The sequence below is a fragment of the Rhizobium sp. BK529 genome (assembly GCF_014194105.1).
GTDB lineage: Bacteria > Pseudomonadota > Alphaproteobacteria > Rhizobiales > Rhizobiaceae > Rhizobium.
Genome location: NZ_JACIAU010000006.1, coordinates 115,343 through 171,851, shown reverse-complemented (window position 1 = coordinate 171,851; position 56,509 = coordinate 115,343). Strand labels below are relative to the sequence as shown.

Sequence of the window (56,509 nt, the reverse complement as noted above, 5' to 3'; positions counted from 1 at the left end):
TTGCACGGCCGAACGGCAACATGACGGATGCGCAACCCGTCAACAGTAGCGTGCTGCAGAGATTGGGCAACCAGCGCGCCCTCCCTTTCCTCTCTGGCAATCAAAGTCTGACAGGCGGCCTTGGCCTGCTCGGCGGTTGCCGGATGGCTTCAGTCGTGCCCGAGCGCAAAGACCGGCTTCGCGAAGAACCCCGTCCGCGAAATCCGGAGCCCGCGCCGCCTCCGCAACCATTGAAGCAGGATGATCCGCCGAAGCAACAGCCGGAAAAACCGGACCACGATAAGCCGCATCATGACAAGCCCCACCATGACAAACCTAGGGATGGCTGGCACGGTTGGCACGGCTGGAAGGATAGGGACGATAGAGACGACCACGATTACGATCATGGAAGACCGGACCGGCACGAATGGTCCGATCATGCGGACAGACACGACGACAGGCCAAACCACACGGAAAGGGCAGATCACAATCAGGATAGGCCTGGCAGGCAGGACAGCAGCAGTGGTGAAAGCCAGACGACCGACAACCAGCAGAGCGCGGGAAGCGACCGGGATCGTGATCGGGATCGTGGCCATGACCGGGATCATGGCTGGGGCGGAAACGGAAGCCGGAACTGGAGCGGCGGCTGGAACCGTAATCGCTGACTGACTATTCAACGGCCTGCTGTTCCGGTAGGCCTATATCCTCGCGGAAATGATCGCTCCTGCCGGATATCCGCTCGTAAAAATCGACGAGACCGGGCAAGACCCGTACCCCCGAGAGCTTTGCGGCGCCGATCAGCTTGCGGCTGTTCCTCGAACGCAGGCGCAGAGCGCTCATTACCTCCTCATGAATGAGATGCAAGGCACCAAATTCCGGCGACGCCGCGACCTCCTCGTCGCCGATCACGGCAAAAATCTGCGTTCGGCTGCTCTTGCCCTTGAGCGGAATGGCTCCTGCCTCCAAAAGCGCCGCTCCACTCTGCATCCGCGCCGTGCTATCGGAGATCAGGATATCGAAACCGAGGTCCTTGCAGCAGGATTCGATGCGGGCCGCGACATTCACGGCATCGCCAACCGCCGAATAGTTGAAGCGGGTCTTCGCCCCCATATTGCCGACACAGGCAAGCCCGGTATGGATGCCGATTCCGATCCTCACCTGCCGGTCGCTCCCGAAACCGAAAGCATCACGGGCGTTCAGTTCGGCAAGCGTCTCTCGCATGGCGAGTGCCGCTCGCAGTGCCTTTGCGGCATGATCCGAAACATCGACCGGTGCGTTCCAGAACGCCATGATGGAGTCGCCGATGAACTTATCGAGTGTCCCTTCGTTGCCTACGACATGCCGGCTCAGGGCATCGAGCAATGTATTCAGAAACTGAACAACGGCGATCGGCGTCAGTTGCTCGCTGATTTCCGTGAAATTGCGGACGTCGACGAACATCATGGTGAGCTCGCGCTCGTCCCCGCCGAGCTTCAGCGCGTCGGGCGTATGTTCGATCCGGTGGAGCAGCGAAGGCGAGAGATAGTGGCCGAAGGCGCGCCGAACTTCCCGCCGTTCCCTGTCGATGACGAGGATGCGGAATGATGTCGCCGCAAAATGCGTGATGGACCCGCTGACGATCGGCGCCAGCGGATCGAAGAGCAGACCGGCATAAAGAAAGCTGAACCACGAAGCGGCGAGCGCCATCACGGTGATTGCCAGGCCACAGACCAGCGCTACGGCCGGACTGACGAACGTCGTGATGATGACCAGAAGAAAACCGAGCACGGCGATCGAGAGGATCTCCAGCCCATCGGCCCAGTCGGGTCGTGATAGGTAACGACCCGAAAGGATCTGCTCGACGGTCTGTGCCTGCAGAGAAACACCCGGCACATTTTCTCCGAGCGCAGTGGTGCGGATATCCTGCAGCCCGACCGCGGAGGTGCCAACGAAGACGATGCTGCCTTGGATCTGAGCAGCGACATCTGGAGCCACTCCGTCGGCAGCAAGGAGCTTTCGAGCCGAGATATAGCGCTCCGCCCGGTTTGGCGTCACATAAAGCCAGATTTCTCCCGCGGCAGTCAGCGGTACGATGAAATCGCCGATCTTTGCCGAGGTGATGATCCCGGCGTGATCAGGCGCGCCGGCCACCACATAGGTCGAGGCCCCCTGCGCCACCCGCAACGCTTCAATGGCAAGATTGGGATAAAACTGTTCGCCATCGCTAAGGAACAGCGGCACTGCACGCACGACCGATGTGGGGCTGCCCGGGTTGAGACTGACATGGCCAAGTCCCGCGGCATTGGCCTCCAAACCCGGCCGGAGCGGTGTCGAGGCGGCAAGATGCGGAGGTGCGGCCAGCGGGCTTTCGCCGGTAAAGGCAAAGCCCGCTTTTACCGGCGGCTTGTAATTGCCCTCGTTGGAAAGCCCGAAGCCGAGCACGACAGGCTTTTCTTCGATCGAGCGAGCGAATATCTCGTCATTGTCAGGCAAGTGCGCCGCGAGCGATGGATCGACGCCCTCCACCTCCTGGATGACGTTGCGCGGCGACATCCGGTCAGGCTCGGCGAAGATGACGTCGAATGCAATGGCCGCCGCCCCCATATCGGCGAGGCGGTCGATCAAAGTCGCCAGCCTGTTGCGCGGCCAGGGCCATTGACCGAACTCCCGCAGGGAGGCTTCATCGATATCGATCACCCGGACTGGCATCGCTTCAAAGCTACGCGGCACGATGCGCTGATACTCATCGAAGGTGACATCGCGGATCTGCCTCAGCACCGGCGGATCGCTTGCTCGGAACATCGTAAGCGCAGCTACGATGATCAGGCCGATCATCACACCGATCTGCTGCAATCGCGTCATGATTTGCCGACCTCCCCTCGGGGCGGCTCCGAGAGCGGTCCCGCCGCAAGCACGCTACGCCTGTTTGACGCCAAAGACCATTCGCTCATGCTCACAAGCTAAAAAACAAAGTCGACAGCAATGCAGAAACCGACATCGATACCGGCAAAGCACTTTCATTGAGATGTAACCGCAACACCGTGTGAAATTACTTCCAGATTTGGTCCTGGCTTTCGGCCCGACCTTGAAGTGTCGGCCTTGCCCCGCACGCGACGAAATGGTTCTGTGTTTTAGGGGCTTTAACAATTCGATCATTGTCGAGGGATGCGCCATGGCAGATCCGCAAGGAGGGACCACGGCAAGAACTGCGGAAAATTCGGCTTTCATCGCGCGCAGAAGCGGCTATTGGCTGGTGGTCGTCGTGCTGGCGATGCTAGCCGGACTGCCGCTTGCCGTCTGGCTTGATATCAGCGACCTCTCCGAAAGCGCCCTGCGCCGGCAGGCGCGGGACATGAGTTCGCTCGTCACAAGCATCCGCTCCTATTATTCGGCGAATGTGGTCGGCCGGGTGCTTGCTGCCCATCAGGCAGGTGACGTCAGCGGCACGGTCGTCTCCCACAACTATGCCAATATTCCAGGCGCCATTCCGCTGCCGGCAACGCTTTCACTCGAACTCGGAGACGTCATCAAGGAACAGCAGGCCAATATTACCTATCGCTTCCTCTCCGACCTGCCCTTCAAGAATCGTGCGCCCCATGATCTCGACAGTTTCGAAAAGGCGTCGCTGACCTCTCTGCGCGCCAATTCCGCCCAGACGTTGACCGATCTCACACGCGTCGGATTCACTGATACGCTGCGCCTCGTCACGCCTGTCATCATGGGCCAGGCGTGCGTAGCCTGTCACAATACCCACCCAGAAAGCCCGAAGAAGGACTGGAAGGTGGGCGATGTGCGCGGCATCCAGGAAGTCATCATCCGTCAGCCCTATGCGAGCAACATTCTCGCCTTCAAATATCTCCTCTGCTACTTTCTCTTCGTCGCCATCATCGGTATCAGCTTCATCATCCTGCAGCGCCAGCAGACCCGCGCCATCCACAGCGCCAACCGTGACCTGGAAGCTGCAAACGAATTCCTCGCCAGCGTTTCCCTCAAGATTTCTCGCTACCTGTCGCCGCAGATCTACAAGAGCATCTTCAGCGGCCAGAAGGATGTGGTCGTCCACACAGAGCGCAAGCGCCTGACGATCTTCTTCTCCGACATCAAGGATTTCACCGCGACGACGGAGCGCCTGCAGCCGGAAGCGCTGACGGAGATGCTGAATGAATATCTGACCGAAATGTCCGCGATCGCACTCAACCACGGCGGCACGGTGGACAAGTTCATCGGCGACGCCATGCTGGTGTTCTTCGGCGATCCTGAGACCAAGGGACCGGAAGAGGATGCCAAGGCATGTCTGCGCATGGCGGTGAACATGCAGCGCAGGCTCGGCGAACTAAAGGACCGATGGCGCAGGAACGGCACCGAGGAGCCCTTCGTCGTGCGGATGGGAATCAACAGCGGTTACTGCAACGTCGGCAATTTCGGCAGCAACGACCGCATGGACTATACGATCATCGGCGCTGAAGCGAACCTCGCCGCGCGCCTGCAAGCGATCGCACAGGGCGGCGAGATCGTCATCAGCTACGAAACCTACGCACTCGTGAAGGATATCGTCGATGCTCACCCCCTGCTGCCGATCACGATGAAGGGAATCCAGCGGGAGATCGTGCCGTACGCAGTGGATGGGCTGATGCTCGGCACCGATCATAAGAGCCGCATTCTGAGCGAGCATCTGGCCGGCCTGGACCTGCATCTGGATGTGGCTCGGCTTGAGCCTGCCGACCGTTCCCGCGTGATAGCGGCTCTGAAGGAAGCGATCGCCGCACTGGATGAAACCAAGCCCGAGACGCTGCGCTCCTAACGTCGTATAATGTTCGCCGTCATTTTTCCGCTCATTCGCATATCCCGTCTGGACTTCACTTCCTCGATCTGCTATCCCGCATCACCAATCGCAAGGCTGCGGCCGCGCGAACGTTATTTTTTTGCCCCAGGCGCTGCGCCGCCTCCCGGCATCAACCAAACCAAAGGAACGTGATTCTCGTGCAGGTACTTGTCCGCGATAACAATGTCGACCAGGCTCTCCGCGCTCTCAAGAAGAAGATGCAGCGCGAAGGCATTTTCCGCGAAATGAAGATGCGCGACTATTACGAAAAGCCGTCGCAGAAGCGCGCTCGCGAAAAGGCCGAAGCTGTTCGTCGTGTTCGCAAGCTGGCCCGCAAGCGCGCTCAGCGCGAAGGTCTGGTTGCACGCTAAGGCGGTGCCGTCGTTTTTTCGACGTTTTCAGATGCATGTGTGGCGGGGGCGATAGGTTTCGCCGCCGCCTTTTTTAATTTGCTGCTGAAGATTGCATATCCGCCCTATCGGATATGGTGCATGGGGGAAGCGAGCCCGAATGGCTGTCATAACGTTCAATCCGTCCCGCTCGTTGCGTTCACAGAAATCCGCCGTGTTTGCCTCGCTGGCGCTTGTCGCTGCGTTGGGCCTCGCTGGCTGTGAGACGAGCAATACGTCGGATGCTGTGATCCGCATCGACAAGGCACAGGGCTCACAGGAAAATATCGCATCGCTGACGGCCGTCATCAACGCCAATCCGCGCGATCCCGAAGGCTACAATGTCCGCGGTTCCGCCTATGGCCGCGCCGGCGAATTCCGCAAGGCGCTCGATGACTTCAACACCGCACTGCAGATCAACCCGCGCTTCTTCCAGGCATATGCCAACCGCGCGCTGGTCTACCGCAACATGGGCCAGCAGCCGCAGGCGGTCGCCGATTACAATGCTGCCTTGCAGATCAATCCGAGCTATGATGTCGCCTATATCGGTCGCGGCAATGTCTACCGCATGGCTGGCCAGGACGATCAAGCATTCAACGATTTCTCAAAAGCGATCCAGCTCGGCACGACAGATGGCCGCGCCTACCACAATCGCGGCCTGATCTATCAGAAGCGCAATCAGCAGGATAAGGCGATCGACGATTTCTCCAAGGCGATTTCGCTCTCGCCGAATTCGCCGGAGCCCTATAATGGCCGCGGCATTTCCTATATCGCCCTGAACGACGACGACAATGCGTTCGCCGATTTCAACCACGCGATCGAGCTGAATGGCAACCTGGCCGAATCCTGGGCAAACCAGGCTCTCGTCTACGAGCGCCGCGGCGAGAAGGACAAGGCGATCCGCTCCTACCGCCATGCTGTCGGCCTCGATCCGAAATACCAGCCGGCGAGAGACGGACTTGCCCGCGTCGGCGGCACGACCGGCTAACGGGAGAGGCAAAAGGTGACGACGATGCCAGCGAAACCGCATGTGATCGTCGTCGGCGCTGGCATTATCGGCGCCTCCATCGCTTGGCATCTCACACGCAAGGGCGCAGCAGTCACCATCATCGGCGAGAAGCTTGGCGGCGTGGCAACCCCCTGCTCCTTTGCCTGGATCAATGCAAGCTGGGGCAATCCCGAATTTTATTTCCATTTCCGCCGCCGGGCGATGGCCGAGTGGAAGCGGCTGGTGCGCGAGCTGCCTGACCTGCCGCTTGTCTGGTGCGGCGGCCTCTGCTGGGATATGCCGCCGGCCGACCTGGAAGCCTATGCCGATGAACATGGCCGCTGGGGCTACGGTATCCGCCGGCTGAACCGGGAAGAAAGCGCGCTGCTCGAACCGCGTCTCACCGAATATCCGGATTTCGCACTCCATGTCGCCGAAGAAGGCGCGGTCGAGCCCGTCGCTGCGGCACGCTTGCTGCTCGCTGATGCCGAAGCGCATGGCGCGAAATTCATAACTGCCACAGTCAGCGGTCTGCTGCAAAGCGGCGGACAAATCGTCGGCGCTGTCACGTCGGAAGGTGTCTTCGCAGCCGATCATGTCGCGCTGGCCGCTGGTGCAGGCACAGTTCCCATCGCTGCCTCGGCCGGAATAACATTGCAACTCTCCACGCCGGCCGGCCTGATTGTGCACTCCCACCCTGTCTCGAAACGCTTGAACGGGCTCGTCATAACACCGCGTCTGCATATGCGCCAAACAGCGGAAGGCCGCATCATCGCCGGAACGGATTTCGGCGGCGGCGATCCCGGCGAAGACCATCAGGCAAGCGCTGCAGAACTCTTCGCGCGAATGAAGGCGCTGATCATAGATAATGACGATTTGAGGCTCGATTTCTTCACCGTCGGCTATCGCCCGACACCATCCGATGGTTTTCCCATCGTTGGTAATGCCGGACTGCCAGGTCTCTACGCCGCTGTAATGCACTCTGGTGTCACACTTGCTCCGCTAGCCGGCTTGCTTGCTGCCGATGAGCTTCTGTCAGGCAAGAGTGACGAAAGCCTCGCACCCTTCCGATTGCAACGCTTCGCCGGCGCAAGGCAGTCAATAGGAAAAAATTGACGATTTTACACCTGACTATTTTAGTAGGTTGCAACCAAATGCCCTGCCTCCTAACATGAGCTTGCTTTAATAGCGGGCTATTGGGCGGTACGAATCTGAGAGGCGTTTGCGAGCGATGCGGATTCTTGCTTTCGTGATATCAGGCAAAACCGATCTCCCGCAGCACCCAGCCCTGACAGACCGGGGGCGGCATCGATGAAATTTGCCGCGCGTCTTTTCCCGAAAGCGTCGATCGGAACATATCTCGTCGCTATGGCCGTAGCGATTGCGCTGCCGATCTTCGCCTTCGTTGCTCTTCTTCTCATGCAGCTGGAAGACAATCAGCGCTCCACGCTGAAGCGCGAAACCGCGCAGGATGCGTTAGCCCTGTCACGGACCATCGATCGCCAGCTACAGGATATGGCGACGACATTGCGGCTGCTATCCTCCTCTCCCGAGCTGGAACGCGGCGACTATAAATCTTTCTACAATCGTACGGAAACAGCGCTTCGCGGCGATATGCTCTACGTGATCGCTGTGGACAAGGCCGGGCAGCAATTTCTCAACACCCGTCGCGACTTCGGCACCCCGCTTGGCAAGACGACGAATCTTGCAGCTCTCAACGCTGCCATGAAGTCTGGCCGGATCGAAGCCTCCGACGTCTTCATGGGTGCAACGAGTGGCACATGGGTCTACAACGTCACCCTGCCGCGTGACCAGGATCCCGTCGCCGCATTGATCATCACCCAGAATGCCAGCGACCTTGCAAAACTCGTTACGACCGAAGGCCTTTCCTCGGGCTGGTCGGCAGCGGTGATCGATCAGGGTGGTCACGTCGTCGCGAGCCGCGGCCCCGCCAATCTCCAGCCCGGCGAACCCTTCGACCCGCGCATTCTGCCTTCGCTCGTCGCTTCCAGCGGCGTTTTCGAAGATAGCGATATCCTCCCACATGCCATGTTGGGCTATGCACAGATTCCCGGCTGGTCCTGGAAGACGGTGGTATGGGGACCGATCGCCACAGCGCAGGCGCCGATCCTTAGCACTTGGCGTTTCCTGCTGATTGGCGGTCTCGTACTGCTGCTCGTCGCCTTACTTGCGACCTATGCCGTTGCCCGGCAGGTCCGATCCACGATTCGTGAAATTGCCGATATGGCGAACCGGCTTGGCGACGGCCATATTGTCTCGCCGGTCGAAACCAGCGTTATCGAGGCCAACCAGGTGGCGATTGCGCTTTCCAACGCCTCTTTTGACCGCAGCCAGAGTGAGGATCGGCTACGCTTCGTCATGCACGAGCTGATTCATCGCACCAAGAACTTGCTGACGCTTGTGCTCGCCATGATGCGTCAGCTTTCAAAGCAATCCGACAACGTCGAGACATTCCGGCTGGCCGTCGCCCACCGCCTTGAAGGGCTGGTGCGCTCGATCGAGCTTCTGACAGGCGAACAATGGTCCGGCGTTTCGCTGCGCCGGGTGATCGACATTCATCTTCAGGCCTTTCCACAGGCCCGCGAGCAGGTGGAAATCGTGGGTATGGATTTCATTCTCAAGCCCGATGCCGTTCAGAATCTCGGCCTGGCACTGCATGAACTTGCTACTAATTCGGTAAAATACGGAGCGCTATCCCTGCCCCAAGGCCGTGTGCGTTTCGAATGGCAGCCGGCTGAGGACGACATGCTGTGTTTCACCTGGACTGAAAGCGGCGGTCCGATCGTCAAACCGCCGGTGCGTACCGGCTTCGGCACCACCGTCATCAAGGCGCATGCCGCCGCCGCTTTTCGGGGTAAAGTCGATGTCGACTTTCGCCCGGAAGGTCTCGTCTGGATCCTCACAGCCCAGCGCGGGATGATGGAGCGCGAGTAGCGCAACCGGAACAACCATTGCAACCGCCCGTTTTGAACAGGTCATTCAGAAGGAGAAGGACCATGTTCAAGCAAACCCTGATTGCCGCGGCAGTCGTTGCGGTTGCAGGCTGGGCCGGCTCGGCCACGGCAGCCGACTATACGTCGCTGGGACGGCTCGTCTGCGGATCGGATGGCGGGCAGGGGCTGATCGTCACGTCTGAAAAGAACCTGATCTGCACCTATACGCCTGCGTCCGGCGGCCCGAAGGCGGTCTATGCCGGCAAGATCGGGAAATTCGGCATTGATGTCGGTCAGACTGGCAAGAGCGTGATGATTTGGCAGGTGCTCGCTAAGACCGGCACCGATATGCCTGAATTTGCGCTCGCCGGCGAATATTACGGCGTCGGCGCGGATGCCAGCCTCGGTGCCGGCGGAGGTGCCAAGGTCATTGTCGGCGGCACTAACAAGGCGTTCATGCTGCAGCCACTGAACCTGCAGGCTCAAGAAGGTCTCAATCTCGCCGTCGGTGTCGAGAAGATGACGCTGGTGCCGGGCGAAATCTGATCGCTCGCCTCGAATAGGAAGCCCGCCGAAGCGGGCTTTTTGATGAGAGTATTTCAGCAAAAATATGCTGCAATTTTGCGCCTGGGAATTGCATGAAAGCAACGAGATCGAGCATTTCTGACATTCGAAGAAAACCTGGAAATGCTCTAGTGGGCGATCGCCTTATTGATCTCTTCGGTCACCTTCTTGGCATCCCCGAGCAGCATCATCGTACCGTCCTTGTAGAACAGCGTGTTGTCGATGCCGGCGTAACCCGAGCCGAGCGAGCGCTTGACGAAGAGGCAGGTCTTGGCCTTGTCGACGTCTAGGATCGGCATACCGTAGATTGGCGAGGACTTGTCGTCTCGCGCCGCCGGATTGGTGACGTCGTTGGCGCCGATGACATAGGCGACATCGGCTTGCGCGAATTCCGAATTGATATCTTCGAGTTCGAAGACTTCATCATAGGGCACATTGGCCTCGGCGAGCAGCACGTTCATATGGCCCGGCATACGGCCGGCAACCGGATGAATCGCGTACTTAACCTCGACACCGTTCTTCTTGAGATTGTCGGCGAGTTCCCGCAGCGCATGCTGCGCCTGCGCCACCGCCATGCCGTAACCAGGTACGATGATGACTTTCGAGGCATTCGCCATCAGGTAGCCCGCATCCTCGGCCGAGCCGAGCTTGACGATCTTCTCTGAATTATCCGCGGCGCCAGCTGCCGTCTCGCCGCCAAAACCGCCAAGAATGACGGAGATGAAGGAGCGGTTCATGCCCTTGCACATGATATAAGACAGGATCGCACCCGATGAGCCGACCAGCGCACCTGTGATGATGAGCGCTAGATTGCCAAGCGTGAAGCCGATGCCGGCCGCCGCCCAACCCGAATAGGAATTCAGCATCGAAACGACAACAGGCATGTCTGCGCCACCGATCGGCACGATCAGCAGCACGCCGAGGGCCAACGACAGTGCTACCACCGCCCAGAAGTCGAAATGGCTTTCGGTCACGGCAAGCCCGATGACGAAGAGCACGATCAGCACAAGCAGGGCAATGTTGATCAGATGCCGGAAGGGCAACAGGATCGGCTTGCCGGACATGCGCCCGTCGAGCTTCAGGAAGGCGATGATCGAGCCGGTGAAGGTCAGCGCACCGATCGCCACGCCAATCGCCATTTCGATGCGCGCCTCAGTGTGGATCTGGCCGATTTCGCCAATCCCGAAGGCATCAGGCGTATAGAGCGCCGATGCGGCGACCAGAACTGCAGCAAGGCCGACCAGCGAATGGAAGCCGGCCACGAGCTGCGGCATCGAGGTCATAGCGATGGTACGGGCGATATAGGCGCCGGCGCTGCCGCCGATAGCAAGGCCGAGAATGATGAGCACGAAGCCGCCGAAGTTCGGCATTGCCAGAGCCAGCGTCGTGAGGATCGCAATCCCCATGCCGATCATGCCATAGAGATTGCCCTTGCGGCTGGTGGCCGGATGCGAGAGCCCGCGAAGCGCCAGAACAAAAAGGACGCCGGAGACGAGATAAAGGAAGGCTGCGAGATTGGTCATCGGCCCCTCACTTATCCTTCTTGCGGTACATCGCCAGCATGCGCTGCGTGACGAGAAAGCCGCCGAAGATATTGACCGAGACGAGCACCAGCGCCACGAAACCGAAGCCGGTCGCAAGCCCGCTGGTCGAGATACCGACCGCAAGCAGCGCACCGACGACGATGACGGAGGAGATCGCGTTGGTGACAGCCATCAGCGGCGTATGCAGCGCAGGCGTTACAGACCAGACGACGTAATAACCGACGAAGATCGACAGCACGAAGATCGCGAACTGGAAGACGAAGGGATCGATTGCTCCGCCAGTTGCAGCACTCGCCGCTTCAGGTGCCTGGGCGGCAGCGGTGACGACCGCGGTGACAGCCTGGTCGAGCTGTTCCAGCGCCTTGTCCATTGCTTCACTGGCCATCAGTTATCCCCGTTCTTGGCGCCGCCGAATGCCGGATGCACCACGTCACCGGCATAGGTCAGCATGGTCGCCCTAATGAGCTCGTCTTCGAGGTTGAGCACCACCGTTTTCGTTTCCTTGTTCACCATCGTCTCCAGGAAGGTGACGAGGTTCTTGGCATAGAGCGCCGAGGCACTGGCGGCCACGCGACCCGCCATGTTCGCAAAACCGATGACTTTCACACCTTCAACATCGGTGACCTTGCCCGCAACAACGCCTTCGATATTGCCGCCGCGCTCGACCGCGAGATCGACAGCGACCGCGCCCGGCTTCATCGAGGCCAGCATGGCGCGCGAGACGAGCCGAGGTGCGGGACGGCCGGGAATGAGCGCGGTCGTAATGACGATATCCTGCTTGGCGATGTGGTCGGCAACCAGTGCCGCCTGCTTCGCCTGATAGTCGGCCGACATTTCCTTGGCATAGCCGCCGGCCGTTTCCGCTGCCTTGAATTCGTCATCCTCGACAGCGATGAATTTGGCGCCGAGCGAGGCGACTTGCTCCTTGGCGGCCGGACGCACATCTGTTGCCGAAACGGCAGCGCCGAGGCGGCGGGCCGTTGCGATGGCCTGGAGGCCGGCAACGCCTGCCCCCATGACGAAAACCTTGGCGGCGGGAATCGTGCCTGCTGCCGTCATCATCATCGGCATGGCGCGATCGTAAACGACGGCGGCCTCGATGACGGCCTGATAGCCGGCAAGATTGGCCTGGGATGACAGAACGTCCATCGACTGTGCGCGGGTAATGCGCGGCATCAGCTCCATAGCGAAGGTGGAAAGGCCAGCGCGCGCCATCGCGGCAACCGCCTCGTCATTGCCATAGGGGTCCATGATGGCGATCACGACGGCACCGGCCTTGTAGCCGGTGATTTCGCTTTCGCTTGGCCGGCGGACCTTGAGGACGACATCGGCGGACGCTGCATCCGCGAACGTGCCGATTGCAGCACCCGCGGCCTCGAACTCACGGTCTGGGATGCGAGAGAGCGTTCCGGCGCCCGCTTCGACGATGACATCGAAGCCGAGCGACTTCACTTTCTTGACAGTTTCAACGGACGCAGCAACGCGCGTCTCATCACCCGTGATTTCCTTTGCTACGAAAACAATATTGGCCAACTGCCCCCTCCTCCGGGTCAGCTGGGCCGTGACAGGCCGCTTGCCTGCACGGGCCAAGCATCTACATCACAAGTTCGGAAGACCGTGTCTTCCCGCAGGACCGCGCTTAGCGGAGCAGGAAGATGCCGGCGACCAGGATGATGAGGAAGACGAGGATGCCGCCGAGGAAACCGGCACCGCCGAAGAAGCCGGCAGTCATGGCAAGCATCAGGGCAACAAGAACCATCGTGCCGTATTTCGTGCCGGCAATGAACATGTTGTAGGTTTTCTCATGTTCGTTGTAGTCCATCGGCGCGCCGGTCTCGACCGGTCCGGTATGATGTTCGGCCATGAATATCGTCTCCCTCAAATGCCTTAGCGCTGCCTGATTCCCTCACCTCGGTGAGGCAAATCCCCTGCCCGCAGGGATTACACAATGACGGGCAAAAGCGCAATGCATGAGAATGCCGCAGGAACGCCTCGCAGTGACCTGATCCGGACGAAACAGCGACCTCAACGGCCGGATGAAACGAGGTCCGACGACAGATGAAGTTTTCGACTGTCGCCCGCACCTCATCTACCCTGACGGGCATCGTCTCTTTATCGCGAAGAAGGAGAAATCACAGCGGCAGATCGGTACCAAGTTCGCCTGGGGGCACGAAACGCGCCGTCGGAATGATGGTGAGCGGCGGCAGCGTGTCGTTCGGGTTGCGCGAAAACATCATGCGCTGCTCGCTAGCGCTGGAGATGAAGAAGGGATAGCGCGTCAACAGCTTGCGCCCGACCTCGACCACATTCGTTGCCATCAGCGTCACATCAACCCCGTAACTCTCCGCCAGTCGGCCGGGCACAATGGTATCGGCATAGAAGACCCGCTTGTAGAAGGCTGCGTGTGGGGGCCGGACGGACTGAATAACGCGGTCAGCCCGGAAATACGCTGCCGCAACGATGGCGGGTCTCAACGTCAGATAGGGAACCCATGGCATGTTAGCTGTGAGTTCCGGATCAGCCGCGAAACGCGCCGGATCGATCAAGGTCAGCCCGGCGTCCAGAAGGTCATCCATCGCCTCGGGAAAGGCCTCACCAGACCGACTGATACGATGATCCGGCGTCACATAGTGAATTCGGATCGTACTGACCAGTTCGCCATAATAGTAAAGACCGAAAATATAGGCATGGCTGTCGAAATCGACATCGTCCAACAGGCCTTCCGGGGCAAGCGACAGCGCGCCATGCGCCTTGTAGGCCTTGTAGCGCAGCCGCTCCACCTCCTCCATATCTTCGCTGCTTTCGACACGTCGATATTCGACGCGATCCAGAATTTCCAGGACTTTCCTGCTGAAATCACCACGCGTAAAAAGTGTATCTGACATTTTCTCGATCCGCTTGTTAACGGATCATTAATCATACGCCAGCACATGGGAGCAAGAAAAACTGAGAATTTGCGTTAAATTTAAATTGTTAAGGTTAACGAAGCGCAAGATTTGCAGAGGATAACCAGCCAGTAGCAGGCAGCTCAAGCGACCTTGTGGCGGCGGCGCTGGACGGTGCGGCGGCCGATGCCCTGTTGCAGCAGTGTGATGTTCTGGGAAGGCACCGGCGGCGAGAAAACGTAGCCCTGCACGAGATCGGTGCTGCGGTGCTTGTTGAGCAGCGCCAGCTGCTCCTCGGTCTCCACACCCTCGATGACGATCTTGAGGCCGAGTTCGCGGGCGAGATTGACGGTGCCGCGCAGGAGCTTCAGGCGGCGGCTATCCTCGACGATGTTGCGCACGAAGGAGCGGTCGATCTTGACGATATCGAGCGGCAGCGTGTCGAGATAGCTGAGGCTGGAGAAGCCGGTGCCGAAATCGTCGATGGCGATGGTGATGCCGCGAGACCTGAGTTCCGCCAGGATGGCGCGCACCGCCGCCGGTTCGTCGATCAGGCAGCTCTCGGTAACTTCGAGATGCAGCCGCGCCGCGGCGAGGCCGGAATGGGCAAGCGCATCGGCGACAACTGAAAGGATGTCAGCATCGCGCAGATCCCGCGCCGAAAGGTTGACCGAGACGGCGATGTGTTCCGGCCAGGTCACGCATTCGCTGCAGGCCTTGAACAGCACGAAACGAGTGATGTCGGAGATGATACCCATATCTTCGGCGAGCCGGATGAAGACGTCGGGTGGGATCGATCCCTTCTCCGGATGGACCCAGCGCGCCAAGGCCTCGGCACATTCGATCCGCGAGCCGTCGGCTCGGAACATCGGCTGGAAGACGAGATGCAGCGCATCTGCAGCTACGGCCTCACGCAAATCCGCCTTGAGCTTCTGCTGCTCAATATAGCGGCCGTCCATTTCCTGCTCGAAGCCGGTGATACCACCCTTTAAGCGCGACTTGCTTTCGAACAGTGCCAGATCGGCCTTGACGCTCCATTCGTCCATAGCAAAGGCGTCGCTCTCAAGAACGGCGTAGCCGGCGCTGAGGGAGATGAGGAAGGTTACTTCGTCGACTTCATACTGCCCCTGGACCGCTGCATGCAGCTTGCGAATTTCGGCGTCCAGCACCTGCTTGTCGCGCGCATGCGGGAAGAACAGGATGAACTGATCGCCCATCAGCCGGCCTACGATCGCGTTGCCGGCAAGTTCCTTGACCCGCATGGCGATTGCACACAGAAGGTGGTCGCCAGTCACATGACCCCGCATGTCGTTGACATGCTTGAACTCGTCGATATCGAGGATCATGAAGCCGAGAGGACCACGCTTTTTAGAGTGTCTGGTGAGGTACTCCTGCACGCGCTGGCCGAAATATTCGCGGTTCGGCAGACCCGTCAGTGCGTCGAAGCGCACCATGTGCAGGATCTTCTGCTCGGCCTTCACGCGGCTCGAAACGTCTTCGAAAATCAACACGGCGCCGCCATCCGCACGCCGGCTCGCGGAAAATTCGAGCGACAAACCCTCGGGGAAATGGATGAGCGTGCGCGATAGGTTACCTTCGGCGACCTGTGTCAGCTGCCGCAGGATCAGCTCCGGCTGGGACGCATCCATGAAGCTGTAGCGCGCGCCATAACGCAACACTGCGCCCAGATCGCGATCCTTCAGCCGATCCGGTGCGCCGATCTTAAGGAGCTCGCAAGCCTTGCGGTTGATGACCTGGATCCGGTTCTCCGTATCGACCATGACGAGGCCGTGCGGCATGTTGTTGAGCGCCGTATCGAAACGGTCGGCGATGATGGTGATTTCCCGGCGCGCAATGACGTTCTCATAGAGAAACTCGCGCACGCCGTTCGCCATGGCCCGCGTCGTCAGCCAGAAAGGAATGAGGAAAATCGAAAGCACGCCGCGATAGAAATCCATCGCCAGGAGGCTGCCGACGATCATCGGCAGACAGCAGAAGAGCGTCTGGAGGTCGACCGCGAAGCGCGAGCCGTAGTTGCGGCCGACGACGGAAACCATCGTCGCCATGGTGACAGAAATGCAGGCAAGCTCCGCAAAGGAATCATGCACGACGAAGATAGCATAGCCACTGGCGATGCCGAGGAGCGCGGTGGTGCAGGCTCCGCTAGCAACGAGAATCCGCTCCCAACGCTCGATTCCGGCGTGCGACAGGCTCTGCTTATCGACGCGATCGAATTGCCGGAAGATGACCATGCGAGCGCTGAAGACCAGAAGGAAGGCGACCGACAGCAGGATGTAGATGGAGTATTGCGTCTTGGCAGCCACGGCAAGGCACGTCGCAACATGCACAATTACGCCAACAAGAAGCGTCATGCGGTTCCCGGAGAGAGAACTCACAAACGACAGATACACATCCTTAGGGACCCTGTTCGGGTTATGTGGCTTCATCCATACTTTCCCTGTGCGCGGGAAATGTAAACTGAACCCTTTAAAAATTGATTTCAAACGGTTCAAACATTTGGTCAATTTTTCTAAAACCGTAAGGTGAACAGTACACTAAGAACGCGACAATGCAGCTTTATCGCGAGGTTTATAGAAAAAATATCCGCGTCAAAGTTGCGAAAACTTTTAAAGGGATCACAGCCCGTAACTGCATAAGACTATCCTCCTAGGCGGGCCATTTCTCCTTTCAATTTCAAAAACCCTGGGTTACACCGGCTTTAGAGGGAGAACTGCCGAAAACGGCAAGACAACAAGGGGAGGCGAATGTCGGTACTTCTGACCGCCAGTCGGCTGATCGACTCGATCAGCGAGTTCATTGGCAAACTGTCCGAATTTATGGTGCTGTTCTGCTGCCTGATAAGCGCCGGCAATGCGATGGTGCGCTACGCATTCAACTACAGCTCGAACGGCTGGCTGGAAATCCAGTGGTATCTCTTCGCTTTCGTCGTCGTGCTTGGCGCTTCCCATACCTTGCGCAAGAACGAGCATGTGCGCGTCGATCTGATATACGGTTCCGTCTCCGACAAGGCAAAAATCTGGATCGATATCGTTGGCCTGATCGTCTTCCTCATCCCGGCCTGTCTTTTCCTCGCAATTCTCTGCTGGCCCTTCTTCCTGCTCGCATATCAGCAAGGTGAGGTTTCAGCCAATGCCGGCGGCCTCATTCGCTGGCCTGTGAAGCTGATGCTCTTTGCCGGCTTCGCGCTCCTGACCCTCCAGGGCATTTCGGAATTGATCAAAAGGATCGCCGCGCTGACCGGTTCGATCGAGATCGATACGAAATACGAAAAGCCGCTGCAGTAACTCGGCGCCCGGAGGAACGAACTTGTTTGACTACGGTATCATCCCGCCGGCGATGTTCCTGGGCATGGTCATCTTCATGCTCTACGGCTTTCCCGTCGCCTTTTCGCTGGCCGCCGTCGGCCTCTTCTTTGGCATTATCGGCATTGTAACAGGCCATTTCGGAGAGGTGTTCCTGCAGGCGCTGCCGCTGCGCTTCTTCGGCATCGTCTCCAACGATCTCCTGCTGGCAATCCCCTTCTTCACCTTCATGGGCGCCATATTGGAGCGATGTGGTCTGGCCGAAGACCTGCTCGAAGGCACCGGCAAGCTCTTCGGCGGCGTCCCCGGCGGCCTTGCCTACGCCGTCATCCTGGTTGGCGCCGTGCTTGGCGCCATCACCGGCACCGTCGCAGCCTCGGTCATCACCATGGGCGTTATCTCCCTGCCGATCATGCTGCGCTACGGCTACAGCCCGCGGCTTGCAACGGGCGTCATTGCGGCCTCCGGTACGATCACCCAGGTCATTCCGCCTTCGCTGGTGCTGGTGGTGCTTGCCGACCAGCTCGGCCGCTCAGTCGGCGACATGTATCTCGGCGCAATCGGTCCTTCGATCCTGCAGGTGGCGATCTTTGTGGCCTATATTCTGATCCTCTCCATCATTAACCCGAAAGCGATGCCGCCGCTGCCCAAGGAGGTGCGCGGCGATTTCGATTTGGCACTGCTGATGAAGGTGCTCTGGAGCATGATCCCCTCAATCGTGCTGATCTTCCTTGTGCTCGGAACCATCTTCATGGGCCTTGCCACCCCGACCGAAGCAGGCGCACTTGGCGTCGTCGGCGCCATGGCGCTTGCTGCCCTGCACGGTCGCCTCACCTGGCCGCTGATCCGCGAGGCGATAAGCTCGACCACTCACATCACCTCGATGGTGGTGATGATCCTGATCGGCTCCACCTGCTTCAGCCTCGTCTTCCAAGGCATGGACGGCTCACGCTGGATCGAGCACATGCTGTCGGGCATTCCCGGCGGGCCTGTCGGCTTTCTAATCTTCGTCAACGTCTTCATCTTCATCCTCGCCTTCTTCCTCGATTTCTTCGAGATCGCCTTCATCGTCATCCCGATGCTGGCGCCGGTCGCCTCCAGTCTCGGCATCGATCTCATCTGGTTCGGCGTATTGATCTGCGTGAACATGCAGACGAGCTTCATGCACCCACCCTTCGGCTTCGCGCTCTTCTATCTGCGTTCGATCGCCAACAGGGATGTCCGCACCAAGGATATCTACCTTGGCGCTCTGCCCTGGGTCGGCATGCAGCTCATTCTCGTGGCGATCGTGATTTTCTGGCCGGAATCGGTCACCTACTGGCTGGATCACGGCCCGAAGGTGGACCCGAATTCGATCAAGATCGAAGTACCCGGTTTCGGCGGTCAGCTGGGCCTACCATCATTCGGAGCACCCGGCGGCGGCAATAGCTCGCCGCAGATTCCGGGCTTGACTCCACTGGCCCTGCCGAGCGCGCCTCCGCCGCCACCCGCACAATGAGGCAAAGAAAAAGCCCCGGATTTTCACCCGGGGCTTTGATGTATCTGAACGCCGCAAGAAGGCTTAGAGCTTGCCGGCACGCTGCTGGATCATCATGAACGTGTCGAACGTGTATTCCGAGAGCTGCATCCAGAGATAAGCATCCCGCTTGAATGCCGTTTGATCGTCGTAGATCTTCCTGAAATACGGGTTCTTCGAGGAGATATCGCCGTAGATGCCCATCGCGGCCTGGAAGCAGGCTTCCATGATCTCCTGGCTGAACGGCCGTAGGGTCGCCCCTTCCGCGACAAGCTGCTTCAGCGCGCTGGGATTCTTCATATCGTATTTTGCCAGCATGTTGGTGTTGGCGAAAGCGCAGGCGTCGTTGAGCGCTGCCTGATAGTGCTTCGGCAAGCTGCTCCACTTATCGAGATTGAAGAAGGCATGCACCGTCGGGCCACCTTCCCACCAGCCCGGGTAATAGTAATACTTTGCCACCTTGTGGAAACCGAGCTTCAAGTCGTCGTAGGGGCCAACGAATTCTGCGGCGTCGATCGTCCCCTTTTCGAGCGCCGGATAGATGTCGCCGCCGGCGATTTGCTGCGGGATGACGCCGACCTTCTCCATGACGCGACCGGCGAGACCGGCAATGCGCATCTTGACGCCCTTGAGGTCGTCGAGCGTATTGATTTCCTTGCGGAACCACCCGCCCATCTGCGCACCTGTATTGCCGGCCGGCAGGGCATACATTCCCTGTGTAGCATAGAATTCGTTCATCAGTGTATTGCCGTTGCCCTGGTAAAACCAGGCATTGGTCAGGCGGCTGTTCAGTCCGAACGGAATGGCAGTTCCGATTGCGTAGGTCGGATCCTTGCCGACGAAATAATAGGAGGTCGTATGGGCTGCCTCGACGGTGCCCGCCGCTACCGCATCGACAGCCTGTAGGCCGGGGACGATTTCGCCGGCTGCGAAAGGCTGGATGGTGAAATTACCATCCGTGGCAGCCGCAACATGCTTGGCAATATCTTCGGCGCCGCCATAGATCGTATCCAGGCTCTTCGGAAACGACGAGGTCATGCGCCAGGCAATCTTCGGGTTTTCCTGCGCAATTGCAGGCGCTGCCAATGCAGTTGCGGCAACGGCGCCGGCGCCGGCTGTTCCCGCTTTTTTCATAAATGAACGACGATCCATCAAAAACCTCCCGTATAGATGGCACTGCGCGGTCAATCCTCACCCCTACCCGCAGTGATGGCAAAGCTAAGCATGCCGGAAGAAGCGTTTCAAGCTCTGGCCTATTAGTCTTTGGGATCACGACGCTTCTGTGGCGGCTCCACACATCCATCGGAATCAGCGACTTAGCCGGTACGATGGCAGCTAGGTCGCTGAGGCGCCGCAATTTGGCCACCGCTAGCAGCCAAGCGTTGACTTAACGGCAATTCTGGCCGCAGAAACGTCAGACAGTGTTTTCTCCGGGGCGAAAATGATGAAACCGATCGTTGCCATTCCTGCCGATATCCGCACCCTCGACGGCGCAACCTGGCATGCCGCACAGCATCAATATGTACGCGCGGCACTGAATGCCGCCGGCGTGATGGCCTTCATCATTCCCGCCTTCGAGGAAGGTTATGAGACGGATGCCATCCTCGATCGGGTCGACGGCGTGCTGGTCTCCGGCTCTGCCAGCAATGTGCATCCCTCGCTCTATGGTATCGAAGCCACGGCGGCAGACGGCCCCTTCGATCCTGCCCGTGATGCGACCAGCCTTCCGCTGATCCGCGGCGCGATTGACCGCGCCATCCCGCTTCTCGCCATCTGCCGCGGCATTCAGGAATTGAACGTTGCGCTCGGCGGCTCGCTTGCCAGCGAAATTCAGGAACAGCCTGGCATCTGGGATCACCGCAGGCCCGATGTTACCGAGCGCGACGACATGTATGCGATCCGACAGAGCGTTTTCATCAAGGAAGGCTCCTGCATTGCAGGTATCGTCGGTGCCGGCGAGATCCGTGTGAACTCCCTGCATCGGCAGGCAATCGCCAGGACCGCACCGCGCCTGCAGGTAGAAGCGACGGCAGCGGACGGAACGATCGAAGCCGTTTCCGTCATCGATGCCAAGGCCTTTGCCGTCGGCGTGCAATGGCATCCTGAATATTGGGCGGAAACCGACAAGCCCTCGAACAAACTCTTTACCGCTTTCGGTGATGCTGTCAGGGATTACGCCGCAAGCAAATTGCGGCCGCTGCCAGCGCAGGCGACCGCTTGAGACAGGAAGGCCGCCGGATCGCTCCGACGGCCTTTTTTCTTTCTGACCGATTGTTTCAGCGGCCGCCTTCGATCTTGCGATGACGCTGATTGGTGCCGTTGACACCATAGGGATATTGCCCAGGGGTCGGCGCACTGATCTCATTGAGCTTTGCCGTCTCCTCCTCTGACAGCACCAGTTTTGCAGCCGCGAGATTGTCGGCAAGCTGTTCTGAGGTGCGGGCGCCAAGGATGACAGACGTCACGGCCGGACGCGCGGCGACCCAGGCAAGCGCCACCTGCGCCATGCTGACACCACGTGCCCTGGCGATCTCTTCGACCGTGGCGATGATTGCCCAGGTGCGCTCCTGCGCGTTTCGGGCTGCATAGGCTTCGCCGCCGCGATTAGGGTTTTCGCCCAGGCGCGTCGCACCCGTTGGCATTTCGTCACGCTTGTATTTGCCGGTCAGCCAGCCGCCACCAAGCGGCGACCAGGGCAGCAGGCCCATGCCAGCATCCTTACATGCATCGACGATCTCCAACTCGATGTCACGCATCAGCAGGTTATATTGCGGCTGCAGCGTCACCGGACGTGTATAGCCCTGTGCCTTGGCGATTTCGGAAGCCTTGGCAATGTGCCATCCGACATAGTTGGAGAAGCCGTAATAGCCGATCTTGCCGGCGCGAACGGCATCATCGAGGAAACGCAGCGTTTCCTCGATCGGCGTCAAGGCGTCCCATGCGTGCATCTGGTAGAGATCGATATGCTCGACGCCGAGACGACGCAGAGAATCATTGAGCGCTTGATTGAGGTGGCGGCGGGAAAGGCCGATATCGTTGGGTCCGTCGCCCATTGGGAAGCGGCCCTTGGTAGCAATCACCGCCTGCTGCGCCTGCGTTGGGCGGGCCTTCAGCCAGCGGCCGATGATCTCCTCCGATGCACCGGCGCTGTAAACATCGGCCGTGTCGATGAAATTGCCGCCCCAGGCGAAGTAGTCGTCGAGCATCTTGAAGGAAGCCGCCTCATCGGATTCCTTCCCGAACGTCATGGTACCCAGGCAATATGCGGTGACGACGGCCCCGCTGGGACCGAGCTTGCGATAATCCATTTCTGCCTCCTTTCAGAAAGTGTCGGCTGCCGGCGTGAAGAAGCGCCGGGCGGAGCGGACGCTCCCCGATCAAATCGCTATGTGTAAGCTTGAGGCGGCGAAATGCCGCCGATGACAACTACGGCCGCCAGAGATAGTGCGACCCGCGCTAACCATAGCCAATCCTTCCCAAGCGACCAAGTAGGGAAACAGGAAAAAGTCCAAAGGCAAAAAAGGAAAAAGCGAATACTGCCTCCGCCTTCGCGGAGGGATACTAGGAAGCCCTACATCTTGACGGGCGTTTCAGCCACCGGCGTCACAGGCTTGCCCTGTTCAAACCAGGTGATGAGGTTAGCGGCCACCAGATCCGCCATGGCATTACGCGTCGGAACTGAAGCCGAGGCCACATGCGGCAACAGGACCGTATTCGGCGCGGCCAACAATCCCGCCGGCACGTTCGGCTCGTCGTAAAAAACATCCAGGCCAGCAGCGCCAATCGTGCCCGCATTCAGCGCCGCAACCAGATCATCTTCATCCACCGTCCATCCACGGCCGACATTCACCAGGATACCATTGGGGCCTAGCGCGGCAAGAATCTCCGCATTGACAGTCTTATGCGTTTGCGGGGTCTTCGGCACGATCGCAATCAGCGTATCGACGGCCTCGGCAAGCCCCTTCAGCGTCGGCTGGTAATCATAAGGCGCATCGGTATGGCGAGAGCGGGTGTGATAGCTGATCTTCACCTTGAAAGGTTCCAGCCGTTTGGCAATCTCAAGGCCGATGCGTCCGAGCCCATAGAGGCCGACATGCCTGCCCTTCAGCGAAAAGCGCGTCAGCGGATAGGAAGCGCCCGGCTTCCAATTGCCATTCCGCAGCCAGTTTTCCGCCTTGGGAAATTCACGAATGGTGTTAAGGAGAAGCGCAATCGCCGTATCGGCGACCTCATCGTTCAGCACGTCGGGTGTATTGGTGACGATGATGCCTTTCGAGCCTGCGAGCTTCGCATCGATACCATCGTAACCCACGCCGAAACTGGCGACGATTTCGATGGAAGGCAATTGCGCGAACCAGCCAGCCGGGAAGGCTCCACTGACCGCCACGCCGCGAATGCGTTTCGCCGTCTCGGCATCGAGTTTGAGCGTCTCTTCGCGTTCGACGCTAATGACCTCGAAGCGATCCTTCAGCTGGGCGAGAACACGATCATGCATCTTCCCGGGAACGAGAACGGCAATACGGGACATGGCTTTTCCTCTTGGCTTCGGCGGTCAGATACGCGGCCGATAGGGACTGGTGGACTGGCGGATACGCATTTCCGGCTTGATGAGATGGATGCCATCAGGCTCATGACTGCCGGCAAGTCGGTCAAGTAGGGCACGGGCGGCAAGACGTCCAACCTCTGTCTGGCCGTTCCAGACGGTGGTCAGCGCCGGTGTGGCGATCGAGGCCTCTTCCAGATCGTCATAACCGGTAACCGAAATATCGCGGCCGGGCACAAGACCGGCGCGAGCAATGCCGTTCATCAAACCGATGGCGACCAAATCGTTCCAGCAGACGGCGGCCGTCGGCTTCTGCGGCAGGGAAAGGAAATGCACCGCCGCCTCGAATCCGCCCTGCTTCGAGCGCGGGCCGGGGATTCGCAAGTTCGGATCGACCTCGATGCCAGCTTTGCGCAGCGCATTCACATAGCCCTGATAGCGATCACGCCCGGTCGAGGTCTGGTCGGTGCCGCCGATCATGGCGATCGTGCGATGGCCAAGGCCGATCAGATGGTTGGTGGCGAGCGAGATGCCATAGCTATCGTCGCCGCGATAGGTCGGCACATCCTGACTATCCATCGAGCGGGCGACGAGGATAGCCGGCATACCGTTTTCTTCCGCGAGCTGAATATCCTCCGGCGGCGTGCCGATCGCCGGTGACATGATCACTCCGTCGCCGCCGAGCTGCAGCAGGGTCTCGATGAAGGTGCGCTGCTTTTCGACGGAATCGTAATGGTTGGAGAGAATGAAGGTATGGCGGCTGCGGTCGAGTTCGCTTTCGATCGCCTTCAGGATTTCCCCGTAGAACGGGTTCATGATGTCGTGGACGACAACACCGATAATGCCCGAGCGCGAGGTGCGAAGACTGGCGGCGCGGCGATTGTAGATGTATCCCAGCGCACGGGCCTGTTCCTTGATCTTCTCCCGCGTGTTGCCGGCTACAAGGGGACTGTCGCGTAAGGCCAGGGAAACGGTCGCCGTTGATATGCCGAGCGTTTCGGCAATCGTCGAAAGCTTGATCTTCTGCGCCACGTCTCCTCCTCCAGGCAACGCGTGAAGCCGGTAAAGGACTGCCGCAATGCCGCGACAGCCTTAAAAAATTTAATTAAAAGATTTAAGCGGCGCAGGCAATTCGCCTTTTGAGGAAATTTTCAATCTTCCTCATCTTCATCGACATGCATTGCCTCCGCTTGCAGATTGGCGTCGATCGCCTTGAGCAGACGCACCAGATTGCGGATTTCCTTTTCGGAGAAATCAATCGTCGCAAGCTTATCGCAGGAAGAGGCGGCAAGCTCGATCGCCTGCACGCTGCCGCGGCCAAGTTCAGTGAGATAAACCTTGGTGAGACGAGCATCCTCGGCATCGGGCTTGCGTTCCAGGAAACCTTGGGCCTCCATGCGGCCGATGGTGCGGGTCATGGTAGGGGCCTTGACACCGAGCTTTTGGGCAAGTCCGCCGGCCGTCATGCCATCGCTTTCGGCAAGCGAAAGAATGACCCCGTCCTGACCGGCATACAGGCCGCTTTCGAGCAGATTGCGCGACAGCACCGTGCGCATGGAACGGGCAGCCTGCGTCAAAGCCGGCGAAAGATCGGCAAGCGTATACTCGGTCTGATCCTTCTTTTTCTTGTGCTTCTTGCCGTCCTTATGCTTCTTGCCCATCGCCATCCCTTTGATCTTTAAGCACTGCCCAGGCTGCGTTATGACATTGCCCATGATCTCGTCATAAACAAGAGGCAACGCCCGATGTTGGTTCCGTCGTTCCGTTTCGAGGACAATGACCCCGCACTCTCTCCAGAGGCACGGCGGCGCTGGATTGCGGTCCTGCCACTCGGCGCACATGAACAGCACGGCCCGCATCTGCCCTTCGAAACCGACGCTCTGATCGCGCAGGGTATCGTCAACAGGCTGAAAACCGCCCTGCCGGCCGGTTTGCCTGTTACCGTACTCCCTGTCGAATCGGTCGGCTACTCCTTAGAGCACATGGATGTTAAAGGAACGAAGACGCTCCCTTTTGATACAGCTGTAAAACGCTGGCTAAGCATCGCAGAAGAGCTTTCGGCACTCGGCATCCGTAAGTTCGTGATGCTGAACGCCCATGGCGGCAACTCACCGCTGATGACTATTGTCGCAACAGAAGCGCGCGTGCGCCTCAACATGCTCGCCGTCGCCACCAGCTGGACACGCTTCGGCGTGCCGGAGGGCGCGATCTCGTCTGAAGAAAAGGCGATCGATATCCACGGCGGTGATATCGAAACCTCCGTCATGCTCGCTCTTTATCCGGAGAGAGTGGATATGACGAAGGCGGCCGCCTTTCCTTCCAGCCAGACGGAGTTCGCTCAACGCTTCAAGCACCTGCGTGCCTATGGCCCGCATGCCTTCGGCTGGAAGATGTCGGATCTGAACCCGCAAGGCGTCGCAGGCAATGCTGCAAAGGCGACGGCCGAAAAGGGCGAGGCGCTGATAACTCATGCCGTGAGCGGACTGGTGGAGCTCCTGCAGGATATCGATGCCTTCAACGCCGAAACGCTGCGTTGACCAACCCGACTTTGCGCATCGGGCAATGTGATCTTATAACATATAAAACCCTTTGAACTACAGCTTTCAAGCGCCTATATGAAACCGACCCATTCAGGCCCCGGACTTGCCCTCGGGGTCAAGGCCCTATTCCTAGAGGTTCTCATGACCGACGCGATCCAGACACAGCAGAAGCCCATTCCCGTTACCGTGCTCACCGGTTATCTTGGTGCGGGCAAGACGACGCTTCTCAACCGCATTCTTTCCGAAAACCACGGCAAGAAATATGCAGTCATCGTCAACGAGTTCGGCGAGATCGGCATCGACAACGACCTGATCGTCGAATCTGACGAAGAAATCTACGAAATGAACAATGGCTGTGTATGCTGCACGGTCCGCGGCGACCTGATCCGTGTCGTCGAAGGCCTGATGCGCCGCCCCGGCCGCTTTGACGGCATCATCGTCGAAACCACCGGCCTTGCCGATCCGGTTCCGGTTGCCCAGACCTTCTTCATGGATGACGACGTCCGCGCCAAGACCGAACTCGACGCCGTGGTCGCGCTTGTCGACGCCAAGCACCTGCCGCTTCGCCTGAAGGACAGCCGCGAAGCCGAAGACCAGATCGCCTTTGCCGATGTGGTCATCATCAACAAGACCGACCTCGTCACGCCGGAAGAACTTGATCAGATCGAGGATATCGTACGCGCCATCAATCCGGCCGCCCGCGTCTACAAGACCAGCCGTTCGGGTGTCGATCTCGCCCGCGTTCTGGATCAGGGCGCCTTCAATCTCGAGCGCGCGCTGGAAAACGATCCGCACTTCCTCGACCACGACCATGACGATCATGTCTGCGGTCCGGATTGCGATCACGACCACCATCATCACGATCATGACCACGACCATCATCACCACCACCACGGTGAGATGTCTGCCATCCATGACGTGACGGTCCAGTCTGTCTCACTGCGCGGCGGCGAGATGAACCCGGAACGCTTCTTCCCCTGGATCCAGCGCATCACCCAGACACAGGGCCCGAACATCCTGCGGCTCAAGGGCATCATCGCCTTTAAGGACGATGCAGAGCGTTATGTCGTCCAAGGTGTGCACATGATCATCGAAGGCGACCATCAGCGGCCCTGGAAGGATGGCGAAAAGCACGAGACCCGTCTCGTCTTCATCGGCCGCGATCTCGACCGCGCAAAGTTGGAAGAATCCTTCAAGGCGTGTGAGGCTGCCGCCTGATGCCAACAGTTGCACCGCTTGATCTCGACGGCCACGTTCTGGCCGTCGAATTTTTAGGTGATGTCCCCTTCTTCGCGAATGCCAGCGGTACCTTTCACCGGCTCGAAGGCAGCGACAAGGTCATCGAAGCCCATCAGGGCATGCTGACGGCGATCCGCGATCCCTACAGCGAAAGCCTGATCTCGGGCGGCGAGGATGGCAAGGTCCTGCGCATCGGTGCTGACGGCAAGGTCAGCGAAATCGCGTCGGCGCCGCGCAAATGGATTTCGCAGGTTGCGGCCGGCCCTCAGGGCGCCGTCGCCTATTCCTACGGCAAGAGCACGCTGGTGCGCCTCGCCGATGGCACGACCAAGGAATTCCCGGAAGAGCGGACGGTCGAAGGCATTGCCTTTGCACCGAAGGGCCTGCGCATCGCGGCTGCCCGCTATAACGGCGTATCTCTGCACTGGGTCGGCACGAGCGCCAAGCCGATCGATTTCGAATGGAAGGGAGCCCATACCGGTGTGACCTTCTCGCCCGACGGCAACTTCCTCGTCACCTCCATGCAGGAAAACGCGCTGCACGGCTGGAAGCTCGACGTCAAATCGGGCACCGAATCCCGCCACATGCGCATGACTGGCTATCCGGCCAAGGTGAAATCACTCTCCTGGTCCGCCAAGGGCAAATGGCTCGCCTCCTCGGGTGCGCCGGCCGCCATCGTCTGGCCCTTCCAGGGCAAGGATGGTCCGATGGGCAAGGCGCCGCTGGAACTCGGCACCCGTGCCAATATCATGGCGACCGCTGTGAAATTCCACCCCGCCGAGGATATCCTCGCCATCGGCTTCATCGACGGCATGATCCTCGCCGTCCGTCTTGCTGACAGCAAGGAAGCATTGCTGCGCCGACCCGGCAAGGGCGCCATCACGGGTATGAGCTGGAGCAAGAACGGCAAGCTGCTCGCCTTCGCCTCCGAAGCCGGCGATTGCGGCGTGGTGGATATCGCGGCAGACTGATTTCGTCGCAGTCGAAATCGCGCCTCTGGACAGCGGATATGCGTATCAGGCGGCCATGGTGCGGCGTAGCGCGCTATGGCACGCTCTGCCCCATCTTCGCGATGTGCATACGCCCGAGGAAGATGAGGTCCACTGGCGAACCCATCTGCTGGCGGAATACACGGTTCTCGGCGCTTTCGTCGACGGCGCGCTCGCTGGCGTTATTGCCTACCGAAATGGCTGGATCGAGCAGCTTTATGTTCTGCCTGACGTACAGGGTATGGGAATCGGCACAAGGCTTCTCTCCCTGGCGACAAACGACATGGAAGACATCCGTCTCTGGACCTTCCAGCGTAATTGCCGCGCCCGCGCTTTTTACGAAGCGCGTGGCTTCTCACCGTTGAGGAAACTGATGGCAGCGGCAATGAGGAAGGAGAGCCCGACATACTCTACCATTGGCGTCGCCCGCCGGAACCAGTGTATAGTGCCGATCCACACCGTCGCTGAACATTGCCTGCGCGCAGATCACAAGAACAAGGATCCGAGAATGCACGTTTCGAATAAGGCCGCTGCCACAGAGTTGGGCGCCTTCGTGTCCGTCTGGTCGGCAATCCGCGCCGAAGCGACCGATCTTGCGACGCGGGAGCCGACGCTGCGGACTTTGCTCGAAACGCAGATCATCGGCCCAGAAAGCGACGCTGACATCGTCGCGCATGTGATTTCCGCACGCCTCGCAATGGCGAAGGTCGATGCCGAAGACCTCTTCCGGCTGTTTCGCGGCATATTGCTTGATCATGCCGACATCCGCGCCGCTATCGAAGCCGATCTTCTGGCCGTCCGCGAACGTGACCCCGCCTGCACCACCTATCTGCATGCACTGCTGAACCTCAAGGGCTTTCACGCTCTGCAGACGCATCGCATTGCCCATGCCCTCTGGACTGACGGCCGCTTCGAGATCGCCAGCTGGCTTTCCAACCTCGCCTCGTTGGTCTTCGGCCCGGATATCCACCCGGCGGCAAGGATCGGTTCCTCGATCATGCTGGATCATGGCTCCGGCATCGTGATTGGAGAAACAGCGATCATCGAGGACGAAGTCTCGATCCTGCAGAATGTCACGCTCGGCGGCACGGGCAAGGAAACCGGAGACCGCCACCCGAAGATCCGGCACGGCGTGATGATCGGTGCTGGAGCAAAGATCCTTGGCAACATCGAGATCGGCGCTTTCAGCAAGATCGCGGCCGGTAGCGTCGTGCTGAAGCCGGTGCCAGCCCATTGCACGGTTGCCGGCGTTCCGGCTGTGGTCGTTCGCATTCATCGCAATGATGAAATCCCGGCCGAAACCATGGATCAGAATATCTGACAACAGCAAACGGCTTGGCTCAATCAGCCTGCTGGTTTTTCGCCGGCGCCTCGGCGCGGCTGGGGCCTTTGTGCTTCCGACGATAAACTGCTTTGACAAAGAGCCCATCCTGCCTGGATGTGAAATCTTGCAATCCGCGCCTTGGCTACTTGCAGGCTCGCAAAGCCGCACGACATACTGCGCGTGACAGCACATAGGCGCATCTGGAGGAAACCGCATGGCCCGCGTCATCGTCATCGGAGCAACAGGACATGTCGGCACCTACCTTGTGCCGCGCTTGGTCGAGGCAGGTCATGAAGTGGTGGCGATCAGTCGCGGCGCGGCCACGCCATATAAGCCAGACGACGCGTGGAACCGCGTCGATATCAGGCACATGGATCGCGCTGCACTCGAGTTGGAAGGCCGCTTCGGCCATGAGATCCGCGCGCTGAAAGGCGAGATCGTCATCGACATGATCTGCTTCACGCCGGAAAGCAACGAACAGCTCGTGACCGCACTCGAAGGACACGTCGATCATTTTCTTCACACCGGCACGATCTGGACGCATGGTTTTTCCACCGTCGTGCCCACTCCCGAGGAGGCGCCAAAGAAGCCTTTCGGCGATTACGGCATCAAGAAAGCGGCAATCGAGGCTTATTTGCTGCGGATGGCGCAGGAGAAAAACTTTCCCGCGACCCTTATCCATCCCGGCCACATCGTCGGTCCGGGCTGGAACCCGCTGAATCCGGCGGGCCATTTTAATCCCGATGTCTTCACGACGCTGGCGCGCTGCGGAACGCTGACCCTGCCGAATTTCGGCATGGAGACCGTACACCACGTCCATGCTGATGACATTGCCGAACTCTTCATGGCCGCCATTGCAAAGCCGCAGGCTTCCGTCGGCGAGGCTTTCCACGCTGTTTCGGAAAAAGCGGTCACGCTGCGAGGCTATGCTGAGGCGATGGCCGTCTGGTTCGGTCAGGAGGCGAAGCTAGAGTTCCTGCCATACGAGGCCTGGGCGGAAAAACAGAGTCCGGAAGAGGCAAAAGCCACTTGGGAGCACATTGCCCGCAGTCCCAACTGCTCGATGGAAAAAGCCCGCCGGCTGCTTGGCTTCACGCCACGGCACAGCTCGTTACAGGCCGTACAGGAAGCCGTCCGCTGGCTGATCGACAATGGGCGGATCGATGCAAAGGCTCCGTAAGCCACAGAGGTAGAGACAAAAAAGCCCCTCCCGAAGGTTGGGAGGGGCTTTGCCGGTCAGGCCGCCTTCCGGACCGGCGCGCCAGCCAGCATGCGTCCCGAAGGGACGATCATGCCGGCGGCGCCGCCAAGCCAGCCCTCGACGAGCTCCAGCGCAAGGAAGCGCGAGCGTTCGAATGGGCCGGGCATGACAAGGTGACGAGCCTTTTCGGCAGTAAAGCCGAAACGCTCGTAATATTCTGCATCGCCAACGAGCAGGACAGCACCGTGGCCACGGTTCTTTGCTTCGAGCAGGGCCGCACGCATGAGCGCTGAGCCGATGCCCTTACCGCCATGCTTGCCGTCAACGGCGAGCGGGCCGAGCAGAAGCGCATCGAGGGCCGTGCCTTCCTGGTTGATGCCTGCTTCGACATTCCACAGGCGCACCGTGCCGATCACACGACCGTCACGATCACGCGCGACCAGCGCCAGACCATCCGCCGGCACACGATTGCGGCGGATCATCTCCGACGACTTCTTGCGGCGATCCGGCCCCATGACGCGGTCGAGCAAGGTCTCGCGAGCGACGACGTCGGACGGATTTTCCACGTCGATGGTGAAAGTGACAGGCGCAAAGAATGCGCGGACAGAATCAAGAACAGCGGCCATTTTGGCCTCCCGCACTCAAAACCGTTTCAGACGGTGACTTCGAGATATTGTGAAATTGCCGCCCCGGCTGGTTACGGGGCTGGCGAGAGCGACCTTAGATGACGTAGGCCTTCAGCGGCTCAAAGCCGTTGAAAGCGACCGCCGAGTAGGTCGTCGTGTAGGCGCCTGTGCCTTCGATCAGAACTTCGTCGCCGATCGTGAGAGAAACCGGCAGCGGATAAAGGTTCTTTTCGTACAGCACATCGGCCGAATCGCAGGTCGGGCCGGCGATCACACAGGGCTCCATCTCGTCGCCGTCACGCTCGGTGCGGATCGGGTAACGGATAGCCTCGTCCATGGTTTCGGCGAGACCGCCGAACTTGCCGATGTCGAGGAAGACCCAGCGGGCGTCGTCATTGTCCGACTTCTTGGAAATCAGTACGACTTCAGCCTTGATGACGCCCGCATTGCCAACCATGCCGCGACCCGGTTCGATGATCGTCTGTGGGATCTGGTTGCCGAAATGCGTACGCAGCGCCTGGTAGATCGACTTGCCGTAAGCTTCCGCGGACGGGACGTCGCGCAGGTACTTGGTGGGGAAGCCGCCGCCCATGTTGACCATCTGCAGGTGGATGCCCTGCTTGGCAAGCTGGACGAAAACGCGCTTGGCATCGGCAAGGGCGGAATCCCAGGCATCGACCTTGGTCATCTGCGAGCCGACGTGGAACGAAACGCCATAGGACTGCAGGCCGAGCTGATGAGCATAGACGAGAACGTCGACGGCCATCTGCGGAACGCAGCCGAACTTGCGCGACAGCGGCCATTCAGCACCTTCGCCATCGGTCAGGACGCGGCAGAAAACACGGGCGCCCGGAGCTGCACGGGAAATCTTCTCGACTTCCTCGTGGCTGTCGACTGCGAAGAGGCTGACGCCGAGCGCATGGGCGCGGGCGATATCCCGTTCCTTCTTGATCGTGTTGCCGTAGGAAATGCGGGCTGCAGTCGCACCGGCTTCGAGCGCCATTTCGATTTCAGCGACGGACGCGCAGTCGAAATTGGAGCCAAGGCTGGCGAGCAGCTTCAGGACTTCCGGGGCCGGGTTGGCCTTGACGGCATAGTAGATCGCGCTATCCGGCATCGCGTGACGGAAAGCGTGGAAGTTATCGCGCACGACATCGAGATCCACGACGAGGCAGGGACCGTCGGGACGGCGGGCGGCAAGAAAGTCGCGGATACGCTGTGTGGTCATGTCAATAACCCTCTTCTCAGTTCCAAAGCTCCGGGACGCCCGGAGGACAAAGGGCAAGCAACCGCCCGCAGAGGAACCAGCCGGTGGAGACCCCGGTACCTTGCAAGCGCCTGATGCGCGAATAGTAAACCAACGCCACAGAGTGGCATGGGTTCGGCTTTGTCTGCCTTGGATTGGAGGGAAAGTCCCGCCGCACTTCCGGCAATGAAGGTGTGCCTCTTCAGTAACCCCGGCTGTTGGAAAGCCGGCAGACACCAGAAAGGCCCGCACCGTCGTTGCTTCAAGATGTCCTCGCATTTCCCGGTTGGCCGGAATAGCGACTGGAGCGGTTAGTTCCAGGTACCTTACCGATGACCTCACCTAATCGAGGGTCGGCGGACACCCACAGGCACGTGCGACTTTGGGCAGCCCGTGAAATAAGTATATTCGCCTTCACAATCAAGGGAAATTTTATGCCCCAACTCAAAAAAATAATTGAACGACCGAGGGCAATTTGTTCAATCTCTTTCAACAGATTTGAGGATCGCCATGGACACCTTGACCCGCATACGCGCCTTCATCGATGTCGTTGAAGCAGAAGGTTTTTCCGCTGCAGCTCGACGCACCGGACGCTCCAAGGCGCTGCTGTCGAAATATGTGCGCGAATTGGAGGACGAACTCGGCGCGCTGCTGCTCAATCGCACCACCCGGCAGTTCTCCATGACCGAAGCCGGACACACCTATTATCGCACCGCTTCCGATATCCTAAAGGAGATCGACAACCTCGCCGACCTCGTGCGTGAGAACAATGCGCAACTGAAAGGTCGGCTGAGGGTTTCCGTGCCCCGCACCTTCGTCGATGCCGATGTCGGCCAATCACTGATCGATTTCGCCAAGGAGAACCCCGACCTCTCGCTGGAGATCGCCGCCGACGATCGCTTCGTCGATCTGATCGAGGAGGGCTTCGACGTTGCGATTCGCGTGACCAAGCTTGAGGATTCCGGTCTGATCGCCCGCAAGATCTCAGACTTCCGCGTGCATATCTGCGCCACACCGGAATTCCTGGAGCGATATCCCGATATCGAGCACCCGAGCGATATTTCCAACGTCCCCTTCATCGTCGACACCAATTCGCGCAGCCAGGCAAGTATCCGCTTCTACAATCCCGACAGCACTTCCTTTGCGGTCGCCGTTTCCGGCCCGATGGAAGTCAACAGCCCGCATGCAACCTTGCGCGCCGCGCTGTCGGGAATCGGTATTGCCCTGATTCCCGATTTCATCGCCCGCAAGCCGATCGAGGATGGCAGGCTGGTGACGTTGTTCAACGATTATATTCCGACCGACCGCGGCATCTATGCCGTTTATCCGCACCGGCGCTATCTGCCGGCAAAGGTCCGGATTTTCGTGGACTACCTCCACAACTGGTTCAAGAAACATCCCTGAAGCGGGCGGAATGCGTGCCCAAGCGTCGCAGGGGCGGTCCCAATTCCGTCCCATTTTCCGGTGAGAAATCACCCAACCGAACAGGGCAGCGGGTAAGCATGAAACGATCGATACTTCTGACGGCCGGGCTTCTTTCGCTGGCCCCCGCCACCGCCTTCGCCCATCCGCATATCTTCGTGGAAGCCCGGCTGGAGGTTATCGCCGCCCCCGACGGCAGCATTCAGGAATTGCGCAATGTCTGGCGCTTCGACGAGGTTTTCTCTTCTTCCGTCGTCATGGATTTCGACAAGAACACCGATCTGAAACTCGAGCCGAACGAGCTCGCCGAAGTTGGCAGTACAGTCAGGGATTCGCTCGCGGATTACGATTACTACATGAACCTGACGATCAACGGGAAGAGCATCACCGTTCAAAAGCCGGAGATCATCCATGTCGACTATAAGGATGGACAGCTTCTGATGTTCTTTGCCGTCAAGCCGGTCGAAAAGATGCCGCTGAAGGGCAAGCTGACTTTCGGCGTCTACGATCCGACGCTCTATACCTCGATCGACTTCCCGACCGACAACGAGCTTGCCATGGTCGGCGATGGCTTCCGGGCTTGCAAGCACGCTGTCGTGCGCCCGGATGCGGATGAGGTGATCTCGGAAAACAAGCAATCGCTGACCGACGCCTTCTTCAACGACCCGACCGGCACCAATATGTCAAAACTCTTTGCCACGCGGCTGGAGATCACATGCTGACGAAACGTCTGCCTCTTGCCCTGCTCGCGCTCGCTGTCATGGCCGTCACTGCCTACGCGCAATCGCCGCTCGGCATCGGCACGGCGGAGCCGAGCTTTCAGCCGACCGGCGGGCCGTTCGCACCTCTCTTCCTCTACGTGAACTACGAGCAGCAAGCCTTCTATCGTGCGCTGACCGGCGCGCTGAAGGATATGCGTCAGGATCCCTGGCAGCTTTCCTCGCTGATCGGTCTTTCCTTTGCCTATGGTATCTTCCATGCCGCCGGTCCCGGCCACGGCAAAGCCGTCATTTCTTCCTATATGATCGCCAATGAGGTCGAGCTTCGACGCGGCGTGGTGATCTCCTTCATCTCAGCCTTCGTGCAGGGTGTTATGGCGGTGGTGCTCGTTGGCGGTGCTTGGCTTGTACTGCGCGGCACGGGTATCACGCTGACTATGGCGACGCATGCCATGGAAATCGGTAGCTTCGTTATGGTGATCCTCTTTGGCGGATGGCTGCTTTTCCGTAAGCTGCGTTCCATAGCCGGCAGCCGGCCGCGCCGGCAGCTGATGGCGACGCCAGCCGGCCCCGTCAGCATGATGTTGGACTGGAAGGACAATGCTGCCGAACGCCGGAGCGTCAATTTCAGCTTCAACGGCAAGGCCCAGGCCGTCGAACCCAGCCATACCTTCATACCGGGTATGGTCTGCGAAACCTGTGGAAACGCCCACGTACCCGATCCCTCGCTGGTCAGCGGCGACAGGTTCAGCGTGCGAGAAGCGTGGTCGGCAGTCATTGCCGTCGGCCTGCGCCCCTGTTCCGGCGCATTGCTGGTCATGACCTTCTCATTGCTGAACGGGCTTTATCTCGGCGGCGTGCTCTCTGTCGTCGCCATGTCGCTCGGCACTGCGATCACGGTTGCGATTCTCGCCACGCTTGCGGTCACAGCCAAGAGCACCGCAGTGCGTCTCTCCGGTCGCGGTTCATCGGCCTCGGTCTGGATCGGCAATGCGATCGAGATATTAGGCGCAATTCTCGTGATTCTGATGGGTGTATTGCTGCTTGGAGCCTCCCTGCAGGGGTAGGCTCAGGGCTTCCGGCTGCGCTGATAGAGTGCCCGCAGCCAGAATATGCCGAAGAAGCACATCAGCAGGCAGACACCGACGATGACAGCCAATGTCGGAGAGAAACTGCCGATCCACAGCACGATCGTCGGCAGGAAATAGATCACCAGCCCGGCGCAAACCAGAATGATAGCGGCGGCAATCGCCTGCGAACGGCTTTCCGGGCTCATGGCTATAATCACTCCTCTGATCCGGGAGTGGATAGGCCAGCCGCCTCGCAAAGGCAACTGGGCCCGATATCACTGGCACCCCGAGATTACTGGGACAAAGTGACCTTGGCGGAGGAGACCGTCGCTTCGATGTGATCGACGAGCTGATCGGCAAGGCCAAGCCTGCCGGCAAGCAGATCGAGATAACCGCGTTCGGCACGCGAATCCGGCTCGATCGTCAGCCGTGAGGCCGTATAGAGCTCGACCTTCTGCTCCTCGGTCACGGCGGCTGCGACGAGCGCATCGATATCGGTTGGCTCGGAAAGCTCGCGCTCGATGAAGCTTGCGGCCTCACCACTGACATCGGCGGCCTTGACCCTGTCCATGATAAGCGCGCGCTCCCCATCGTCGATGTGACCGTCGGCCTTGGCGGCGGCGATCATGGCGCGGATGAGGACGAGCACGAATTCGTTGCTGGCCGCCGGCGAAGCCGACCCAAATCCGGATTCGGCAGGCGGCGGCAGGAGAACGGGATTGTTTGCCGTCGGCGCGTCGGAAGGCGCGGCAGGCGCCTGCCCGGCCTGATAGTTCTTCCACGCCTGATAGCCGAGGCCTGCAATGGCTGCGAGACCGCCAATAGTGATGGCATTGCCTGCGAGGCTGCGGCCGGTCTTGGTACCGAGAAGCACCGCGGCAAGGGCGCCGGTCTTCAGGGGATTGTCCTTCGCCATCTGGATCGCATCGCCGGCCCGGTCACGTACGCTGCCGCCCACGCCCGGCACCTGTGACCCCAGAAACTGGTCGAGTAGTTTCTTCGCGTCGAACATGTCTTCGTCTTCTCCCTGTTTTAAAGGCCGGAGGAGAACATAGGTTTGCGACTGCCGAAATACAAACGAGGGCAGCACGGCCACCCTCGTTCAAAACTTATCGGCATTCAAAATCCGACGGGCTTGGGAGCTCAGCCCTTCAGCGCGAAAGCTTCTGCGGCAAGCTTGGTGATGCCTGCCCAGTCACCTGCTACGACCAGCTCCTTCGGCGCGACCCACGAACCGCCGACGCAGATGACGTTGGGCAACGACAGATAGTCATTCGCGTTCTTCAACGAGATGCCGCCAGTCGGGCAGAAGAGCGTGCCCGCCAGTGGCGAAGATAGCGCCTTGAGATAGGCAGCACCACCCGCCTGCTCGGCCGGAAAGAACTTCAACACCTGATAGCCTTCTTCGCGCAGCGCCATGACCTCGCTTGCGGTTGCGGCCCCCGGTAGCAGCGGAACATGAGAATCGGCTGCGGCATCCAGAAGTTCCTGCGTCGTGCCGGGGCTGACGATGAACTTGGAACCTGCCTGCACTGCGGCTTCCCAATGGGCGGCGTTGAGGATTGTGCCGGCGCCGACTTCCGCGCCTTCCACTTCAGCGGCAACGGCGCGCACGGCATCGAGAGCGGCCGGCGTGCGCATGGTGATCTCGATAGCCTTGAGACCACCGGCAACGAGCGCGCGGGCGAGAGAAACGGCCGACTTCGTATCCTCGACGATCAGGACCGGAACGACAGGCTGGAGTTTCAGGATGGTAAGGAGTTTCGCTGTCTTCTCGCCCATGGCCACAGTTCCCTTAAACGATTGAAATCGGCTTTCGAATAGCGCCCTCACAAGGGCTTGTCGAGATAAAACCGGCCCGTGCGACAAGACGGGTATTAAATCGTTGGAAACTCGGGTAGGCTGACATAATCGTCACAAAAGGTTCATTCGTATGGCGAAAGAGATCGAACGGAAGTTCCTCGTGCGAAGCGATGCATGGCGCTCCGCAGTGCAGTCGAAATCGGTCCTGAAACAGGGCTATGTCGTCTCAATGGATGACCGCTCCGTACGCATCCGCATATCAGACGAAAAGAGTGCGCGGCTGACGCTGAAGATCGGCCGCAGCACCCTCACCCGCGACGAATTCGAATACGAGATTCCGGTTTCCGACGCCGAGGAACTGTTAGAAAACGCCACTGGCATCGTGATTGAAAAAACACGTTACCTCGTGCCCCATGAAGGCTTCGTCTGGGAAGTCGATGTCTTCGCAGGCGTCCATCGCGGCCTCGTCATCGCCGAAGTCGAGATGCAGGCAGAGACCGACAATCCCTCACTGCCCACATGGCTCGGCCGCGAGGTGACGGGCGACTTCCGCTATTCCAATCAGGCGCTTGCGACAGAATTCGAGCACGACAGGCATGGGCTATCGCATACGGCCTGAGGCCGACTTTACGGACGAGTTCCGAAGCGCCGCCGAGGAGCAACTCACGCAGGCCATCACCGCTCTGGAAGAGCGGCCGGATGGTACCCATGAGGCGATTCACGCTTTCCGCAAGAACATGAAGCGGCTGCGCTCGCTCTATCGCCTTGTGTCCCGTGAGGTGCCAGATTTCCAGAAGCGTGAGAATGCACGGCTGAGGGACACGGCAAGGTCGCTCTCGGCCATCCGCGATGCCGCAGCAATCGTCGGCACCGGCCGATACCTGCAGGAGAGTGCTCGCAACACTGAAGAGGCAGAGGCGCTCGGCCGCATCGTTTCCATTCTGGAAGCGCGTCGCGACTGGATGGCGGAAGCCGAAAGCGGTCTCGAGCAGCGGCTGCATGATACTATCGGGGCGCTGCGGGAAGCGATCGCAGCGCTCGACGATGTCGCCTTTGACAAGAGCCACCGCAAGAATGCCCGCATGCTGGCAAAAAGCTGGCGCAGGACCGCGTCGCGTGCCAGGCAAGCACTCGATGCCTGCCATGAAGATGCGGCCGCCGAAGATTTTCATGAACTGCGCAAGCGCACTTACGATTACCGCCTCTATCATGCGCTTCTGCGGGATCTCTGGCCGAGCGCGATGAAGGTCAAACGCGACGTCGCTAAGGACCTTGTCGAACGGCTCGGGCACATCCACGATCTCTCCGTGCTTTCAGGTCTTGTCGAGGCAGAACCGCAGCTCTTCACCCGCAACGACGATCTCGCCCATCTGCTGGATGCCATCATCTTCCGCCAGCAGGAAGATCGGCGCGAAGCGCTGCTCGGCGCCGAAACGCTCTATGGTGACGCTCCGGAAGAAGAAGCGCAGCGCCTGGAGCTGCTCTGGGTGTCTGTCCGCAATTGACGCATTTACCCATTGACCTCAACTTACCCTGAGGTCCTAGCCTCGACCCGGTCAAAAAACCGATCGAGGAACATATGCCCGCAGACAATGCAACGCCCCACATCCAGGGCATCTACGAAACCCATCTCACCGTCACCGATCTGAAGACCTCCATTCCCTTCTACCGCGATATTCTAGGCCTTGAACTTGCCGCAGAATTTCCGGAACGCCGCATCGCCTTCTTCTGGGTGAACGGTAAGAGGAACGCCATGCTCGGCCTCTGGGAAACCGGCACCGCCCCCTTAAAGATGCGCCTGCACATGGCCTTTCGGCTGTCGCAGGAGGAAATGATGCGGGCGCCGGCGTTACTGATCGACAAGGGGCTGAAGCCGCATGGCTTTCATGGCGAGCTGATCACCGAACCAATCGTCATAGGCTGGGTGCCAGCGCTCTCGCTCTATTTCAACGATCCCGACGGGCATTCGATTGAATTCCTGAGCGTGCTCGGCGACGAGCCGGACTCCGCTTTCGGCATGCGGTCCTATACGGAATGGAGGGCCCGCAGATAAGTCGTGATCACAAGAGGCCAGACTTGCGTAATATCATTGCGCAAGTCCGGCGTATTCTGTATTTCCACGCGCATGACCGACAATGTGATCCGGACAAGCCCGTTCCTCGTGGCAGCACTTTACCATTTCGTCTCGCTACCGCGTTACGAGAGCCTTCAACAGCCTCTGCAAACGCTCTGCGAAGAGAATGGCGTAAAGGGCACGCTTCTACTTGCCCATGAAGGCATCAACGGCACGATCGCAGGTCCGGATGCCGGCATCCGCACCGTGCTCGCCTTCCTGCGCGCCCAGCCGGAATTTGCAGCACTTGAGCATAAGGAGAGCCGCGCTTCCAAGATGCCTTTCCTGCGCATGAAGGTGAAGCTGAAGAAGGAAATCGTCACCATGGGAGTCGAGAATATCGACCCCAACAAGGTGGTTGGAACCTATGTCGATCCTGCCGATTGGAACGCGCTGATCTCCGATCCCGATACGATCGTCATCGACACGCGCAACGACTACGAAACGGCGATCGGCACCTTCCGCGGCGCGGTCGACCCGAAGACTAAGACGTTCCGTGAGTTTCCCGACTGGGTGCGCAATAATCCGGGTCTGCACAACAAGCCGAAGATCGCCATGTATTGCACCGGTGGCATCCGCTGCGAGAAGGCGACGGCCTTCATGAAGGAACAGGGCTTCGACGAGGTCTATCACCTCAAGGGCGGCATCCTGAAATATCTGGAAGAAGTGCCGCAGGAAGAAAGCCTGTGGGACGGAGCCTGCTTCGTCTTCGATGAGCGCGTTTCAGTCGAACACGGCCTGAGGGAGGGCGAGCACAAACTCTGCCATGCCTGCCGTAATCCGATCACGGCCGAGGAGGTCACTTCGCCGCATTACGAGGAAGGTGTTTCCTGCAGCAACTGCTATCACACGCGCAGTGAGGAAGACCGCCTGCGCTATCGTCAGCGCCAGCACCAGATCGCGCTCGCCAAGAAGCGCGGCCAGAAGCATATCGGCACGTAAGAGATTTTAGCCTGCGAAGCGGCGCTGCGGCTGGATCTTGCGGCGTTCCTGCAACAGGCCGTTGATCTGGTCGGCCGCCATCGGTTTGCCGAAGAAATAACCCTGCAGACAATCACAGCCGAAGAGACGCAGGCCAACGGCCTGCTCTTCCGTCTCGATGCCTTCGGCCGTGACGGGAATGTCGAGCGCGCGCGCAAGCGCCACGGTGGCTTGCAGCATTTCGCGCTGGCGGCTGTCAGTCGTAATGTCGGTCACCAGCGAGCGATCGATCTTTATGCGGTCGAAGCCGAACTGGCGAAGATAGCCGATCGACGAGAAACCGGAGCCGAAGTCGTCGAGCGCCACTTTCACCCCGAGCGACTTCAGCCGCTCGATCGACTGGCGCGTACGCTGCGGGTTCTGGATCATGTAGCCTTCTGTGATTTCCAGCGTGAGGCGGCTCGCTTCGATCTCCGTCTGTTTTAGGACGTAACGAACATAATCGGTAAAGGCGGGATTGCGGAATTGCCCTGGGGAAACGTTGACTGAGATCTTCAGCTCCGGCCATTGCTTTGCCGTCTCGCAGGCTTTGCGCAGCACAAACAGGCCGAGGGATTCGATGAGCCCGCTCGTCTCGGCAATCGGGATGAATATCTCAGGCGAAACCGGGCCGTGACCCGGTCGGTTCCAGCGCACCAGCGCCTCAACGCCATTCATCTCGTGAGTCGCTGCGTCTACCAACGGCTGGTAGGCAAGCGTCAGATCGCCGCTTTCGATCGCCATACGCAGGTCAAGTTCCAGCGCATTGCGCTGTGCGCGATCCGCATCCATGGCGGGCTCGTAAAGCGTCATGCGGGCACGGCCAGCTTCCTTTGCCTTGTACATGGCAAGATCGGCGCGACGCACCAGTTCTTCACGGTCCACCGAGCCAAGCGGCGACATGGCAATGCCGATGCTGGCGCCGACGACGACAATCCGGCGACCGACCTCCAGAGGTTCGGCAAGAAAATCGAGAATTTGCTCGGCGAGCTGCAGTGCAGCGGCGTTTTCCGCGTCCGAAAAGAAAGCGATTGCGAACTCGTCACCGCCAATGCGTGCGAGCACCGCACCACCGGGGATCAGCACATCCAGTCCGGCCGCGACGGCCCGGATGAGCTGATCGCCAGTGCCGTGGCCGTAACTGTCGTTGACTTCCTTGAACCCGTCGAGGTCGAGGTAGAGCAGCAGGACGTTACGCTTCGTCTGCCGAGCTTCCGCAATGAAGCTGTCGACCGCAAGCCCCAGGCCGTCACGGTTGAAAAGGCCACTCAGGCGATCGCGAAGCGCTTCTTCGCGCGCACGGTTTTCCTCTGCCTTCAGGCGTTGTCCGGCCAGCCAGCCGATGATGAGCAGGACGATGAAGAACAGGCCGACAAGACCGAGCGCCTGGATGACCATGGGCCTGACCTGCGCATAACCAATATCGCCGGGCGATCGCGAGATCCAGACGAGCTTGCTGAGAACTGCACCGGCGGGGTCGGCGATCTCGACCGAATAGGCAGCGGCAAAATCCGCAGGCACCAGCCGCAATCCATTTAGCACGTAAGTCGTACCGAGAGCCGAGACCTTGGCATCATCGAGATGCCGGGCAAAAATCAGGTAGCGATGTTGACCGCTCGGCACATCGAGCGCACCGGATTTCTCGCGCACGAGCGCAACACCGACGGCAGCAATCCCCCTTTCAGTCTTGAGGAAACCGATTGCCTGCGGCTTGCCGCCGGCACCGGGCGCGCGCGCCTCCTCCAGAAGGAGCCAGAGAGATGGGCCGAAAAAGCCGCTGACTGGCTTTTCCATCGGCGAACCGTCCTGGTAAGCCATCACGGTCTTTTTCTGGTCGTCGATAACGACCGCCATGTCAAAAAGGGAGCTGTTGGCCGACATCTCACCGTAATTGCTGATGGTCCATGCCATGCCTTCCGGACGGTAGACATTGGCGGCCGCATCGTCCCAGGCGGCATAATCGTCTAGCGTGGCGGCAAGCTGGTCTTCGAAGGTCTTGAGAGCGCCAACGGTCGTTTCGCGCGAACGCTCGTCGTCGAGAGTATTGGCATTTTCGGCAACGCGTTCCAGCGCAGTTAGAACCATGACGGTGACAACAGCGACGATGACCGCAAAGGAAAAAAGCACGCCAGTAACCGTGGTATGGCGACCCAAGCCTGATCCGTTGCTTCTAGACCTCATGACTGCCGGCAATTCATACAACTCCCCGTTCAGGAAATCTTTGCAGTCAACGGTCAAGAAACGCTTAAAAATTTGAGAATTATCAAGAATCCGGCTCCCCATTTACATCGGTATCAAACGCCGCAGCATCGCGAGTTTCCTGAGCGCAACGCTGATTTCTGAATTTCTTCTGGATGAGACCGCCATCCTTGCAGTCAAGAAGGCGATCCTGATCGGCCTCTGTCTTTTGATTCCAGCAATCACAATCACCGGCGGCAGCGGCTTTTCGCTTGCCCGCGGCCGTCATTCGCCGGCTACCGACAGGAAACGCATGCGCATGAAGATCATTGCCGCCAGGGGCTTGAGCTTCGCGACCCTTTCCACATCATGCAGTTTCCGGAAATACTGGCCGGTTCCGTCCAGCTTTCGCTGCTCGCGCTCAATTTCAGTGACGGCCGGAAAATGACGAGAGGGAAACGTCTCGCCGCGGCAAAAAACATTGAATGCGATCTGAAACGGCAGGGGACAGATGCCCTGCCGAAAACCCGTCGGCTCAGACAGCCTTGTGATTGCCCTTCGGAAACTGGCTGGCGAGTTCCCGATACCACTTGCCGCTCTTCTTGACGGTGCGGACCTGCGTTTCGTAATCGACATGGATGAGGCCGAAGCGCATGCGATAGCCTTCCGCCCATTCGAAATTGTCCATCAGGCTCCAGGCAAAATAGCCGCGCATCGGATAACCGTCCTTGATCAGGTCGGCGACGACGTTGAGATGGTCGCTGACATAGTCGAGGCGCATGACGTCATCGACCTCTCCATTGATGACACCGGTATTGTCGCAGGCACCGTTCTCGGTGATGTAGCATTCCGGCAGATCGTAACGGCGATAGAGATCCTCGACGAGCAGCTTCAAGCCCGGCGAGTAGACCTCCCAGCCGATATCGGTCTTCACGTCGCTTGCCGGAGGCGCTTCGACTGTCCAGGGGAAATCGCCCTTGCGGCTTTCATCGTCCGCGACACGCTCCGGCTTGTAATAGTTGAGGCCCCACCAATCGAGCTTCTGGTTGATGATCTTGAGATCGCCGTCCTCGATGATGGGCATGCGGTCGCCGAGTGCTTCCACGAATTCATTGGGATATTCGCCCTTGAAGACGGGATCGAAGAAGGCACCGTTGTGGAACTGATGCGCGCGCTCGCCGGCAGCAAGATCGGCCGCGCGGTCCGAGCCCGGAATGATGGAGGAAGCATTGAGCACCAGACCGACGGGCACGTTCGGCGCCTCCGAACGGATTGTCTCGACGCCGAGACCGTGCGCCAGATTCATGTAGTGCATGGCGTGTAGCGCCGCCTGCATGTTGCGCTCGCCCGGCGCATGAATGCCGTAGAGGTGGCTGAGCCAGACAATGCACCAAGGCTCGTTGAAGGTGGCGACGCTATCGAGACGATCGCCGAGGCGATTCATGACGGTCTTGGCATAACGCTGATAGGCATAAGCCGTCGAACGTGCCGTCCAGCCGCCGTCACCGGCCAGCAGCAGTGGCAGATCCCAATGGTAGAGCGTCGCGAAGGTCTTGATGCCGCGCGCCTTGCAGCCGTCGACGAGACGATCGTAGAAATCGAGGCCTTTCTCATTCACTGGGCCGGTGCCATCGGGGATGATCCGCGGCCAGGCGATCGAGAAACGATAGGCGTCGACGCCCATATCCTTGATGAGATCGAGGTCTTGGTCCAGCCGATTATAGTGGTCGCAGGCGACATCGCCGTTGTCGCGATTATAGACGCGGCCGGGCATATTGCAGAAAGCGTCCCAGATGGACGGCTTGCGGCCATCTGCCTTGCTGGCACCCTCGATCTGGAAGGCGGCGGTGGCAACACCGAAGGTGAAATCGCCGGGGAAGCGGTCTGCAAGCGTTTTCGGATCGAGCATCTCTAAATCCCATCTCTCAATTGTGGACTGACCGTTTGCGCCGGGTCTAGCCAAGCCCGAACGCAAAGTACAGGCCGGTAGACGGAAAAACTGCAACGTTACAGGAGGAAAGACAAGAGAGCGGCAAGGCTGCCACAGACCGTTTCTCTCGATCTCATAACGCCAATGTCAGCAGTCGTGACTTGCTGTGGCGATCCCGATCCTTACACGGGAAAAGGCATCATAATATGAAAGGAAACGAATGCTTTCTTCGATCCATCTGCTGCAGCCGCATCTCTTGAGCCTGCTGCGCATCGTCTCGTCCCTCGTGCTTTTCAGCTACGGAACACAGAAGATCCTGCATTTCCCGACCGCGGCAAGCGTGCCGCCCGTCGGATCGCTTTCCTGGGTTGCCGGCCTCATTGAACTCACACTCGGTTTCCTGGTGCTGATCGGTTTCCGGACACGCATTGCGGCCTTCGTGCTTTCTGGCCTCATGGCTTCTGCCTATTTCATCGGCCATGCATCGAAGAATTTTTATCCGGCACAGAATGGCGGCGTTGCCGCGATCCTGTTCTGCTTCGTTTTCCTCTATCTGGTCGCAGCCGGCGCAGGCCCATTCAGTGTGGATAACCTGCTGAAGCGCGATCGCAACGCTGCTGCCTGAACATAAAAGAAATGCAAACGCCGAGACGGTAAAACCGCCTCGGCGTTCTCATGATATGCGCTTGGTCAGCGCTAAACGTCAGACCTTCACCCAGGCGCCGTTGCGCTTCGAGGAGGCGACGCAAGCTTCGACGAAAGCGACACCCTTCACGCCATCATCAACGGTCGGATAGATCACGGCTTTGTCGACAGCCTTGCCCTTCTTGTGAGCGTTAATGGCATGTGCGGCCTCCGTATAGATCGTCGCAAAGGCTTCAAGATAGCCTTCCGGATGACCCGAGGGAACGCGGGAAACGCGGGCGGCGGCGGCACCGGACCCGGCGCCGTTGCGGGTAATCAGCCGCTTGGACTCGCCGAACGGCGTGTACCAGAGATAGTTCGGATCGGCCTGGACCCATTCGAGACCACCCTTGGTGCCATAAATGCGCACCTTGAGGCCGTTCTCATGGCCCGGTGCCACCTGGCTGCACCAGAGCATGCCCTTGGCCGGCTTTTCCGAACCCTTGGCCTTGAAGCGCAGCATCACATGGGCGTTGTCGTCGAGACGACGGCCCGGCACGAAGCTGTCGAGGTCAGCAGCAAGGCTGTCGAGCTCGAGGCCTGTGATGAACGAAGCCAGGTTATAGGCATGTGTGCCGATATCACCGGTCGAACCGCCGACACCCGACTGCGCCGGGTCGGTGCGCCATGCAGCCTGCTTCTGGCCGGACTGCTCGATCGCTTCCGTCAGCCAATCCTGGGGATATTCAGCCTGGACGATGCGGATATCGCCGAGTTCGCCGTTGGCGACCATTTCGCGCGCCTGACGAACCATCGGATAGCCTGTATAGTTATGCGTCAGGATGAAGAGCGCGCCGCTTTCGTCGGCAACCTTCTTCAGCTTCTTGGCGTCGGCAAGGTTGGACGTCAGCGGCTTGTCGCAGATGACGTGGATGCCGCGGCGCAGGAATTCCTTGGCGGCGTCATAATGCACGTGGTTCGGCGTGACGATGGAAACGGCTTCGATACCGTTCTTCAGCTTGGCTTCGCGGATCGCCATTTCGCGGTAGCTGGAATAGGTGCGCGAGGGATCGAGACCGAGATCGCGACCGGACTGAACAGCCTTTTCCGGCGTGGATGACAGCGCGCCGGCGATCAGGTCATACTGGTCGTCGATACGCGCTGCGATGCGGTGCACGGCGCCGATGAAGGCCCCTGCCCCGCCACCCACCATGCCGAGCCGGATGCGTGGCTCGCGGGTCTGTTCGGATGATGCTTCAATTGCCATTATATTCTCCTCGAATTCTCGAAACCGGCTTACGCCAGACCCAGCATGCGCCGGTTAGCGGCCTGGTCAGTACCGCCGGCAGCGAAATCGTCGAAGGCCTTCTCGGTGACGCGGATGATGTGCGCCGAAACGAATTCAGCGCCTTCACGCGCACCGTCTTCAGGATGCTTCAGCGCGCATTCCCACTCGACCACGGCCCAGCCGTCGAAATTGTTGGCCGTCATCTTGGAGAACACGGCGCCGAAATCGACCTGGCCGTCGCCCAACGAGCGGAAGCGGCCGGCACGCTCGACCCAGCCCTGATATCCGCCGTAAACGCCCTGACGCCCGTTGGGATTGAACTCCGCATCTTTGACGTGGAACATCTTGATACGGTCTTTGTAGATGTCGATATTGTCGAGATAGTCGAGGCACTGCAGGATGTAGTGCGACGGATCGTAGAGCATGTTGGCGCGCGGATGGTTGCCGACACGCTCCAGGAACATCTCGTAGGTGATGCCGTCATGCAGGTCTTCACCCGGATGGATTTCGTAGCAGACGTCGATGCCATTTTCGTCGGCATGGTCGAGGATCGGCTTCCAGCGGCGGGCAAGCTCGTCAAAGGCGGTCTCGACGAGACCGGCCGGACGCTGCGGCCACGGATAGATGAAAGGCCAGGCAAGCGCGCCGGAGAAGGTCGCATGAGCCTTGAGACCGAGGTTCTTCGAAGCGGTCAGCGCGTACTTGACCTGCTGAACGGCCCATTCCTGGCGGGCCTTTGGGTTGCCACGCACTTCGGGTGCGGCAAAACCATCAAAGGCTTCGTCATAGGCCGGATGAACGGCAACGAGCTGACCCTGCAGGTGGGTGGAGAGTTCGGTCACCTCGACACCGTTTTCACGTGCCTTGCCTGCGAATTCATCGCAGTAGTCCTTGGACGTTGCAGCCTTCTTGAGGTCGATGAGCTGGCTTGCCCAGGTCGGAACCTGCACGCCCTTGTAGCCGATATCGGCCGCCCATTTTGTGATCGCGTCCCAGGAATTGAAAGGAGCGGTATCGCCGGCAAACTGCCCGAGGAACAGGCCTGGTCCCTTGATCGTCTTCATGTCAGTTTCCTCCCTGAATATCGATCGTAAACGTTTTCGAGAAATCTTAGCGCGCCGTTCGATAAGAAAGGCGCCTCCCCGCCTATGCGAAGGATTTAGCGGGGGAGCCAAAAATCGACGCGGTCTGGAACTAATCACGCTCGCCACGGAACGGCAAGAGGTACGTGCCGCATTTTGGCTTCAACTTGTCTGAAGGTACGAAAAATGCGCCCATCCTTTCGAACGGGCGCATGCATGAAAGCAGATATCAGAACGGAGAATCCGGGAAGTAGAAGTTCTTGGCATTATCCTTGGTGACCAGCGTTGCGTCGAGGATGTAGTTGCCGTGAACCGGAACCTGATCGTAGAGCGAAGCAGCCGTCAGTTCCATGGCCGTTCCGACCATTGCCGGCGGATAGAGAACGTCGACCGGGATCAGCTTGTCGCCGTCCATGACCTTCTTGATCATGTCCTTGGAGCCGGCACCGGCAACGACATACTGAATGTCGGTGCGCTTGGCCTGCTCGATGGCCTGGAGAACGCCGACAGCCATATCGTCATCCTGACACCATACGACGTCGATCTTCGGATACTTGGTCAGATAGTCCTGCATGACCTTGAAGGCATCGTCGCGGTTCCAGTTGCCATACTGGCGATCGAGAACCTTGACCTTGGAGCCAGCGATACCCTTATCGAAACCGTCCTGGCGCTGCTGATCGATCGGGATCGGCAGACCGCGGATGACGACAACCTGAGCTTCCGGAGTCTTTTCGGCAATGTACTTGCCGGCAACTTCACCGAGCGCCGGGTTGTTGCCAGCGACATAGAGGTCACGTACGGAATTGTCGTTGTTCGACGGCGCGCGGTCGACGAGTGCAACGAACTTGCCCTTGCCCTTGACTTCCTTGATGGCGTTGACGAGCGGATCCGGATCGGACGGCAGGATGACGAGCGCGTCGATGCCCTGCGTATCGAGGTCCTGCACGGCGTTTGCCTGCGTTGCGGCATCCGGCGAGGTCTTGACGATGACGTTCAGGCCCGGATGTTCTGCCATCAGCTTCTTGGCAATGCGCTCGGCGTGAAACACCACACCCGATGTCCAGCCGTGGTCGGCGGCCGGAATGGACACGCCGATCGTGTAATTCTTGTCCTGGGCGTAGGCTGCGCCGGCAAAAGCCACCCCCGCAACCGCCAGACCCAACATGAGCTTGCGCATGCTATTTCCTCCCAAAGATATCAGGGACTTTTCAATTCGAGCCGGGTGCCCTGGATAGCCCGGCCAATCCGAGAAGCGGACTTGTCTTACGATTTGCGCACGAGCGACCGCTGCACCAGCATGGCGATGATGATGATTGCACCCTGGATCGCGCCGATGAGGTACTCGCTGATGAAGTTCGAAAGCAGCATGATGTTGCCGACGAGCTCGAGAATGAAGGCTCCGCAGATCGTGCCCCAGACACGGCCCGCGCCACCCTTCAGCGCCGTACCACCGACGACGACAGCCGTAATGGCCTGCAGCTCCCACAGGATGCCGGTCGTTGCCGAAGTCGACCCGAGGCGCGGCACATAGAGCAGCACGGCGATCGCTACGCACAGCCCCTGGATGACGAAGGCGATGGTGCGAACGCGGTTGACCGCAATGCCGGAATAGCGAGCAACATCGCTGTTCGAGCCGACTGCGACGACATGGCGGCCGTAGCGCGTGCGGTAAAGGATGAAGGCCGCGATGGCCGTGACGAGGAGAATGACGACGATCGGCACTGGAACGCCGAGGATGTTGCCGAAATAGGCCGGACGGTAGAGCGTCTGGATATCAGCCGAGCGCAGCGTGATCGCGCCACCCTGCGACAGCCATGTTGTCAGGCCGCGATAAATGCCCATTGTGCCGAGGGTAGCAATGAAGGGTTCGATCTTGCCGACTGTGGTGATGAGGCCGTTTGCGAGACCACAGAGCGCACCGGCAACCACGGCAAAGGCAACAGCTGCTGTCAGCATCAGCGTAGGATCGGCGATGACGCCGGAATTGATGAGCAGGATCATCAGGCTGGCGACGAAGGCCACCATCGAGCCGACGGACAGGTCGAGGTCGCCGGCCGAGATCACGAAAGTCGCCCCGACGGCGATGATCGCGATGAAGGCGCAGCGCGTCGCGACATTCGTGAGATTGGTGATGCCGATGAAATTGGGATTGACCAATGCGCCCACGACGAGAAGCAAAGCCAGTGCGGCAAAGGGTGCAACCGCGCGCAGATCGATGTCACGCCAGGACCTGCGCCGGATTTCCCTGGTCTCCTCGTTAATACTCATTTCCAAAACTGACCTCCCGTCCCATGATCGCTGGGCACTTCTTTGTCCCGCGCGCGGCAACGCCGCGCTTTGCCGGCATCAGGCCGCTGCCTGGCGCTTCAGCCCCGCGGCGTAACGCATGATTTCCTGTTCGGAAATTTCATCCCCTTCGAGGATGCCGACGATCCGGCCTTCGCGCATGACCGCCACGCGCGTGCAGAGACCGATAATCTCCGGCATTTCCGAGGATACGACGATGATCGACCGCCCATCGCGGGCGAGCGCCGAGATGAAATGATAGATCTGCTGCTTGGTGCCGACATCGATGCCGCGCGTCGGCTCGTCGATGATGATGATCTCTGGCTCGGTTTCCATGACCTTGGCGAGAAGCAGTTTCTGCTGATTGCCGCCTGACATGCGACCGGCGATGATATTGCCGTCGCGCACGCGGATGTCGAAACGACGCTTGGCCCTGGCAAGCGCGGCCGCCTCGCTGCTCGGGCTCAAATAACCGTGGCTGACGTGGCGTTCCAGAGACTGAAGCGTCAGGTTTGCAATCATGCCCGAGCCGAGCAGCAGCCCCTTCGACTTGCGATCCTTGGTCATATAGGCAAGGCCGGCGCGATTGGCCGCGCGCGCATCACCCGAATGGACGACTTCCCCGTGAATGACGACCTCGCCCGACAGGCGCGAACGCAAGCCGGCGATCGCTTCCATCAATTCCGTACGGCCGGAGCCAATCAGGCCGGAGAAACCGATGACTTCCCCCTTACGCACCTCGAAGCTCGCGTCCTGCACATAGCCGGTCGAAACCGAGCTGACGCGAAGAACCACTTCCTCGTCCACATTAGGCTCCACCTTGGTGGGATAGAGGCTGGAGAGCTCGCGGCCGACCATCAGCTGCGCGATGGACTCTCCATCAAGCATGGAAGTTGGCGCCGTCTTGACCCACTGGCCGTCGCGGAGCACGGTGACCTTGTCGGTCAATTCCATGACTTCGTCGAGCTTGTGCGACACGAAGACAAAGCTGGTGCCCTTTTCGCGCAGCTTACGCACCTGCTTGAAGAGCATATTGGTTTCTTCGCGCGACAATACGGCCGTCGGCTCGTCCATGAAGACGACACGGGCATCGCGACTGATGGCCTTGGCGATCTCGACCATCTGCTTGTCGGCGATCGAAAGCGAGCTGATCATCGCATTCTCGTCGACATGCGAACCAAGCATGTCCAGCACCCGGCGCGTCTCCGCGCGCATGTATTTGCGGTCGAGCACGCCAAAATGCGTGACCTCGCGACCCAGGAACAGGCTCTCGGTCACGGTCAAGTGTTCGGCGAGGTTGAATTCCTGATGGATGATGACAATGCCGAGCGCTTCGGCGGCACCGTTCGGGGGTAGCACGACGGATTTGCCGTCAAGCAGGATTTCGCCTGAAGTCGGCTGCTCGAAACCGGAGAGAATCTTGACGAGAGTGGATTTTCCGGCGCCGTTTTCCCCCATCAGCGCATGGATCTCACCGGCGCGAAGATCGAAATTGACGCTGAAGAGGACCTGTACGCCGCTGAAAGACTTGCAAATGCGCCTGGCGGACAACACCACTGGCGCAGCCTCTGCGCTATCGACGGTCATAATTTTCTCCCTGCGGCTCCCGTCCGCTTATGTTTGGCATATGTAAACCTTTACATCAGGCATGTAAAGGTTTACATCGTTGATTTACACAGACTTGTTGGCGGCCGCCTTTGACCTCTCGGTAAGTCTGTGTAGTGTGCGGCGAAGACAGCCCAAGGCAGAGCCCCCGTGTCGAATTCCACGCCCGCAACCATCGAAGACGTCGCCCGGATCGCTGAAGTTTCCATCGCGACGGTTTCCCGGGCAATCCATACGCCTGAAAAGGTGGCCAATTCCACGCGGCTGAAGGTCAATCAGGCGATTGCCGTCACCGGCTACACGACCAACGCGATGGCACGCAGCCTGAGGCTTGGCCGTTCCAACATGATTCTTGTGGTGGCGCCCGATATCGGCGACCCCAATTTTTCCAACATCCTGATCGGCCTGGAGAACGAGGCCCGCGCCCATGGCTACGGCATCCTCATCGGCCACACGCAGAACGACGCGCAGCGCGGCCTCGAATATCTGAAATTCTTCAATTCCAACCAGGCGGCAGGCCTCATCCTCTTCACCGGCATCCTGCCCTTCGGCCATCAGACCGTGACGGCCCAGCTGCCGCCGAGCGTTGGCGTCTTCGAGCCGGTCTTCAACGGCGGCATTCCCTATGTCGGCGTCGACGATATCGAAGGCGCGAGGAAAGCTGTAGACCTGTTGCTCGCGGAAGGACATCGCAAGATCGCCTTTATCGGCGAATCCCGCACCCGCCTCGCCTACAGCCGCCGCCGCCAGGGTTATGACGCAGGCCTCGATGCCGCCGGTGTCCCGAAGGACATGCGCATCGTGCTGGAAGGCGACGGCACGATCGAGAGCGGCCGTCATGCCGTGGAGCAACTCTTTATGCGCGACACCTTGCCGACCGCCTTCATGTGCGTGAACGACCAGACGGCAATCGGCGTTATGATTGGCCTTAACGCCCGCGGCTATAATATTCCGCAGGATTTCTCCGTGACCGGCTTTGACGATGTGCCTCAGGCCGTCTTCATGAGCCCGTCGCTAACGACCATTCGCCAGCCGCGCACAGCGATCGGCAAACAGGCCATGGCCCTGCTGCTCGAACTGCTCTCCAACGCCCGACCGGCCGAGACGGAGATCCTGCTGCGGCCGGATCTCGTGGTGCGAAACTCCGTCTCGGCACCGCCGCGCCACTGGCAGAAACGATAGGTTCGAAGTTACCAATCTGCCATTGCCGGAACTCCATACAGTCCTAATTTTGGCGACGGACTCCTTGTGAAGTCGAGGCAATCTAGATGTCGCGAGATCTGCTGGCTGACAGGTACCGAGGTTACATTGCCTGCCTGAACGGGCAGGATTGGGATAACCTGAGAAACTTCGTCCACGAACATGTTCGCTATAATGGCGAGCACATTGGCCTGTCCGGCTACCGCGAGATGCTCGAAGGCGATTTTCGCGCCATTCCCGATCTCTTCTTCGACATTCAGTTGCTGATCTGCGAGCCGCCGCGCGTGGCAAGCCGTCTGCAGTTCAACTGCACACCCAGGGGCGAGTTGTTCGGTCTTCCGGTCAACGGTAGGAAGGTGCAGTTCGCTGAAAACGTCTTCTACGAATTCCTGGACGAGAAGATCGCGAACGTCTGGTCGATCATCGACAAGGCCGCCATTGAGGTCCAGCTTCGACTTATGCGATCCGTTTGAACGTGCTGAACTGAAATTTCTGCACGCTCTCCCAAGGTGTCGAATGATCGTGGCGACGGCTGTCGATCAGCTTGAAACCTGCTCCGAGAAGATCTCCCAGACTGTCCGGACTGTGACGCGCGACAGGCAGGCCACTGCACTTCTCCGGCCCGTCAGGGGCGAACGTCCCCATAATCAGATGGCCGCCGAATTTCAAACCGCGCTTCAGCCGCTCGATATAGGCCGTCTGCTGAGTCTCATCAGTCAGGAAATGAAAGGCTGCGCGATCGTGCCAGATGTCGTAAGCCAGCGGTGGCTCCCAAAGGGTGGCGTCAGCGGCAATCCACTTTACCTCGTCACCTTTGGCGCCGAGTCGCTTTCGCGCCGTATCCAGTGCGGCTTCCGAGAGATCGAGCACCGTTACATCGCGAAATCCTTCGGCAAGAAGGCTATCGACCAGCCTTGAAGCTCCACCGCCGATATCGACGATCGCGTCCGATTGTTTTGTTTGCGCAAGATGGATCAATTCGAGGGACGGCGACGGGCTTTCCTGAAACCAGCTGACATCCGTTTCACCCTTCGTCGAATAGACATTTTCCCAATGCAGTTTGCGATCGTCTGCCATGAAATGCTCCACACCGTTTCATCGCGGTCGCCAATGGCATGCCAGATTTCTGTCTGCCCGACCAGTGCAGCGTCATCGCCAGCTTCGCTAACGAAAAAAGCCGGGAAGCGTTCGCTCCCCGGCTCTTCAAAAAGTCAGACCGGCAATCAAACGTAGCGGTTGACGATGTTTTCGAGCAGTTCCTGCTTGCCGGACTTCGGCTGCGGGTTGACGTCCTTGCCTTCGACCCACTGCGCGATCTCTTCCAGCGAATATTCACCACGAAAGAGCTTCTGGCCTTCAGCCGAATTCCAGCCCGCATAGCGGTCTGCGAGCGGCTGCGAGAGGGCCTTGTCTTCGATCATCTTGGCAGCAGCCTTCAGGCCGCGGGCGCAGCAATCCATGCCGCCGATATGACCGATCAGCAGGTCTGCCGGGTCAAGCGACTGACGGCGCAGCTTGGCGTCGAAGTTGGTGCCGCCGGTCTTGAAGCCGCCACCTGCCAGGACGTGGTAGTAGGCAAGCGCCATTTCCGGAACGTTGTTCGGGAACTGGTCGGTGTCCCAACCGGACTGGTAGTCGTTGCGGTTCATGTCGATCGAGCCGAAGATGCCGAGCGCATTGGCGAGCGCCAGCTCATGCTCGAAGGAATGGCCGGCGAGGATCGCATGGCCCTGCTCGATATTGAGCTTCACTTCGTTTTCGAGGCCGTGCTTCTTGAGGAAGCCGTAGACGGTCGCGACGTCATAGTCATACTGGTGCTTGGTCGGCTCCTGCGGCTTCGGCTCAATGAGGATCGTGCCCTTGAAGCCGATCTTGTGCTTGTACTCGACGACGAGGTTGAGGAAGCGGCCGAGTTGATCGAGCTCGCGACCAATATCGGTGTTGAGCAGGGTTTCATAACCTTCGCGGCCACCCCACAGAACATAGTTCTCCCCGCCGAGCTTCTGCGTGGCGTCGATGCAGGTCTTGACCGTCGCGGCAGCGAAAGCAAAGACCTCCGGATCCGGATTAGTCGCAGCACCCGACATGTAGCGGCGGTTGGAGAAGAGGTTCGCCGTGCCCCAGAGCAGCTTGGTGCCGGTGGCAGCCTGCTTCTCGGCGAAGTAATCGACGATCTCGTTCAGATTCCTGGTGTTTTCGGCAAAATTCTTGCCTTCCGGACGCACGTCGGCGTCATGGAAGCAGTAGTAAGGCGCCCCGAGCAGCGAGAAGAATTCGAAAGCGACGTCAGCCTTGAGCTTGGCAGCCTTCATCGTGTCTTCGAACCACGGCCGCAGGAAGGTCTGACCGCCGAAGGGGTCGCCGCCAGGCCAGGTGAAGGTGTGCCAGTAAGCAACGGCGAAACGCAGATGATCTTCCATGCGCTTGCCGAGGACGATCTCGTCCGGCTGATAATAGCGGAAGGCCAGCGGATTGGTGCTGTCGGGGCCTTCGTACTTCACTTTCTGGATGTCGCCGAAAAATCCGGTGCTCATTTGGGTTCTCCTTGGGTTCAGTTCTTATGGATGGATCAATGGGCCAGCGACTTGATCGCCGGATAGGCCGCGCGGTAGCGCTTGTAAGCATCTTCATAGGCGCCGCTGAGGGCGGCGACAGGCTCGATCGTGCCGGCAGTTACCGGCGGAGTGCAGACGGCAACCGGATCAGCACCGGTTGCTGCGATGAGGCCGAGGCGGGCGGCACCAAAGGCAGCACCAAAATCACCGTCCGCCGGCAAGTCGACCGGAACGCCGAGCGCAGTCGCGATCGAGGCCAGCCAATAGCGCGACCGCGAACCGCCGCCGATCGCCGTGACGCGGGAAATATCCGTACCGGCCGAACGAAGGGCTTCGAGATTGTCGCGGATCGCAAAGGATACACCTTCCAGCACCGCCTGTGTCAGCACGGCACGGCTGCTTTCATGCGCGAGGCCGATGAAGGCGCCGCGGATGACCGCATCATTGTGCGGCGTGCGCTCACCCGAGAGATACGGCAGGAAGGTCACGCCCGTCGGCGCCCTTAGGCTCTCACCGAGTTCGCCGGTCAGATCAGCAGCTGACTTACCGGTGACGGAAGAATGCCAGTTCAGTGCGTCGGTGGCCGACAGGATGACCCCCATTTGGTGCCAGGTGTTCGGCAGCGCATGGCAGAAGGCATGCACGGCGCTTTCCGGCTTTGGCAGATAGGAGGCGTTCGCGGCAAAGAGGACGCCTGACGTGCCGAGCGACACGAAGGCGGCGCCATCGCTGACCGTACCCATGCCGCAGGCCGAAGCCGCATTGTCGCCAGCCCCACCGGCAACCACGACATCGCCTGAAATGCCCCAGGCCGAGGCTAGCTCGCCGCGCAGCTTGCCGCCCTGCTCTGTGCCTTCAATCAGAGTAGGCATCTGTTTTTCGTCGAGATTTGTGGCTGCCAGCAGTTCCGACGACCAAGCGCGCTTGCCGGTATCGAGCCAGGACGTGCCAGCCGAATCTGACATTTCCGAAATATGCTCGCCCGTTAGCCAGAGGCGCAGATAATCCTTCGGCAGCAGAACC

53 protein-coding genes and 1 pseudogene (2 of these 54 cut by a window edge) are annotated in these 56,509 nt (G+C 59.5%); 26 read left to right on the top strand and 28 right to left on the bottom strand.

Annotated features, from left to right (window positions below):
* Positions 1-644, top strand: the 3' portion of a protein-coding gene (locus FHX08_RS28360; protein WP_132657060.1) for a FecR domain-containing protein. It extends 520 nt beyond the left edge of the window; only the last 644 of its 1,164 coding nucleotides appear in the window; the start codon falls outside the window, past its left edge; it ends in the stop codon at positions 642-644.
* A 4-nt stretch (positions 645-648) separates the two neighbouring features.
* On the opposite strand, the gene FHX08_RS28355 is transcribed toward FHX08_RS28360, so the two are convergent.
* Complete coding sequence (locus FHX08_RS28355; protein WP_132657061.1) at positions 649-2,820, bottom strand: CHASE2 domain-containing protein; 2,172 nt, start codon at positions 2,818-2,820, stop codon at positions 649-651.
* Between the two features lie 310 nt (positions 2,821-3,130).
* Between FHX08_RS28355 and FHX08_RS28350 the strand changes: the two genes are divergently transcribed.
* The 6 genes from FHX08_RS28350 to FHX08_RS28325 all read left to right on the top strand — a co-directional run bounded on the left by FHX08_RS28350 (position 3,131) and on the right by FHX08_RS28325 (position 9,657).
* Positions 3,131-4,759, top strand: coding sequence for an adenylate/guanylate cyclase domain-containing protein (locus tag FHX08_RS28350; RefSeq protein WP_132657062.1), 1,629 nt, complete (start codon positions 3,131-3,133; stop codon positions 4,757-4,759).
* A gap of 179 nt (positions 4,760-4,938) precedes the next feature.
* The gene (gene rpsU, locus FHX08_RS28345; protein ID WP_003585885.1) at positions 4,939-5,151 is read left to right on the top strand and encodes a 30S ribosomal protein S21; all 213 of its coding nucleotides are present in this window, start codon (positions 4,939-4,941) and stop codon (positions 5,149-5,151) included.
* A 139-nt stretch (positions 5,152-5,290) separates the two neighbouring features.
* Positions 5,291-6,157: a tetratricopeptide repeat protein gene (locus FHX08_RS28340; protein WP_132657063.1), complete on the top strand. Its 867-nt coding sequence runs from the start codon at positions 5,291-5,293 to the stop codon at positions 6,155-6,157.
* Positions 6,158-6,181: 24 nt separating this feature from the next.
* Positions 6,182-7,273 carry an NAD(P)/FAD-dependent oxidoreductase gene (locus FHX08_RS28335; protein WP_132657064.1) on the top strand — a complete coding sequence of 364 codons (1,092 nt, stop codon included), beginning with the start codon at positions 6,182-6,184 and terminating at the stop codon, positions 7,271-7,273.
* A gap of 195 nt (positions 7,274-7,468) precedes the next feature.
* On the top strand, positions 7,469-9,112 hold the full coding sequence (locus FHX08_RS28330; RefSeq protein ID WP_132657065.1) for a sensor histidine kinase: 1,644 nt from the start codon (positions 7,469-7,471) through the stop codon (positions 9,110-9,112).
* Between the two features lie 62 nt (positions 9,113-9,174).
* Positions 9,175-9,657: a DUF992 domain-containing protein gene (locus FHX08_RS28325; RefSeq protein WP_132657066.1), complete on the top strand. Its 483-nt coding sequence runs from the start codon at positions 9,175-9,177 to the stop codon at positions 9,655-9,657.
* Positions 9,658-9,803: 146 nt separating this feature from the next.
* Here FHX08_RS28325 and FHX08_RS28320 read toward each other — a convergent pair whose 3' ends face one another.
* The 6 genes from FHX08_RS28320 to FHX08_RS28295 all read right to left on the bottom strand — a co-directional run bounded on the left by FHX08_RS28320 (position 9,804) and on the right by FHX08_RS28295 (position 16,551).
* Positions 9,804-11,198, bottom strand: coding sequence for an NAD(P)(+) transhydrogenase (Re/Si-specific) subunit beta (locus FHX08_RS28320; RefSeq protein WP_132657067.1), 1,395 nt, complete (start codon positions 11,196-11,198; stop codon positions 9,804-9,806).
* 7 nt (positions 11,199-11,205) lie between these two features.
* A complete protein-coding gene (locus FHX08_RS28315; RefSeq protein ID WP_132657068.1) occupies positions 11,206-11,604 on the bottom strand; it encodes a proton-translocating transhydrogenase family protein in 399 nt (132 codons plus the stop codon).
* Complete coding sequence (locus tag FHX08_RS28310; protein ID WP_132657069.1) at positions 11,604-12,752, bottom strand: Re/Si-specific NAD(P)(+) transhydrogenase subunit alpha; 1,149 nt, start codon at positions 12,750-12,752, stop codon at positions 11,604-11,606. Before FHX08_RS28310 ends, FHX08_RS28315 begins: the two co-directional genes overlap by 1 nt.
* A gap of 106 nt (positions 12,753-12,858) precedes the next feature.
* Positions 12,859-13,083 (bottom strand): aa3-type cytochrome c oxidase subunit IV, encoded by a 225-nt coding sequence (locus tag FHX08_RS28305; protein ID WP_132657070.1) that lies wholly within the window; start codon positions 13,081-13,083, stop codon positions 12,859-12,861.
* Between the two features lie 268 nt (positions 13,084-13,351).
* On the bottom strand, positions 13,352-14,104 hold the full coding sequence (locus FHX08_RS28300) for an N-acyl amino acid synthase FeeM domain-containing protein (RefSeq protein WP_132657071.1): 753 nt from the start codon (positions 14,102-14,104) through the stop codon (positions 13,352-13,354).
* Between the two features lie 143 nt (positions 14,105-14,247).
* On the bottom strand, positions 14,248-16,551 hold the full coding sequence (locus FHX08_RS28295; protein ID WP_132657072.1) for a bifunctional diguanylate cyclase/phosphodiesterase: 2,304 nt from the start codon (positions 16,549-16,551) through the stop codon (positions 14,248-14,250).
* Positions 16,552-16,869: 318 nt separating this feature from the next.
* Here FHX08_RS28295 and FHX08_RS28290 point away from each other — a divergent pair, with 318 nt between their 5' ends.
* Positions 16,870-17,409 (top strand): TRAP transporter small permease subunit, encoded by a 540-nt coding sequence (locus FHX08_RS28290; RefSeq protein ID WP_132657073.1) that lies wholly within the window; start codon positions 16,870-16,872, stop codon positions 17,407-17,409.
* 22 nt (positions 17,410-17,431) lie between these two features.
* A complete protein-coding gene (locus FHX08_RS28285) occupies positions 17,432-18,925 on the top strand; it encodes a TRAP transporter large permease subunit (protein WP_132657074.1) in 1,494 nt (497 codons plus the stop codon).
* Positions 18,926-18,988: 63 nt separating this feature from the next.
* Here FHX08_RS28285 and FHX08_RS28280 read toward each other — a convergent pair whose 3' ends face one another.
* Positions 18,989-20,095 carry a TRAP transporter substrate-binding protein gene (locus FHX08_RS28280; protein WP_132657075.1) on the bottom strand — a complete coding sequence of 369 codons (1,107 nt, stop codon included), beginning with the start codon at positions 20,093-20,095 and terminating at the stop codon, positions 18,989-18,991.
* Positions 20,096-20,384: 289 nt separating this feature from the next.
* On the opposite strand from FHX08_RS28280, the gene FHX08_RS28275 reads away from it, so the two are divergent.
* Positions 20,385-21,164, top strand: a complete 780-nt coding sequence (locus FHX08_RS28275; RefSeq protein ID WP_132657076.1) for a gamma-glutamyl-gamma-aminobutyrate hydrolase family protein — start codon at positions 20,385-20,387, stop codon at positions 21,162-21,164.
* A gap of 55 nt (positions 21,165-21,219) precedes the next feature.
* Here the strand turns inward: FHX08_RS28275 and FHX08_RS28270 are convergent, their stop codons facing one another.
* The 4 genes from FHX08_RS28270 to FHX08_RS28255 all read right to left on the bottom strand — a co-directional run bounded on the left by FHX08_RS28270 (position 21,220) and on the right by FHX08_RS28255 (position 25,147).
* A complete protein-coding gene (locus FHX08_RS28270; protein WP_132657077.1) occupies positions 21,220-22,251 on the bottom strand; it encodes an aldo/keto reductase in 1,032 nt (343 codons plus the stop codon).
* A 263-nt stretch (positions 22,252-22,514) separates the two neighbouring features.
* Positions 22,515-23,471, bottom strand: a complete 957-nt coding sequence (locus FHX08_RS28265) for a 2-hydroxyacid dehydrogenase (protein WP_132657078.1) — start codon at positions 23,469-23,471, stop codon at positions 22,515-22,517.
* A gap of 24 nt (positions 23,472-23,495) precedes the next feature.
* Positions 23,496-24,518, bottom strand: coding sequence for a LacI family DNA-binding transcriptional regulator (locus FHX08_RS28260; RefSeq protein WP_132657079.1), 1,023 nt, complete (start codon positions 24,516-24,518; stop codon positions 23,496-23,498).
* Between the two features lie 119 nt (positions 24,519-24,637).
* Complete coding sequence (locus tag FHX08_RS28255) at positions 24,638-25,147, bottom strand: MarR family winged helix-turn-helix transcriptional regulator (RefSeq protein WP_132657080.1); 510 nt, start codon at positions 25,145-25,147, stop codon at positions 24,638-24,640.
* A gap of 84 nt (positions 25,148-25,231) precedes the next feature.
* Between FHX08_RS28255 and FHX08_RS28250 the strand changes: the two genes are divergently transcribed.
* From FHX08_RS28250 to FHX08_RS28225, 6 genes and pseudogenes are all read left to right on the top strand, one after another.
* On the top strand, positions 25,232-26,023 hold the full coding sequence (locus FHX08_RS28250; RefSeq protein WP_132657081.1) for a creatininase family protein: 792 nt from the start codon (positions 25,232-25,234) through the stop codon (positions 26,021-26,023).
* Between the two features lie 144 nt (positions 26,024-26,167).
* Entirely contained in the window at positions 26,168-27,244 is a 1,077-nt protein-coding gene (locus FHX08_RS28245) for a CobW family GTP-binding protein (protein ID WP_132657082.1), read from the top strand.
* Positions 27,244-28,236 (top strand): WD40 repeat domain-containing protein, encoded by a 993-nt coding sequence (locus FHX08_RS28240; protein WP_132657083.1) that lies wholly within the window; start codon positions 27,244-27,246, stop codon positions 28,234-28,236. Before FHX08_RS28245 ends, FHX08_RS28240 begins: the two co-directional genes overlap by 1 nt.
* A 55-nt stretch (positions 28,237-28,291) precedes the next feature.
* Positions 28,292-28,722 (top strand): annotated as a pseudogene (locus FHX08_RS28235) (N-acetyltransferase family protein).
* A gap of 40 nt (positions 28,723-28,762) precedes the next feature.
* A complete protein-coding gene (gene cysE, locus FHX08_RS28230) occupies positions 28,763-29,575 on the top strand; it encodes a serine O-acetyltransferase (RefSeq protein ID WP_132657085.1) in 813 nt (270 codons plus the stop codon).
* Positions 29,576-29,792: 217 nt separating this feature from the next.
* Positions 29,793-30,758: an NAD-dependent epimerase/dehydratase family protein gene (locus FHX08_RS28225; RefSeq protein ID WP_132657086.1), complete on the top strand. Its 966-nt coding sequence runs from the start codon at positions 29,793-29,795 to the stop codon at positions 30,756-30,758.
* A 56-nt stretch (positions 30,759-30,814) separates the two neighbouring features.
* Here the strand turns inward: FHX08_RS28225 and FHX08_RS28220 are convergent, their stop codons facing one another.
* A complete protein-coding gene (locus FHX08_RS28220; protein ID WP_132657087.1) occupies positions 30,815-31,405 on the bottom strand; it encodes a GNAT family N-acetyltransferase in 591 nt (196 codons plus the stop codon).
* A gap of 94 nt (positions 31,406-31,499) precedes the next feature.
* Positions 31,500-32,633 (bottom strand): ornithine/lysine decarboxylase, encoded by a 1,134-nt coding sequence (gene odc2 / locus FHX08_RS28215; RefSeq protein WP_132657088.1) that lies wholly within the window; start codon positions 32,631-32,633, stop codon positions 31,500-31,502.
* Positions 32,634-33,161: 528 nt separating this feature from the next.
* Here odc2 and FHX08_RS28210 point away from each other — a divergent pair.
* The 3 genes from FHX08_RS28210 to FHX08_RS28200 all read left to right on the top strand — a co-directional run bounded on the left by FHX08_RS28210 (position 33,162) and on the right by FHX08_RS28200 (position 35,859).
* A complete protein-coding gene (locus FHX08_RS28210) occupies positions 33,162-34,055 on the top strand; it encodes a LysR family transcriptional regulator (RefSeq protein ID WP_132657089.1) in 894 nt (297 codons plus the stop codon).
* 98 nt (positions 34,056-34,153) lie between these two features.
* The gene (locus tag FHX08_RS28205) at positions 34,154-34,795 is read left to right on the top strand and encodes a DUF1007 family protein (RefSeq protein WP_132657090.1); all 642 of its coding nucleotides are present in this window, start codon (positions 34,154-34,156) and stop codon (positions 34,793-34,795) included.
* Positions 34,789-35,859 carry a nickel/cobalt transporter gene (locus tag FHX08_RS28200; protein ID WP_132657091.1) on the top strand — a complete coding sequence of 357 codons (1,071 nt, stop codon included), beginning with the start codon at positions 34,789-34,791 and terminating at the stop codon, positions 35,857-35,859. The genes FHX08_RS28205 and FHX08_RS28200 overlap by 7 nt, the downstream gene beginning before the upstream one ends.
* A 2-nt stretch (positions 35,860-35,861) precedes the next feature.
* Here FHX08_RS28200 and FHX08_RS28195 read toward each other — a convergent pair whose 3' ends face one another.
* From FHX08_RS28195 to FHX08_RS28185, 3 genes are all read right to left on the bottom strand, one after another.
* Positions 35,862-36,068 (bottom strand): hypothetical protein, encoded by a 207-nt coding sequence (locus tag FHX08_RS28195; RefSeq protein WP_132657092.1) that lies wholly within the window; start codon positions 36,066-36,068, stop codon positions 35,862-35,864.
* An 86-nt stretch (positions 36,069-36,154) separates the two neighbouring features.
* Complete coding sequence (locus FHX08_RS28190) at positions 36,155-36,874, bottom strand: tellurite resistance TerB family protein (RefSeq protein WP_132657093.1); 720 nt, start codon at positions 36,872-36,874, stop codon at positions 36,155-36,157.
* A gap of 131 nt (positions 36,875-37,005) precedes the next feature.
* Positions 37,006-37,644 carry a 2-dehydro-3-deoxy-phosphogluconate aldolase gene (locus tag FHX08_RS28185; RefSeq protein WP_132657094.1) on the bottom strand — a complete coding sequence of 213 codons (639 nt, stop codon included), beginning with the start codon at positions 37,642-37,644 and terminating at the stop codon, positions 37,006-37,008.
* A 151-nt stretch (positions 37,645-37,795) separates the two neighbouring features.
* Between FHX08_RS28185 and FHX08_RS28180 the strand changes: the two genes are divergently transcribed.
* The 4 genes from FHX08_RS28180 to FHX08_RS28165 all read left to right on the top strand — a co-directional run bounded on the left by FHX08_RS28180 (position 37,796) and on the right by FHX08_RS28165 (position 40,720).
* Entirely contained in the window at positions 37,796-38,284 is a 489-nt protein-coding gene (locus FHX08_RS28180) for a CYTH domain-containing protein (RefSeq protein WP_132657095.1), read from the top strand.
* A complete protein-coding gene (locus FHX08_RS28175) occupies positions 38,262-39,170 on the top strand; it encodes a CHAD domain-containing protein (RefSeq protein ID WP_132657096.1) in 909 nt (302 codons plus the stop codon). Before FHX08_RS28180 ends, FHX08_RS28175 begins: the two co-directional genes overlap by 23 nt.
* Before the next feature lie 74 nt (positions 39,171-39,244).
* Positions 39,245-39,718 (top strand): VOC family protein, encoded by a 474-nt coding sequence (locus tag FHX08_RS28170; RefSeq protein WP_132657097.1) that lies wholly within the window; start codon positions 39,245-39,247, stop codon positions 39,716-39,718.
* 72 nt (positions 39,719-39,790) lie between these two features.
* Complete coding sequence (locus FHX08_RS28165; protein ID WP_132657098.1) at positions 39,791-40,720, top strand: rhodanese-related sulfurtransferase; 930 nt, start codon at positions 39,791-39,793, stop codon at positions 40,718-40,720.
* A 6-nt stretch (positions 40,721-40,726) separates the two neighbouring features.
* Here FHX08_RS28165 and FHX08_RS28160 read toward each other — a convergent pair whose 3' ends face one another.
* The 3 genes from FHX08_RS28160 to FHX08_RS28150 form a co-directional block, all read right to left on the bottom strand.
* Complete coding sequence (locus tag FHX08_RS28160; RefSeq protein WP_132657099.1) at positions 40,727-42,919, bottom strand: EAL domain-containing protein; 2,193 nt, start codon at positions 42,917-42,919, stop codon at positions 40,727-40,729.
* An 82-nt stretch (positions 42,920-43,001) separates the two neighbouring features.
* Complete coding sequence (locus FHX08_RS28155; protein ID WP_132657100.1) at positions 43,002-43,205, bottom strand: hypothetical protein; 204 nt, start codon at positions 43,203-43,205, stop codon at positions 43,002-43,004.
* Positions 43,206-43,451: 246 nt separating this feature from the next.
* Entirely contained in the window at positions 43,452-44,825 is a 1,374-nt protein-coding gene (locus FHX08_RS28150) for a GH1 family beta-glucosidase (protein WP_132657101.1), read from the bottom strand.
* 241 nt (positions 44,826-45,066) lie between these two features.
* Here FHX08_RS28150 and FHX08_RS28145 point away from each other — a divergent pair, with 241 nt between their 5' ends.
* The gene (locus tag FHX08_RS28145) at positions 45,067-45,471 is read left to right on the top strand and encodes a DoxX family protein (RefSeq protein ID WP_184328079.1); all 405 of its coding nucleotides are present in this window, start codon (positions 45,067-45,069) and stop codon (positions 45,469-45,471) included.
* Positions 45,472-45,549: 78 nt separating this feature from the next.
* Here FHX08_RS28145 and FHX08_RS28140 read toward each other — a convergent pair whose 3' ends face one another.
* The 5 genes from FHX08_RS28140 to FHX08_RS28120 form a co-directional block, all read right to left on the bottom strand.
* Positions 45,550-46,737, bottom strand: coding sequence for a Gfo/Idh/MocA family protein (locus FHX08_RS28140; protein ID WP_132657103.1), 1,188 nt, complete (start codon positions 46,735-46,737; stop codon positions 45,550-45,552).
* 29 nt (positions 46,738-46,766) lie between these two features.
* Positions 46,767-47,822 carry a sugar phosphate isomerase/epimerase family protein gene (locus FHX08_RS28135; protein ID WP_184328078.1) on the bottom strand — a complete coding sequence of 352 codons (1,056 nt, stop codon included), beginning with the start codon at positions 47,820-47,822 and terminating at the stop codon, positions 46,767-46,769.
* Positions 47,823-48,069: 247 nt separating this feature from the next.
* Positions 48,070-49,017 carry a substrate-binding domain-containing protein gene (locus FHX08_RS28130; protein ID WP_132657105.1) on the bottom strand — a complete coding sequence of 316 codons (948 nt, stop codon included), beginning with the start codon at positions 49,015-49,017 and terminating at the stop codon, positions 48,070-48,072.
* Between the two features lie 86 nt (positions 49,018-49,103).
* Complete coding sequence (locus FHX08_RS28125; RefSeq protein WP_132657106.1) at positions 49,104-50,108, bottom strand: ABC transporter permease; 1,005 nt, start codon at positions 50,106-50,108, stop codon at positions 49,104-49,106.
* Positions 50,109-50,186: 78 nt separating this feature from the next.
* Positions 50,187-51,713, bottom strand: a complete 1,527-nt coding sequence (locus FHX08_RS28120; RefSeq protein ID WP_132657107.1) for a sugar ABC transporter ATP-binding protein — start codon at positions 51,711-51,713, stop codon at positions 50,187-50,189.
* Positions 51,714-51,881: 168 nt separating this feature from the next.
* On the opposite strand from FHX08_RS28120, the gene FHX08_RS28115 reads away from it, so the two are divergent.
* A complete protein-coding gene (locus tag FHX08_RS28115) occupies positions 51,882-52,913 on the top strand; it encodes a LacI family DNA-binding transcriptional regulator (protein WP_132657108.1) in 1,032 nt (343 codons plus the stop codon).
* Positions 52,914-52,999: 86 nt separating this feature from the next.
* Positions 53,000-53,404, top strand: coding sequence for an ester cyclase (locus FHX08_RS28110; RefSeq protein ID WP_132657109.1), 405 nt, complete (start codon positions 53,000-53,002; stop codon positions 53,402-53,404).
* On the opposite strand, the gene FHX08_RS28105 is transcribed toward FHX08_RS28110, so the two are convergent.
* The 3 genes from FHX08_RS28105 to xylB form a co-directional block, all read right to left on the bottom strand.
* On the bottom strand, positions 53,388-54,008 hold the full coding sequence (locus FHX08_RS28105) for a class I SAM-dependent methyltransferase (protein WP_132657110.1): 621 nt from the start codon (positions 54,006-54,008) through the stop codon (positions 53,388-53,390). The genes FHX08_RS28110 and FHX08_RS28105 overlap by 17 nt on opposite strands.
* Before the next feature lie 146 nt (positions 54,009-54,154).
* Positions 54,155-55,465: a xylose isomerase gene (gene xylA / locus FHX08_RS28100; protein ID WP_132657111.1), complete on the bottom strand. Its 1,311-nt coding sequence runs from the start codon at positions 55,463-55,465 to the stop codon at positions 54,155-54,157.
* A gap of 35 nt (positions 55,466-55,500) precedes the next feature.
* Positions 55,501-56,509: the 3' portion of a xylulokinase gene (gene xylB / locus FHX08_RS28095; protein WP_132657112.1), read on the bottom strand. It continues 446 nt past the right edge of the window; only the last 1,009 of its 1,455 coding nucleotides appear in the window; its start codon lies off the right edge, out of view — the gene reads right to left on this strand; its stop codon occupies positions 55,501-55,503.

What these genes read in the sequence shown, in the direction of transcription:
- FHX08_RS28295 (WP_132657072.1), bottom strand. Translation starts at nt 16,551, where the DNA reads ATGAAGCCACATAACCCGAACAGGGTCCCTAAGGATGTGTATCTGTCG.
- xylA (WP_132657111.1), bottom strand. Translation starts at nt 55,465, where the DNA reads ATGAGCACCGGATTTTTCGGCGACATCCAGAAAGTGAAGTACGAAGGC.
- FHX08_RS28225 (WP_132657086.1), top strand. Translation starts at nt 29,793, where the DNA reads ATGGCCCGCGTCATCGTCATCGGAGCAACAGGACATGTCGGCACCTAC.
- FHX08_RS28305 (WP_132657070.1), bottom strand. Translation starts at nt 13,083, where the DNA reads ATGGCCGAACATCATACCGGACCGGTCGAGACCGGCGCGCCGATGGAC.
- FHX08_RS28270 (WP_132657077.1), bottom strand. Translation starts at nt 22,251, where the DNA reads ATGGATTATCGCAAGCTCGGTCCCAGCGGGGCCGTCGTCACCGCATAT.
- FHX08_RS28150 (WP_132657101.1), bottom strand. Translation starts at nt 44,825, where the DNA reads ATGCTCGATCCGAAAACGCTTGCAGACCGCTTCCCCGGCGATTTCACC.
- FHX08_RS28175 (WP_132657096.1), top strand. Translation starts at nt 38,262, where the DNA reads ATGGGCTATCGCATACGGCCTGAGGCCGACTTTACGGACGAGTTCCGA.
- FHX08_RS28350 (WP_132657062.1), top strand. Translation starts at nt 3,131, where the DNA reads ATGGCAGATCCGCAAGGAGGGACCACGGCAAGAACTGCGGAAAATTCG.
- FHX08_RS28165 (WP_132657098.1), top strand. Translation starts at nt 39,791, where the DNA reads ATGACCGACAATGTGATCCGGACAAGCCCGTTCCTCGTGGCAGCACTT.
- FHX08_RS28325 (WP_132657066.1), top strand. Translation starts at nt 9,175, where the DNA reads ATGTTCAAGCAAACCCTGATTGCCGCGGCAGTCGTTGCGGTTGCAGGC.
- FHX08_RS28180 (WP_132657095.1), top strand. Translation starts at nt 37,796, where the DNA reads ATGGCGAAAGAGATCGAACGGAAGTTCCTCGTGCGAAGCGATGCATGG.
- FHX08_RS28335 (WP_132657064.1), top strand. Translation starts at nt 6,182, where the DNA reads ATGCCAGCGAAACCGCATGTGATCGTCGTCGGCGCTGGCATTATCGGC.
- odc2 (WP_132657088.1), bottom strand. Translation starts at nt 32,633, where the DNA reads ATGACCACACAGCGTATCCGCGACTTTCTTGCCGCCCGCCGTCCCGAC.
- FHX08_RS28110 (WP_132657109.1), top strand. Translation starts at nt 53,000, where the DNA reads ATGTCGCGAGATCTGCTGGCTGACAGGTACCGAGGTTACATTGCCTGC.
- FHX08_RS28315 (WP_132657068.1), bottom strand. Translation starts at nt 11,604, where the DNA reads ATGGCCAGTGAAGCAATGGACAAGGCGCTGGAACAGCTCGACCAGGCT.
- FHX08_RS28330 (WP_132657065.1), top strand. Translation starts at nt 7,469, where the DNA reads ATGAAATTTGCCGCGCGTCTTTTCCCGAAAGCGTCGATCGGAACATAT.
- FHX08_RS28145 (WP_184328079.1), top strand. Translation starts at nt 45,067, where the DNA reads ATGCTTTCTTCGATCCATCTGCTGCAGCCGCATCTCTTGAGCCTGCTG.
- FHX08_RS28195 (WP_132657092.1), bottom strand. Translation starts at nt 36,068, where the DNA reads ATGAGCCCGGAAAGCCGTTCGCAGGCGATTGCCGCCGCTATCATTCTG.
- FHX08_RS28245 (WP_132657082.1), top strand. Translation starts at nt 26,168, where the DNA reads ATGACCGACGCGATCCAGACACAGCAGAAGCCCATTCCCGTTACCGTG.
- FHX08_RS28190 (WP_132657093.1), bottom strand. Translation starts at nt 36,874, where the DNA reads ATGTTCGACGCGAAGAAACTACTCGACCAGTTTCTGGGGTCACAGGTG.
- FHX08_RS28290 (WP_132657073.1), top strand. Translation starts at nt 16,870, where the DNA reads ATGTCGGTACTTCTGACCGCCAGTCGGCTGATCGACTCGATCAGCGAG.
- FHX08_RS28210 (WP_132657089.1), top strand. Translation starts at nt 33,162, where the DNA reads ATGGACACCTTGACCCGCATACGCGCCTTCATCGATGTCGTTGAAGCA.
- FHX08_RS28135 (WP_184328078.1), bottom strand. Translation starts at nt 47,822, where the DNA reads ATGAAGACGATCAAGGGACCAGGCCTGTTCCTCGGGCAGTTTGCCGGC.
- FHX08_RS28105 (WP_132657110.1), bottom strand. Translation starts at nt 54,008, where the DNA reads ATGGCAGACGATCGCAAACTGCATTGGGAAAATGTCTATTCGACGAAG.
- FHX08_RS28255 (WP_132657080.1), bottom strand. Translation starts at nt 25,147, where the DNA reads ATGGGCAAGAAGCATAAGGACGGCAAGAAGCACAAGAAAAAGAAGGAT.
- FHX08_RS28120 (WP_132657107.1), bottom strand. Translation starts at nt 51,713, where the DNA reads ATGACCGTCGATAGCGCAGAGGCTGCGCCAGTGGTGTTGTCCGCCAGG.
- FHX08_RS28220 (WP_132657087.1), bottom strand. Translation starts at nt 31,405, where the DNA reads ATGGCCGCTGTTCTTGATTCTGTCCGCGCATTCTTTGCGCCTGTCACT.
- FHX08_RS28185 (WP_132657094.1), bottom strand. Translation starts at nt 37,644, where the DNA reads ATGGGCGAGAAGACAGCGAAACTCCTTACCATCCTGAAACTCCAGCCT.
- FHX08_RS28155 (WP_132657100.1), bottom strand. Translation starts at nt 43,205, where the DNA reads ATGACGGCCGCGGGCAAGCGAAAAGCCGCTGCCGCCGGTGATTGTGAT.
- FHX08_RS28160 (WP_132657099.1), bottom strand. Translation starts at nt 42,919, where the DNA reads ATGAGGTCTAGAAGCAACGGATCAGGCTTGGGTCGCCATACCACGGTT.
- FHX08_RS28320 (WP_132657067.1), bottom strand. Translation starts at nt 11,198, where the DNA reads ATGACCAATCTCGCAGCCTTCCTTTATCTCGTCTCCGGCGTCCTTTTT.
- FHX08_RS28355 (WP_132657061.1), bottom strand. Translation starts at nt 2,820, where the DNA reads ATGACGCGATTGCAGCAGATCGGTGTGATGATCGGCCTGATCATCGTA.
- cysE (WP_132657085.1), top strand. Translation starts at nt 28,763, where the DNA reads ATGCACGTTTCGAATAAGGCCGCTGCCACAGAGTTGGGCGCCTTCGTG.
- FHX08_RS28250 (WP_132657081.1), top strand. Translation starts at nt 25,232, where the DNA reads ATGTTGGTTCCGTCGTTCCGTTTCGAGGACAATGACCCCGCACTCTCT.
- FHX08_RS28280 (WP_132657075.1), bottom strand. Translation starts at nt 20,095, where the DNA reads ATGGATCGTCGTTCATTTATGAAAAAAGCGGGAACAGCCGGCGCCGGC.
- FHX08_RS28275 (WP_132657076.1), top strand. Translation starts at nt 20,385, where the DNA reads ATGATGAAACCGATCGTTGCCATTCCTGCCGATATCCGCACCCTCGAC.
- FHX08_RS28125 (WP_132657106.1), bottom strand. Translation starts at nt 50,108, where the DNA reads ATGAGTATTAACGAGGAGACCAGGGAAATCCGGCGCAGGTCCTGGCGT.
- FHX08_RS28340 (WP_132657063.1), top strand. Translation starts at nt 5,291, where the DNA reads ATGGCTGTCATAACGTTCAATCCGTCCCGCTCGTTGCGTTCACAGAAA.
- FHX08_RS28170 (WP_132657097.1), top strand. Translation starts at nt 39,245, where the DNA reads ATGCCCGCAGACAATGCAACGCCCCACATCCAGGGCATCTACGAAACC.
- FHX08_RS28265 (WP_132657078.1), bottom strand. Translation starts at nt 23,471, where the DNA reads ATGTCCCGTATTGCCGTTCTCGTTCCCGGGAAGATGCATGATCGTGTT.
- FHX08_RS28200 (WP_132657091.1), top strand. Translation starts at nt 34,789, where the DNA reads ATGCTGACGAAACGTCTGCCTCTTGCCCTGCTCGCGCTCGCTGTCATG.
- FHX08_RS28130 (WP_132657105.1), bottom strand. Translation starts at nt 49,017, where the DNA reads ATGCGCAAGCTCATGTTGGGTCTGGCGGTTGCGGGGGTGGCTTTTGCC.
- FHX08_RS28240 (WP_132657083.1), top strand. Translation starts at nt 27,244, where the DNA reads ATGCCAACAGTTGCACCGCTTGATCTCGACGGCCACGTTCTGGCCGTC.
- FHX08_RS28300 (WP_132657071.1), bottom strand. Translation starts at nt 14,104, where the DNA reads ATGTCAGATACACTTTTTACGCGTGGTGATTTCAGCAGGAAAGTCCTG.
- FHX08_RS28205 (WP_132657090.1), top strand. Translation starts at nt 34,154, where the DNA reads ATGAAACGATCGATACTTCTGACGGCCGGGCTTCTTTCGCTGGCCCCC.
- FHX08_RS28140 (WP_132657103.1), bottom strand. Translation starts at nt 46,737, where the DNA reads ATGGCAATTGAAGCATCATCCGAACAGACCCGCGAGCCACGCATCCGG.